Source organism: Janthinobacterium sp. GW821-FHT03C10 (assembly GCF_059420865.1).
The window spans coordinates 1-57,671 of sequence record NZ_JBWKUN010000011.1; the positions used below are offsets into that span (position 1 = coordinate 1).

At 64.2% G+C, this 57,671-nt stretch carries 35 protein-coding genes (1 of these 35 running past the window's edge); 22 read left to right on the forward strand and 13 right to left on the reverse strand.

What is annotated here, in order from left to right; translation table 11 throughout:
* Positions 1–155 precede the first annotated feature (155 nt).
* Both dacB and AC07VH_RS27255 read right to left on the reverse strand, forming a co-directional pair.
* Positions 156–1,658: a D-alanyl-D-alanine carboxypeptidase/D-alanyl-D-alanine endopeptidase gene (gene dacB / locus AC07VH_RS27250; protein WP_494788883.1), complete on the reverse strand. Its 1,503-nt coding sequence runs from the start codon at positions 1,656–1,658 to the stop codon at positions 156–158.
* 8 nt (positions 1,659–1,666) lie between these two features.
* On the reverse strand, positions 1,667–2,905 hold the full coding sequence (locus AC07VH_RS27255; protein ID WP_034753725.1) for a nucleoside recognition domain-containing protein: 1,239 nt from the start codon (positions 2,903–2,905) through the stop codon (positions 1,667–1,669).
* Between the two features lie 219 nt (positions 2,906–3,124).
* Between AC07VH_RS27255 and AC07VH_RS27260 the strand changes: the two genes are divergently transcribed.
* The 4 genes from AC07VH_RS27260 to AC07VH_RS27275 all read left to right on the forward strand — a co-directional run bounded on the left by AC07VH_RS27260 (position 3,125) and on the right by AC07VH_RS27275 (position 10,044).
* The gene (locus AC07VH_RS27260) at positions 3,125–4,927 is read left to right on the forward strand and encodes an ABC transporter substrate-binding protein (RefSeq protein ID WP_494788969.1); all 1,803 of its coding nucleotides are present in this window, start codon (positions 3,125–3,127) and stop codon (positions 4,925–4,927) included.
* Between the two features lie 216 nt (positions 4,928–5,143).
* Positions 5,144–7,897 (forward strand): TonB-dependent receptor, encoded by a 2,754-nt coding sequence (locus AC07VH_RS27265; RefSeq protein WP_494788884.1) that lies wholly within the window; start codon positions 5,144–5,146, stop codon positions 7,895–7,897.
* A gap of 88 nt (positions 7,898–7,985) precedes the next feature.
* Positions 7,986–9,065 carry a S66 peptidase family protein gene (locus AC07VH_RS27270; RefSeq protein WP_489629395.1) on the forward strand — a complete coding sequence of 360 codons (1,080 nt, stop codon included), beginning with the start codon at positions 7,986–7,988 and terminating at the stop codon, positions 9,063–9,065.
* 85 nt (positions 9,066–9,150) lie between these two features.
* On the forward strand, positions 9,151–10,044 hold the full coding sequence (locus AC07VH_RS27275) for a YihY/virulence factor BrkB family protein (RefSeq protein ID WP_494788970.1): 894 nt from the start codon (positions 9,151–9,153) through the stop codon (positions 10,042–10,044).
* A 476-nt stretch (positions 10,045–10,520) separates the two neighbouring features.
* On the opposite strand, the gene AC07VH_RS27280 is transcribed toward AC07VH_RS27275, so the two are convergent.
* The 6 genes from AC07VH_RS27280 to AC07VH_RS27305 form a co-directional block, all read right to left on the reverse strand.
* Complete coding sequence (locus AC07VH_RS27280; RefSeq protein ID WP_475416726.1) at positions 10,521–11,648, reverse strand: acyl-CoA dehydrogenase family protein; 1,128 nt, start codon at positions 11,646–11,648, stop codon at positions 10,521–10,523.
* 40 nt (positions 11,649–11,688) lie between these two features.
* On the reverse strand, positions 11,689–12,357 hold the full coding sequence (locus AC07VH_RS27285; protein ID WP_494788885.1) for an SDR family oxidoreductase: 669 nt from the start codon (positions 12,355–12,357) through the stop codon (positions 11,689–11,691).
* Positions 12,358–12,430: 73 nt separating this feature from the next.
* A complete protein-coding gene (locus AC07VH_RS27290; protein ID WP_489629397.1) occupies positions 12,431–13,627 on the reverse strand; it encodes an acetyl-CoA C-acyltransferase in 1,197 nt (398 codons plus the stop codon).
* Positions 13,624–15,423 (reverse strand): bifunctional isocitrate dehydrogenase kinase/phosphatase, encoded by a 1,800-nt coding sequence (gene aceK / locus AC07VH_RS27295; protein WP_489629398.1) that lies wholly within the window; start codon positions 15,421–15,423, stop codon positions 13,624–13,626. The genes AC07VH_RS27290 and aceK overlap by 4 nt, the downstream gene beginning before the upstream one ends.
* A 53-nt stretch (positions 15,424–15,476) precedes the next feature.
* Positions 15,477–16,661 (reverse strand): isovaleryl-CoA dehydrogenase, encoded by a 1,185-nt coding sequence (locus tag AC07VH_RS27300; protein WP_489629399.1) that lies wholly within the window; start codon positions 16,659–16,661, stop codon positions 15,477–15,479.
* Between the two features lie 123 nt (positions 16,662–16,784).
* Positions 16,785–17,189 (reverse strand): MerR family transcriptional regulator, encoded by a 405-nt coding sequence (locus AC07VH_RS27305; RefSeq protein WP_489630736.1) that lies wholly within the window; start codon positions 17,187–17,189, stop codon positions 16,785–16,787.
* Between the two features lie 714 nt (positions 17,190–17,903).
* Here AC07VH_RS27305 and AC07VH_RS27310 point away from each other — a divergent pair.
* Both AC07VH_RS27310 and AC07VH_RS27315 read left to right on the forward strand, forming a co-directional pair.
* A complete protein-coding gene (locus AC07VH_RS27310) occupies positions 17,904–18,311 on the forward strand; it encodes a hypothetical protein (RefSeq protein WP_034753756.1) in 408 nt (135 codons plus the stop codon).
* A 246-nt stretch (positions 18,312–18,557) separates the two neighbouring features.
* Positions 18,558–18,728 (forward strand): hypothetical protein, encoded by a 171-nt coding sequence (locus AC07VH_RS27315; protein WP_426089499.1) that lies wholly within the window; start codon positions 18,558–18,560, stop codon positions 18,726–18,728.
* A 132-nt stretch (positions 18,729–18,860) separates the two neighbouring features.
* Here AC07VH_RS27315 and AC07VH_RS27320 read toward each other — a convergent pair whose 3' ends face one another.
* From AC07VH_RS27320 to AC07VH_RS27340, 5 genes are all read right to left on the reverse strand, one after another.
* The gene (locus tag AC07VH_RS27320; protein WP_475416722.1) at positions 18,861–19,481 is read right to left on the reverse strand and encodes a UbiX family flavin prenyltransferase; all 621 of its coding nucleotides are present in this window, start codon (positions 19,479–19,481) and stop codon (positions 18,861–18,863) included.
* On the reverse strand, positions 19,474–19,785 hold the full coding sequence (gene grxD / locus AC07VH_RS27325) for a Grx4 family monothiol glutaredoxin (protein WP_034753766.1): 312 nt from the start codon (positions 19,783–19,785) through the stop codon (positions 19,474–19,476). The genes AC07VH_RS27320 and grxD overlap by 8 nt, the downstream gene beginning before the upstream one ends.
* 105 nt (positions 19,786–19,890) lie before the next feature.
* Complete coding sequence (locus AC07VH_RS27330; RefSeq protein ID WP_475416721.1) at positions 19,891–20,361, reverse strand: GNAT family N-acetyltransferase; 471 nt, start codon at positions 20,359–20,361, stop codon at positions 19,891–19,893.
* Positions 20,362–20,365: 4 nt separating this feature from the next.
* The gene (locus AC07VH_RS27335) at positions 20,366–22,714 is read right to left on the reverse strand and encodes a Tex family protein (RefSeq protein WP_326459539.1); all 2,349 of its coding nucleotides are present in this window, start codon (positions 22,712–22,714) and stop codon (positions 20,366–20,368) included.
* A 94-nt stretch (positions 22,715–22,808) separates the two neighbouring features.
* Positions 22,809–23,174 carry a hypothetical protein gene (locus AC07VH_RS27340; RefSeq protein WP_475416720.1) on the reverse strand — a complete coding sequence of 122 codons (366 nt, stop codon included), beginning with the start codon at positions 23,172–23,174 and terminating at the stop codon, positions 22,809–22,811.
* Positions 23,175–23,366: 192 nt separating this feature from the next.
* Here AC07VH_RS27340 and AC07VH_RS27345 point away from each other — a divergent pair, with 192 nt between their 5' ends.
* The 16 genes from AC07VH_RS27345 to AC07VH_RS27420 form a co-directional block, all read left to right on the forward strand.
* Positions 23,367–24,092 carry a secretin and TonB N-terminal domain-containing protein gene (locus AC07VH_RS27345; RefSeq protein WP_494788886.1) on the forward strand — a complete coding sequence of 242 codons (726 nt, stop codon included), beginning with the start codon at positions 23,367–23,369 and terminating at the stop codon, positions 24,090–24,092.
* Between the two features lie 2 nt (positions 24,093–24,094).
* Entirely contained in the window at positions 24,095–24,652 is a 558-nt protein-coding gene (locus AC07VH_RS27350) for an RNA polymerase sigma factor (RefSeq protein WP_035823145.1), read from the forward strand.
* The gene (locus AC07VH_RS27355; RefSeq protein WP_489629402.1) at positions 24,645–25,592 is read left to right on the forward strand and encodes a FecR family protein; all 948 of its coding nucleotides are present in this window, start codon (positions 24,645–24,647) and stop codon (positions 25,590–25,592) included. Before AC07VH_RS27350 ends, AC07VH_RS27355 begins: the two co-directional genes overlap by 8 nt.
* Before the next feature lie 181 nt (positions 25,593–25,773).
* Positions 25,774–39,420 (forward strand): filamentous hemagglutinin family protein, encoded by a 13,647-nt coding sequence (locus AC07VH_RS27360; protein WP_494788887.1) that lies wholly within the window; start codon positions 25,774–25,776, stop codon positions 39,418–39,420.
* A 141-nt stretch (positions 39,421–39,561) separates the two neighbouring features.
* Entirely contained in the window at positions 39,562–41,199 is a 1,638-nt protein-coding gene (locus AC07VH_RS27365; protein ID WP_494788888.1) for a ShlB/FhaC/HecB family hemolysin secretion/activation protein, read from the forward strand.
* Positions 41,200–41,255: 56 nt separating this feature from the next.
* Complete coding sequence (locus AC07VH_RS27370; protein ID WP_489629405.1) at positions 41,256–43,025, forward strand: DUF2341 domain-containing protein; 1,770 nt, start codon at positions 41,256–41,258, stop codon at positions 43,023–43,025.
* Positions 43,026–43,038: 13 nt separating this feature from the next.
* On the forward strand, positions 43,039–43,449 hold the full coding sequence (locus AC07VH_RS27375; RefSeq protein WP_034753784.1) for an ExbD/TolR family protein: 411 nt from the start codon (positions 43,039–43,041) through the stop codon (positions 43,447–43,449).
* A 10-nt stretch (positions 43,450–43,459) separates the two neighbouring features.
* Complete coding sequence (locus tag AC07VH_RS27380; RefSeq protein ID WP_494788889.1) at positions 43,460–44,176, forward strand: energy transducer TonB family protein; 717 nt, start codon at positions 43,460–43,462, stop codon at positions 44,174–44,176.
* Between the two features lie 36 nt (positions 44,177–44,212).
* On the forward strand, positions 44,213–45,946 hold the full coding sequence (locus tag AC07VH_RS27385) for a putative porin (protein ID WP_494788890.1): 1,734 nt from the start codon (positions 44,213–44,215) through the stop codon (positions 45,944–45,946).
* A gap of 6 nt (positions 45,947–45,952) precedes the next feature.
* A complete protein-coding gene (locus AC07VH_RS27390; RefSeq protein ID WP_494788891.1) occupies positions 45,953–46,645 on the forward strand; it encodes a hypothetical protein in 693 nt (230 codons plus the stop codon).
* 28 nt (positions 46,646–46,673) lie between these two features.
* Positions 46,674–47,162, forward strand: a complete 489-nt coding sequence (locus tag AC07VH_RS27395) for a YbjN domain-containing protein (RefSeq protein ID WP_494788892.1) — start codon at positions 46,674–46,676, stop codon at positions 47,160–47,162.
* A 208-nt stretch (positions 47,163–47,370) separates the two neighbouring features.
* Positions 47,371–50,475: a DEAD/DEAH box helicase gene (locus tag AC07VH_RS27400; protein ID WP_475416710.1), complete on the forward strand. Its 3,105-nt coding sequence runs from the start codon at positions 47,371–47,373 to the stop codon at positions 50,473–50,475.
* A gap of 49 nt (positions 50,476–50,524) precedes the next feature.
* Positions 50,525–51,652, forward strand: a complete 1,128-nt coding sequence (locus AC07VH_RS27405; RefSeq protein WP_494788893.1) for a PAS domain-containing sensor histidine kinase — start codon at positions 50,525–50,527, stop codon at positions 51,650–51,652.
* A 137-nt stretch (positions 51,653–51,789) separates the two neighbouring features.
* The gene (locus tag AC07VH_RS27410) at positions 51,790–52,470 is read left to right on the forward strand and encodes a response regulator transcription factor (protein ID WP_454772917.1); all 681 of its coding nucleotides are present in this window, start codon (positions 51,790–51,792) and stop codon (positions 52,468–52,470) included.
* A 156-nt stretch (positions 52,471–52,626) separates the two neighbouring features.
* The gene (locus AC07VH_RS27415) at positions 52,627–53,334 is read left to right on the forward strand and encodes a transposase (RefSeq protein ID WP_494788894.1); all 708 of its coding nucleotides are present in this window, start codon (positions 52,627–52,629) and stop codon (positions 53,332–53,334) included.
* Between the two features lie 194 nt (positions 53,335–53,528).
* Positions 53,529–57,671 carry the 5' portion of a glutamate synthase-related protein gene (locus AC07VH_RS27420; protein WP_494788895.1) on the forward strand. Its footprint extends 558 nt past the window's final position, so the window shows 4,143 of its 4,701 coding nt (coding positions 1–4,143); it begins with the start codon at positions 53,529–53,531; its stop codon lies beyond the right edge, outside the window.

Here is a 57,671-nt window from a genome sequence, read left to right on the forward strand (position 1 = left end):
GCTGGTGCTGTCGGCTTACGCTGCGCTAAGCCGACCTACGCCGACCTACGCCGATCCGCCGACCGACGCTCAGTGTGTGGGGGGACTGCCCCCGGCTGTTCAGCAGGCGAAAAAAAGGCAGCGCTGCGCGCTGCCTATCTGTCTTTGCTTCCCTTTTATTGACCAGCCACCACCGGCGCGACGCCGCTTCTGGCCACCCACTCGATCAGCGCATCGACGGCGGCGCGGCCGTTGCCATTGCCCACCAGGTCGCTATTGATCATGGCGACCACCACGCACTGTTGATTATTCGCATCGGGCACATAGCCGGCGATGGCCACCACATTCTTTAATGTCCCCGTCTTGATGCGGGCGCGCGCGGCGGCCGGGCTGTTCAGCAGGCGCTTGCGCATGGTGCCGTCCAGCGCGACGATGGGCAGGCTGGACTGGAACTCGGGCGCCCATGGGCTTTGCTGCATCGCCTGCAAGACACCGGCCATTTGCGCTGGCGCAATGCGTCCCGTGCGCGACAAACCGGAACCGTTGTCGATCAGCATGCCCTGGGTGTCGATATGGTGCCGCTGGAACCACTCCTGGATCACTTGCCGCGCCCGGTTGGCCGTGTCTTCCGGCGCCGCCATGGCGACGGGACGGCTGCCCAGCCAGCCATCGCTTTGCAAACTGCCCAGGCTGAGGAACAGGGTGCGGGCGAGGGTGTTGTCGGAGGTTTTGTTGATATCGCGTAAGACTTCCGGCAAGGCGCGCGCCACGTGGTCGGCCAGCATGCGCGTGCCGACGGGTTCGGCCGTCGGCGGCAAGCCTGTCAACGGCGCTTCGCGCACCGTGCCCGTGATCGTGCCGCCCAGGCGTTTCCAGGTCGCACGGAACAGCCGGTCCGCATAATCGTTGCGATCAAGCACATTGATGCTGGTGGCCTTGCTGCAATTTTGCGGGAAAGTACCGTGCAGTATCACTTGCAGTTTGCCGCTGGCATCGCGCCGGTATTCTGGCGGACGCCAGCCATCTTCCCACCTGGCGCAACTGCCCTTGACCAGTTTCATGTCGCTGCTGATGCTGACATTCTCGAGCGGCGGCTGCATGAGGATGCTCAATTGCCGGTCCGTCGAGTTCATATTGATATCGAGCAAATTGGTGTTCAGCAATAACGCATCGGGGATGACGTTGTAGCGGAACTCGGCCGATTCGTCGAACGGTGGCGCGCCGATATCGGGCCGTGCCGGCTGGAACAACTGGCGGTCGAGGATCAGATCGCCCTTGATTTTCACGATGCCCTGGTTGCGCAGGGTTTGCAGCATGTGTTCCAGCACGTCCGCGTTGAAATCCGTGTCGGCGCCGCCGCGCAGGATCAGGTCGCCCTTCAGCACGCCATTGATGACGTCGGCGCTGGTGCGCAGTTCCGTGCGGCCGCGGAAGATGGGGCCCAGCTGCTCCAGGCCCACGGCCGTCGTCACCAGCTTCATGGTGGATGCGGGTTGCATGCTGCGCTCGGCCCCATGCGACAGCACGGTGGTGTTGCCGCGCAAGACGATGGCGCCCATGGCGTCTTCGGGAATATTCGCGCTGCGCAGCAGCAGGCTGACGGATTCGGGCAATTGCGCCTGTGCATTCGACAAGCCGATGCCAGCCAGCAAGGCGGCGATGAGGACGGGACGGAACATGGCTCTCCTTAGTGGAAAAAGACGTAGGCAACGAAGACGGCCGTGATCACGCCGGCCAGATCGGCGATCAGGCCGGCCGTGATGGCATAGCGCGTCTTGCGGATGCCCACCGAGCCGAAGTACAGGGCCACGATATAGAAGGTGGTGTCGGCCGACCCCTGGAAGACGCAGGCCAGGCGGCCGACGAAGGAGTCGACGCCGTAGGTGTTCATGGCGTCGATCATCATGGCTTTCGAGCCGGAGCCGCTGAGCGGCTTCATCATGGCCGTCGGCAGGGCGGGCACGAAGTCCGTATTGATGCCCAGGTTGGCGAAGAACCAGTTCATGCCGCTCATCAGGAAATTGAACACGCCCGCGTTGCGGATCACGCTGATGGCCACCAGCATGCCGACCAGGTAGGGAATCACGGTGATCGAGGTCTGGATGCCGCCCTTCGCCCCTTCGATGAAGGCGTCATACACGTTCACCTTCTTGCGCAGGGCACCGATGATGAAGATGGCGATGACGCTGATCAACACCAGGTTGCTGACCACCTTGGACACCAGCTCGATTTCCTGCTTCGTCAGGTATTGCGTGAAGTACCAGATCATGGCGACGATGGCGCTCGTCATGCCGCCCATCCATCCCAGCACGACGCGGTTGAGCAAGTTGATGCGTTGCTTGATGGACACCGTGATGATGCCGACCATGGTGGCGACATAGGTGGCGATCATGCACGGGATAAAGATGTCGGACGGGTCGGCCGCGCCGAGGATCGAGCGCTGCGCCATGATGGCCAGCGGAATCAGGGTCAGGCCCGAGGTGTGCAGCACCAAAAACATGATTTGCGCATTCGTCGCCTCTTCCTTGTTCGGATTCAAGGTTTGCAGGCTTTCCATGGCTTTCAGGCCGAAGGGCGTGGCCGCATTGTCCAGGCCCAGCAGATTGGCCGAGAAATTCATCACCATGTGGCCCGTGGCCGGATGGTCTTTCGGAATTTCCGGGAAGATGCGCGAAAAGAACGGTGCGATGACTTTCGCCAGCCAGCCGACGATGCCCGCCTTTTCACCGATGTTCATGATGCCGAGCCACAAGGTCATCACGCCCGCCAGCGGCAGGGCGATATCCATCACGCCCATGCGCGCCGTTTCGAACGTGCCGTCGATGATGCGCTTGAAGATATCGGTATCGCCGAGAAACAGCCACTGCAGCACTGCGGCCAGGAAGCCAACGAGGAAAAAGCCGGACCAGATGTAATTAAGTGCCATATGCGATCAGTTCTGTATTTCGGGGAGGTGAAAAGGTGCTGCAAGCAAAGTATAGAGGCAGCCCGATACGAGTTGATGAAAGAATGCAGCAATCGCATGCCAAAAAGTTATAAGCTGGCAGCCTGTTTTCATTGGCGCCCCATAGCTTGCCCGCGTAGTGTGGGGGATGCCCGTCGCTTATCGCTGTTCGTTACCCTTGTCTGCACTGGATCACTGATGATGTTTTTACGCAAAACCGCCTGCGCCGCCGGCCTGGCCCTGTTGACGCTATTTACCGCGCCCGCCGATGCCGCCACCGATGCCCGCGCAAACAAGACCCTGCACCTGTTCCTCAGTACCAGCGAGACGGGCCTGGACCCGGCCGTGGCGTCGGACCTGGCCAGCCTGAATTTGATGGAAAACATCTTCGATCCCTTGCTGCGCTACGACTACCTGGCGCGCCCGGTGCAGCTGCAGGGCAATACGGCACGCGGCTTGCCGAGCGTGGAAGATGGCGGCCGCACGTATCTCTTTCATTTGCAGCCCGGCATTTTCTTCACCCCCGATCCCGCCTTCAAGGGCCGGCCGCGCGAAGTGACGGCGCAGGATTATGTGTACAGCCTGACGCGGCTGTATGACCCCAGCCTGAAGTCGCCGTGGCTGTTCTTGCTGGAAGACAAGCTGGTGGGCGACGCGGCCCTGAAAGCCAAATTCAGCTACGACACGCCGATCGCCGGCTTGCAGGCGCTGGACAAATACACCCTGCGCATCCGCCTCAACGCCATCGACCCGAACTTCCTGTTTTACCTGGCCATGCCGGCGACCGCCGTGGTGGCGCGCGAAGTGGCCGAAGCGTATGCGGCGCCGGGACAGATCGGCAACCACCCCGTGGGCACGGGACCGTTCCTGGTGAAGGAGTGGAAACGCAGCGACAAGATCGTGCTGCAAGCCAACCCGACTTTCCGTCCTACCGTGTTTCATACGGAAACCAAGGCGCTGGCAGCCTTGCCGGCCGACGCGCGCGCCATCGCCGCCGCGCTGGAAGGCAGGCAATTACCGCTGGTCGAGCGCATCGAGGTGCGCATCGTCGAGGAATATCAATCGCGCATGCTGGGATTCCTGAAAGGCGAATTCGATTACCTGGAACAAGTGCCGGAATCGATGACGGACATGGTGCTGGAAAACGGCGCCTTGAAACCGGCGCTGGCCGCCAAGGGCTTGCAGCTGACGCGCTTTCCCGTGCTGCAGACGTATTACATGTGGATGAACATGGACGATCCCGTGTTGGGCGGCATGAGCAAGGACAAGCTGGCCCTGCGGCGCGCCATTGCCCTCAGCTACAACAGCCGCGAAGACATCGCGTTATTAAAGAAAGGCCTGGCCTTGCCGGCGCAGTCGCCGCTGCCGCCGAATGTGCTCGGCTACGACAAGCATTACCGCAGCCCCGTCGGCTACGATCCGGTGCTGGCGTGCGCCCTGCTGGACCGCTTCGGCTACAAGGCGGGGCCCGACGGCTTTCGCACGCAGCCGGACGGCACGCCCTTGATGTTGACCATGCATACGGAGCCGAGCACGGTGGGGCGGCTGCGCGATGAATTGTGGCGGCGCAACCTGAACGCCATCGGCCTGCGCGTGGAATTCAAAAGCGACAAGAAGACGGAAATCATCAAGGCCTCGCGCCTGGGCAAGGTGCAGATGTTCGAGACCAACTGGATCGCGGACTTCCCCGATGGCGATAACTTTATGCAATTGTTGTATGGCGGCAACGTCGGCCGCGCCAACTATGCCCGCTTCAACTTGCCCGATTACAATAAACGCTATGAGGAGGCGCGCCTGCTATCCGATACGCCGCGCCGACGCAGTCTGTACTTCGACCTGTTTCAGCTGATCCACGCCTACACGCCGTGGGTGTTGCTGACGCATCCCATCTCTGCCGACCTGCAGCAACCGTGGCTAAAAAACTACAGGCGTCACCCCGTGGAATTCACGTCCTGGCGCTACCTGGACGTGGATAAAAGCAGGGCTAGCCCCGCAGGCAAGTGACCATGTCACTGAAAAGGGCATTCATTCCAAAAAGTTATGGTTAGGAAAGCATTTTTCATTGGCTGGGCCCGGATGCATCGCGCTACTCTGAAAATGAAAACAAATAAAGTAAAGCGCTGGCGTCATAAAAAAATGTACCGCGAGACAGACGCCGCGACCTTACAAAACAGCCTGACTTGAGAACTCAAGTTTCGATTGCCCAACAAGGAGAGACCAGTGAAATTGAAGAAACTAGCGCAGTTGGTGGCATTGATGGGGGTAGTGGGGCCGGTGATGGCACAGGAAGCGGCGGCGCCAGCGATGCAACGGGTCGAAGTGACGGGCAGCAGCATCAAGCGGGTGGCCAAGGAAGGTGCGCTGCCGGTGCAGGTCATCTCCTTTGACCAGATCGAAAAACAGGGCATCACGACGACCGAGCAATTGGTGCGCACCCTGTCGGCCAACGGCACGGGCGCCGATAACATGACTTCGGGCAATAACGTGTTTGGCGCCGATGCGGACAGGGTCAGCGGCGGCGCCTCGTTCGCCTCGCTGCGCGGCCTCGGTCCATCGAGCACCCTGGTGCTGCTGAACGGCCGCCGCATCGCCACGCACGGCGCCAGCGGCAAGTCGGTCGACCTGAACTCGATCCCGCTGGGCGCGATTTCTCGCGTGGAAATCCTCAAGGATGGCGCCTCGGCCATCTACGGCACGGACGCCATCGGCGGCGTGATCAATTTCATTCTGAAAACCAATTACAGCGGCGTGGAAGCGTCCGTCTCCACCAACGATACGCAGGCCGGCGGCGGCGCCACGCGCCGCGCTTCCCTGCTGGCAGGCACGGGTTCGCTGGAGTCGGACCGCTACAACATCATGGCCAGCCTGACCGTTGATAAAGCGCAACAGCTCAATGGCCGTGACCGCTCCTTCGTCAACGGCTTCCAGCCGGAACGCGGCCTGTCGCCCGATACCACGGGCACGCCGTTCGCCAACCAGATGGCGGGGACCGGCACGGCACTGGGCACGTCGTTCCAGCTGCCGGGCGATGCGAATAAATACCTGCAAGCCAATCCGCTGAGTTTCCAGGGCAAGTGCGACACCATCGCCGGCATGTCGCAATACCAGACGGAACTGTGGAAAGACGTGACCTCGCCGCTGCGCACAAAGTATTCGTGCGCCTACGACTATGGCGCTGACTATGTGCTGCAATTCCCTGTCGAACGGGCCAATCTGCTGTCGCGCGGCACCTTCCAGCTGGCGCCCGACCACCGCATGTTTGTCGAAGTGCTCGGTTCGCGCACCAAGGCCACGGCCATCCTGACGCCGATGCAGGTACAGGCGACTGTCGCCAACAAGAATCTGTATCCGGTCGGTGGCGCGTATTATCAGGATCTGTCGGCCTACATCCCCACGTTCGACAAGAGCAAGCCGATTTCCTACAAATGGCGCGCCAATGACGTGGGCAACCGCACGCAGGAAAACACCACCGACAATGCGCGCGTGCTGGTGGGCTTTGAAGGCAACTTCGGCAAGTGGGATTACAAGGCCGGCATTTCGCGCGCCGAAAGCAGCACCAAGACCAAGCTGACGGATGGTTATTCCTACACGGACAAGCTGTACGCAGCCTTGGCGACGGGCATCATCAATCCGTGGGTAGGCGCCGGTCAGAGCCAGACGGAAGCGGCCAAGCAATTGATCGAATCGACCAAGTTCCGTGGCGACTTCCAGCACGGCAAGACGACCCTGACGCAGATCGACGGTTCCGTTTCGGGCGAACTGTTCCAGTTGCCGGCCGGTGCGCTGGCCATGGCGGCCGGCTTCGACTTGCGCCGCGAAGGTTACAGTTTCGCGCAAGACGTCGACGCCACACAGATTTTGCTGTCGCCAGGCAATGCCGCACTCAAAGATGCCAGCCGTACCGTCAAGGCCGTGTATGCCGAGCTGCTGGTGCCGGTCACGAAAGACCTGGAAATGCAGCTGGCTATCCGCCGCGACGATTACAGCCTGGTGGGCGCGACGACGAATCCGAAAGTGGCCTTCCGCTATCAGCCGGCCGACTTCCTGCTGTTCCGTGGTTCGGCCAGCAAGGGTTTCCTCGCGCCAAGCTTCCAGCAGCTGTATTCTGGTTCGCTGAGCCAGGAATTGCCGAACGGCGTGGTCGACCAGGAAGGTTGCGCCAAGCATCCGGGCGTGCCCGAATATTGCGCCATCGACCGCCTCGACTACAAGACGGGCGGCAACACGAATTTGAAGCCGGAAACGTCGAAGCAGGGCAGCGTCGGTTTTGTCATCGAACCGTTCAAGGGCTATTCGGCCTCGTTCGACTACTGGGCCATCAACACCAAGGACCGCATCCTGAACCGCACGCCGCAGATCGTGCTGGCCAATTACCAGGCGCTGAACCAGTACATCCACCGCAATCCGGACGGCACCATCGAGTACGTGCAGGCGGGCTGGATCAATGCGGCAGGCAGCCGCGTGCGCGGCCTCGACGTGGGCTTGCGCGGCGAAGGCAAGATCCGGGACGCGAAATGGACGGCGACCCTGGACGGCACGTATATGGACAGCTTCAAGTTTGCGGAATATCAAGGCCAGGAATACCAGGAACTGGTCGGCAAGTTCTATACGCGCGACCTGTACTTGCGCTGGAAACATAACGCCAGTTTTGGCGTGTCGCGCGGCGACTGGAGCGGCTTGCTGATCCAGAGTTTCTCGTCGGGCTACAAGGACCAGTTGCCGAATGGCGGCAAGGGGTCGCCGCCGCCGGGCTTCAAGCCGGACGTGTCCAGCTACACCACGTATAACCTGTCGGGCACGTACACGGGCTTCAAAAATACCACCATCACCGTGGGCATCCAGAACCTGTTCGACCGTGATCCCCCATTCACCGCGCACAACGTGGATGAAGTGGTGGGCGCCGGCTGGGACCCGCGCGTAGCCGACCCGCGCGGCCGCTCGCTGTCGTTCCAGCTGAAGTACAAGTTCATGTAAGGCGGTCATGCCGGCGGCGATCCCGTCGGCATGCTAACCTCGTGCGGCGGCGCCTGGCGTCGCCGTTTTTATTCCAGGAAAGGGCCGCATGTCCAGTCAGACCAATCTCAGCCGGCGCCGCTTCGGCGGCTTGCTGGCCGCCACCGTGGGGGCGGCAGGCACACCGGCGTGGGCGGCGGCCGCGCAAGGGAAGGACAAACGCATGCAACAGCACCACGCATTGATCAAGCCGGCGCGCCTGCGCGACGGCGACCTGGTCGCCATCATCGCGCCGGGCGGTTTTACGGATGAAGAGGCCATCGCCAAGGCCCAGCGCAACATCGAATCGCTGGGCTTGCGCGCCAGCCTGGGCGCGAATATCCGCGCCGTGCACGGCAACTATGCGGGCACGGTGCGGCAGCGCCTCGACGATCTGCACGCGGCGTTCGCCGATCCCGAGGTCAAGGCGATCTGGGCCATCCGTGGCGGTTCCGGCTGCATTTCGCTGCTGGCGCTGCTCGACTACGCCTTGATCCAGCGCAATCCGAAAGTGCTGATCGGCTATTCCGACATCACGGCCCTGCACCTGGCCATCGCCAGCCAGACGGGCCTGGTGACCTTCCACGGTCCCGTGGCGTCATCGACGTTTTCCGACTACACGGTGACGCAGCTGCGCAATGTGTTGATGACGCCGCAAGACAGCTACACGATACCGATGGCGCTGGACAACCACCGCCGCGCGCAGACGCAACCGAACTTCGCCATCCGCGCCGTGCATGGCGGCCAGGCGACGGGACGCTTGACGGGCGGCAACCTGTGCATGGTCAGCGCGCTGGCCGGCACGCCGTATGCGGCCGATTTCCGCGAGCATATCCTTTTCCTCGAAGAGATCAATGAAGTGCCCTACCGCATCGACAGGATGCTGTGCCAGCTGGACCTGTCCATCGGTTTCAAGCACGCGGCGGCGCTGATGCTGGGCATCTTCGAGCATTGCGAGGCGGCCGAGGGCGATACGGCGCTGACCCTCGATGCCACGCTGGACCAGCATTTGCTGCCCTTGAGCATGCCGGCCGTCAGCGGCTACTCGTTTGGCCACATCCGCCACCAGTTCACGCTACCGATGGGCATATTGGCGACCCTGGATGCGGACCGGCAAACCTTGACCTTGCTGGAGCCGGCCGTCTGCTAGCGTACGGTGCAGCGGGGCGATTGTCAGTATGCTAGTGTGATAAGGCGTGGCACGAGGCCGCGTCGCCTTCCTCACCGCACCCGACATGATCAACCGCCACGCCAGTACCTATATCCTCAGCCACCCGCTGGCCTTCGCGCTGCAGGTGCTCAAGGGTTTCCGCGCCAACCAGGGCTTGCTGCTGGCGGGCGCCGTCGCGTATTACTCGCTGCTGTCCATCGTGCCCTTGCTGATGCTGGTGGTGGTGGCCCTGTCGCACGTGATCGCGCAGGATGAATTGCTGCAAACAATCGGCCATTACCTGGAGTGGCTGGTGCCGGGACAATCGAAGGCCATCGTGGCGGAAGTGGCGCATTTTCTCAATAACCGGGGCGTGATCGGCTGGCTCTTGCTGCTGACCATGCTGTTTTTCAGCTCCCTCGCGTTTACCGTGCTGGAAAACGCCATGAGCGTGATCTTTGTCCACCGCGTCGCCATCCGCCGCCGCCATTTCCTCATTTCCGCCGTGCTGCCGTATTGCTACATCCTGTGCCTGGGCGTGGGCATCTTGCTCATCACGCTGGTGGCGGGCAGCCTGCAAGTGATGGGCGAGGAAAGCGTGCGCTTCCTGCGCCACGACTGGGGCCTGGAGGGCGTGTCCGGCGTGCTGCTGTATCTGCTGGGGCTGGCGGGCGAAATCCTCGTGCTCAGTTCGATTTACCTGGTTATGCCGGTGGGAAGATTGTCGATCACGCATGCGCTGATCGGCGGCGTGACGGCGGCCCTGCTGTGGGAAATCGCCCGCCATGTGCTGGTCTGGTATTTTTCCACCTTGTCGCAGGTCAATATCGTGTATGGCTCGATGACGACGGCCATCGTCGTCATGTTCAGCCTGGAAATCGGCGCCACCCTGCTGCTGCTGGGCGCACAGGTGATTTCCGAATACGAAAGAGTGGCCCGTGGCGGCGAAGAAGACAAGCCGCTGGCGCTAAGGACTTGATTTAACGAATGGTTTCAATTCGTTATTGCACCGCACAAAAAGCTGTGCTATACTCCGTTCAGTGATTGAGATTTGGCAGCAAATTATCTCACCATCCAGTTTCAGCGCGGCGACCGACAGGTGTAATGTCGATGGCGTGACAGTGCGAAGAAATGGATTTTGTAATTCCGGATACGATGGTCGATTTTACACTTGGAGTCACCATGCAGATAGCATGGGAGTCCGAAAATCAGGAGGCACTTTGCAGATAGCACTGGCGTCCATGACACGATTAAAGCATTGGTAATACATTGGAACGAAGCCCGCGCTAGCGGGCTTTTTTTTCGTCTGGTGGGCGCGTTTATAAACCTACTGCGCAGCCCGCTCTCGAATCGGCGTTACTCGCCGTACCGAAGTACGGCTGCGTTACTCAATCCGATATCGGGCTTGCTCGCTACGGTTTCTAAAAGCGCCGAGACTGTTACTTCCAAATACTTTTACAAGGCCCTGGCGATCAGGATTTTCTGGATATCGCTGGTCCCCTCGTAAATCTGGCACACGCGCACGTCGCGGTAGATGCGCTCGACGGGGAAATCGGACACATAACCATAGCCGCCGTGCACCTGGATGGCGTCCGAACACACTTTTTCCGCCATTTCCGACGCAAACAGCTTGGCCATGGCCGCTTCTTTTAAACACGGCAAGCCCGCATCCTTCATGGCCGCCGCGTGGCGTATCAGCTGGCGCGCCGCTTCGATCTGCGTGGCCATGTCGGCCAGGCGGAATTGCACGGCCTGGTGTTCATAGATGGGCTTGCCGAAACTTTCCCGTTCGCGCGCGTAGCTCAGCGCTGCCTCATACGCGGCGCGCGCCATGCCCACGGCTTGCGAAGCGATGCCGATGCGTCCGCCTTCCAGGCCGGACAGGGCGATCTTGTAGCCTTGTCCCTCTTCGCCGATCAGATTTTCCGCCGGGATGCGGCAATTCTCGAACAGGATCTGCGCCGTGTCCGACGAATGCTGGCCCATCTTCTGTTCCAGTCCCGCCACGATGTAGCCTGGCGTGTTCGTCGGCACCCAGAAGGCGCTGATGCCGCGCTTGCCGGCCGCCTTGTCGGTGACGGCCATGACGATGGCCACGTCCGCATACTTGCCGCTGGTAATGAACTGCTTGGTGCCGTTGATCACGTACGCATTGCCGTCGCGGGTGGCCGTCGTGCGCAGGGCCGAGGCGTCGCTGCCCGTGTGCGGTTCCGTCAGGCAAAATGCACCGAGCATCGTGCCTTGCGCCAGCGGACGCAACCATTGTTGCTTTTGCGCATCGTTGGCGTACATCATGGCGATGCTGCACACGGGGCAATTATTTACGGAAATGATGGTCGAGGTGCCGCCATCGCCGGCGGCGATTTCTTCCAGCACCAGGGCCAAGGACACGTAGTCGAGGCCGGCGCCACCGAGCGCTTCCGGCACGGCCACGCCAAAGGCGCCCAGCGCGGCCAGTTCCTGTAGTTCTTCTTTCGGGAAATGATGTTCCTTGTCCCAGCGGGCCGCATTGGGCGCCAGGCGCTCGCGCGAAAAACTGCGCAGCGCTTCTTGGATCATCGATTGTTCTTCATTGAGTATCATGGGACGTCGTCTCGTTTGTTTTTATGGTGGATTCAGTGAATTACCAGGCGATGGGCTTGCCGTCGTAGTTGCGGAACACGGCCTTGTCCGTGGCGGGCAGGCTGGCCAGCGTGGCGCGGATGCCGGCTGCGCTTTTCTCCGGGGAAATATCGGCGCCGGCGCCGCCCATGTCCGTGCGTACCCAGCCCGGGTGGAAAGCGACGCAGCTGACGCCTTGCGGGCCATGCACGAGGCTGGTATCGATCAGCACGGAATTCAAGGCGGCCTTGCTGGCGCGGTACAGCGAGCCGCTGGGGTTACCCCGCTCGCTCAGGGAGCCCATGTGCGAAGACAGCACGGCCAGTTTGCCCTTGGCATTGGCCACCAGCGGCGCCAGGATCGGCAGCAGGCGCATGGCCGCCAGCACGTTCGTGTGCATGACGAGATCGAAATCGGCTTGCGCAGGGAAACCGTCATGGCGGGGGCCGTACACGCCCGCGTTGAGGATGGCCACGTCGAGCTTTTCATCGTCGAGCTTCCAGCCCAGGCCGGCACAGCCTTCCACGTCCGTCACGTCGAGCTGGTGCGCTTCCGCACCCAGTTGCTTGAGGGCCTCGCAGGCGTCCGGCGTGCGCGCCGTGGCGATCACTCGCCAGCCGTCGTGGCGGTACTGACGGACGATTTCGTGGCCGATGCCGCGCGAGGCTCCGATGATCAATGCGGTTGGCATATGTTTTCTCCCTGAAAATAAAATGAAAGGCGCGCACCGTGAACCGCGGTGCGCGCCCGTGCTCGGGAAGAGCTTATACCAGTTCGATCGCCATCGCCGTCGCTTCGCCGCCGCCGATGCACAGGGCCGCCACGCCGCGCTTGCCGCCGGTTTTCTTCAAGGCGCCCAGCAGGGTGACGATGATGCGCGCGCCCGAGGCGCCGATCGGGTGGCCCAGCGCGCAGGCGCCGCCGTGGATGTTGATCTTGCTGTGCGGAATGTCGAGGTCGTGCATGGCGGCCATCGGCACGGCGGCGAACGCTTCATTGATCTCGAACAAGTCGACATTGCTGCTGCTCCAGCCCGTCTTGGCGTAGAGTTTCTTCACGGCGCCGATGGGGGCCGTGGTGAACTCGTTCGGCGCTTGCGCATGCGTGGCGTGGCCGTGGATTTTCGCGATGACGGTGCAGCCCAGCTTTTTCGCCGTCGATTCGCGCATCAGCACCAGGGCTGCCGCGCCATCGTTGATCGACGAAGACGAGGCGGCCGTGATGGTGCCATCCTTCTTGAACGCTGCCTTCAGGGTCGGGATTTTTTCCAGGCGGGCTTTTTGCGGGCCCTCATCGATGCTGACGATGGTGTCGCCGCCGCGGCCGGAAACGGTGACGGGTACGATTTCCCATGCGAAACTGCCATCCTTGGTGGCCGCTTGCGCGCGCTTCACGGATTCGATGGCAAACGCATCCTGCGCTTCGCGCGTGAACTGGTACTGGCTGGCGCACTCTTCGGCGAACGTGCCCATCGAGCGGGCATTGCCCTTTTCGTCGCGGCTGTAGGCGTCTTCCAGGCCATCCATCATCATGTGGTCATAGATCATGCCGTGGCCGATGCGGTAGCCGCCGCGCGCCTTCGGTACCAGGTAGGGGGCGTTGGTCATCGATTCCATGCCGCCCGCCACCACCACGTCGGCGCTGCCGGCGAGCAAGGTGTCATGCGCGAACATGGTCGTCTGCATGGCCGAGCCGCACATTTTCGACAGGGTCACGGCGCCCGTGGAATCGGGCAAGCCTGCCTTGCGCAAGGCCTGGCGCGCGGGCGCCTGGCCCTGGCCAGCCATCAGGCAATTGCCGAAAAACACGTGCTCGACGGCGTCCGGTGCCACGCCGGCCCGTTCGACGGCGGCGCGGATGGCCACGGCGCCCAGGTCGCTGGCGGTGACGTTGGCAAAATCGCCCTGGAAGGCGCCCATGGGGGTGCGCGCGGCACCGACGATTACGACTGGATCATTCATGTTGGATCTCCGGTTAAGGGTGGGGAGGGTGACTGCATACAAAAACGCAGGTGCTGCGGATACGGGAAGACGTCCTCGATATGGCCGTCTTCGATGCGCTGCTTGCGCGCCTGCCAGTATTGCGCCGTCAGCAGGTCGGCATGGTGCTGCATGAAATATTTACGGATGCGGGGATTACCCAGCAGGAAGGTGCCGAATTGTTCGGGAAACACATCGTGCTTGCCGATGGGATACCACGGTTCGGCCGACATTTCTTCCTCCTCCGTGCGGGCTTGCGGGATGGCGCGGAACTGGCAATCGGTGATGTACTCGATTTCATCGTAATCGTAAAAAACGACACGCTGATGACGTGTCACGCCAAAGTTTTTATACAGCATGTCGCCAGGAAAAATATTCGCCGCCACCAGCTCCTTGATGGCGTTGCCGTATTCGACGATGGCGTGTTCCACCAGGTCGTCGCGGCCTTCCTTCTCGGCATTGCTCAGCCACATGTTCAGCGGGACCATGCGCCGCTCGATGTACAGGTGGCGGATGATGATCTGCCCGTGGTCTTCCTCGATCAGCGAGGGGGCGAACTGTTTCAGTTCGGCCAGCAATTCCGCGGCAAAGCGGGCGCGGGGAAAGGCCACGTTGGAATACTCGAGCGTGTCGGCCATGCGGCCCACGCGGTCGTGGTGTTTCACCAGCAAATACTTTTGCTGGACTTGCGCGCGCGTGGTTTCCTTGGGAGGAGGAAAGAAATCCTTGATCACCTTGAAGACATACGGAAACGACGGCAGGGCAAACACCAGCATGACCAGGCCGCGAATGCCAGGCGCGCTTTCAAAATGATCCGACGAATGTTTTAAATGCTGCAGGTAGTCGCGGTAAAACAAGGTCTTGCCCTGTTTTTGCAAGCCCAGTATCGTATAAATTTCACTGCGCGGTTTGCGCGGGAGCAAACTTCGGAGAAATTGCACATAGGCGGACGGCACTTCCATATCCACCAGGAAGTAGGCGCGCGTAAATGAAAACAGCACGGCGATCTGCTGCTGCTCGAACAGCACCGTGTCGAGCACCAGCTTGCCGTGCCGGTTGTGCAGGATGGGCACGACGAACGGGTATTCGCGGTTGCCGTTGATGGCCTTGCCGACCAGGTAGGCGCCCTTGTTGCGGTAGAACAAACTGGTCAGGACCTGGAGCTGGTGGTTCGGTTCCAGCCGGTCGCTGCCGAACAGCTGCTGCAGGCGCGCTTCCACCTGGGCCACGTCACGCTCCAGGTTGGCAAATGCGCAGTCCAGCTGGAAATTGCTCACCATGCGCGTCAGGGTGTCGCGCAAGCCGTCCTGGCCCGGGTAATACACGCGGTAAGTAGGAGCGGGGTCTTGCGTTTCGATGTACTCCGTGGAAACGACGGGGCGCACGAAAATATAGTCGTTATTGAAATACGTGCGGTGCAGGATGTTACAGCAGACGGAATTGAAGAAGGTTTCCGCCAGTTCCGGCTGCTTGTGTTCCGTCAGCATGCCGATGTAGTGCAGCTTGAGTTCGCGCCATACTTCGTCGCTCAACTCCGACTCTTCGTACTCATCTTCGAGCATCTGCACGCATTCCTGCACGCGCTTGTCATAGAAGTCGATGCGTTCGCGGGCCGCCGTCTGTGCCGCGCTCCAGGCGCCTTGCTCGAAATACCGCTTGGCGTGCTGGCTCGTTGCGCGGAACAGGCGGTAATGCTTGTCGAAGCCGTCGCGGATGGTGCGCGCGATATCGAATGCAATCTGGGAAGAGAGCAATTTGGGGAAGGCAATGTGCGTCATATCTGTGCTCGCATAAATGGCTCATCACCCAGTCGATACCCGCGCGCGCCTGTTTACTTGGTTTCCGCAAACAGTTCGCGGCCTATCAGCATGCGGCGGATTTCGCTGGTCCCGGCGCCGATTTCGTACAGCTTGGCATCGCGCCACAGGCGGCCGGCCGGATACTCGTTGATGTAGCCGTTGCCGCCCAGGGCCTGGATCGCTTCGCCCGCCATCCAGGTCGCCTTTTCTGCACTATACAGAATGGCGCCGGCCGCATCCTTGCGCAGCTGGCGCACGGCTTCCGGCGTGGTGGCACGGTCGCAAGCCTGGCCCACGGCGTAGACATAGGCCTTGCACGCCATCATGGTCGAATACATATCGGCCAGCTTGCCCTGCATCAACTGGAATTCGCCGATGGGCTGGCCGAATTGCTTGCGGTCATGTACGTAGGGCACGACCAGGTCCATGCAGGCCTGCATGATGCCCAGCGGGCCGCCGGACAGCACGGTGCGCTCGAAATCGAGGCCCGACATCAGCACGTTGACGCCCTTGCCCAGGCCGCCGAGCACGTTTTCGGCCGGTACTTCGCAATCCTGGAACACCAGTTCACCCGTGTGCGAACCGCGCATGCCCAGCTTGTCGAGCTTTTGCGCGATGGAAAAGCCCTTGAAATTCTTTTCGATCAGGAACGCCGTCATGCCGCGCGGACCCGCTTCCAGGTCGTTCTTCGCGTACACCACCAGCACGTCCGCGTCGGGACCGTTGGTGATCCACATCTTGGTGCCGTTCAAGACCCAGCGGTCGCCCTTGAAGTCGGCGCGCAGCTTCATGCTGACGACGTCCGAGCCCGCGTTCGGTTCCGACATGGCCAGGGCGCCGATGTGTTCGCCCGTGATCAGTTTCGGCAGGTATTTCGCCTTTTGCTCGGCCGTGCCGTTGCGCTTGATCTGGTTGACGCACAGGTTAGAGTGGGCGCCGTAGGACAGGCCGATGGAGGCCGAGGCGCGCGAGATCTCTTCCATGGCGACGATGTGCGCCAGATAGCCCATGCCGGCGCCGCCGTATTCTTCGCTGACGGTGATGCCGAGCAAGCCCATGTCGCCCATCTTGCGCCACAGGTCCATGGGGAACTGGTCGGTGCGGTCGATCTCGGCCGCGCGCGGCGCGATTTCGGCGGCGGCAAATTGTTGGATCGCTTCGCGCAGGGAGGCGATGTCGTCGCCGTGGTCAAAGGTCAAGCCTGGAAGATGGAGCATGTCGTCCTCGTCGTTATAAGTGTGGCGGTCATGGGGGCCGGGTCAGTGAAGCTATGATACTCAGTTGTGACGTTTACGTAAACGTAAAGCGATGCGCGCGGCAGGTGTCCGCCGCTTGCCTTGCTAGGTTGTTTGCGCCTTATCAATATTCAAGTCGGCCAGCATGCGCGCGCACGCGTCTTCATGCGCGCTGATTTCCGCCAGCGCCATTTCGATATCGATGCGCTGCTGCTCCAGGGTCTGGCGGTGCTGCGCCAGCACGCCCAGGAAGCGGTCCATCTGCGCGCGCGTGTCCTTCGGCGACTCGTACATGTCGACCAGACTCTTGATCTCCGACAAGGCCAGGCCCAGGCGCTTGCCGCGCAGGGTCAGCTTCAGGCGGGTGCGGTCGCGCGGCGTGTAGACGCGGCTGCGGCCGCCTGCGCCTTCGCGTTTCGGACTGAGCAAGCCCTGGTCTTCATAGAAACGGATGGCGCGCGCCGTGATGTCGAATTCCCGCGCCAGTTCGGTAATGGTATAGGTCGTCAAGGGTGCGGGCGGTGTCGGTTGCATGGGTGGTCGGTCGTCAGATGGGATGCGGCGAGGCAGGTGGTGGCAAAGTGCCGTTTACGTCAACGTCAATACTATTGTAGCGTGCCCTGCCCGTGCTGCAACAAAGAAAAAAGGCGGCGTGGGCAGGAGAGTTTGGCGAATAAGGCAACGATTACTGAAAATAAATTGATTCTTCTTGCGCAAACGCGCTTAAGATCGAGAGTTGGTGGCCAAGATGACACCAAAAAGAGCTTTCCTGGCATAACGGCGACATTCTTTTCGCTGCGATGGCAGTAAAATTTTTTGGCGCAGATTCTTTCCAATAAGCACGATCAAAAAACAACGTTTTCACTATGAGCACGTTGTATAGGTTGTTTCTATATTGAAAACAAAATGGCCCTTCTGAAAACTTTGTCTACGAGAAATTGTATGACATGGGCATTGCGCGTATCGGTGGAGGAGGGCATTATCCGATACCGTACGTTGTAATGCCAAACCGAGGCTTTGAATCGTGCTGCAGTGCGAAAATCAAGGCTAGCCGCGAATTTGACCCGAAGCCACACAGAATCACAAGAGAAAATTCGGCCCACTTTTTCACCTGAAAAGCCCGGCCGGAGTGTTAATTGTTAATTGATACTCTTTTCAAATGTAACAATCTGTATGGTCATTCAAGAAACTGACTTTCATGTTACAACATGAAATAGTACACCTATGAATTCTTCTAACGAACGCGAAAGCTTCAGCCAGCGACTTCAGTTGGCTCTCAAAAACGCCCATTACTCTCCAGACAGCCCGACCAGACTGGCCCGGGAATTCAACATCCGTTTCGACGGACGCCCGATTACTGTGCATGCAGCTAGGAAATGGTTAGTAGGTGAAGCAATTCCCACGCAAGAAAAATTGCGCATGATTGCCCAATGGTTGGGCGTTCCCGCGGAATGGTTGCGTTTTGGCGGTCCGGAAAGCGCCACGCCGAATGGCGAAGCGGGCAGCGCTTTATCGCGTTTTGAGTCCGCTGATGTGAAATTAATTGCCGATTTGCAAAGATTAGATGAACATCATCGTCAAATCGCGCGAGAATTTATTCGCATGCTGGTGAGAGTCAACTACCAAAAGTAAGCATCCAGGCCCTCCCCGGCCGGCGCCGTCCGCCTTTCGCTGGCGGCGCTCCCCCTGTCCTTTTATTTGCGCAAGGTCATACTGGAGACATGATTTTGCCGCACAATAAGACCTCGCATGTTGCGCTGCGTACGGGATTATTTGACAATAATCCCGTACGCAGCGGCGCAGCGGCCAATACCAGCGCATAATCACATCAGAAGCAGCCAGTTCATCCACTACGGAGCCGAGCATTTGAGCCGTCTTATGAAAAGTAACTACAGCAATACCGCGCAGCTGAAGGACTTGATGACCGTGCCCCCCATGACTGCCGCGCAACATGCGGAAGTGATGCGCAAACGGATCGCCCACCGCAGGATGGTTGAAGAAGCCAGGGATTTGAAGCAGGCCAGTGCTCATCAGTTCGACAAGAGGTGAGGGATGCCTGACCAAAGCTGCTGCGCGTCGGCATAGGTAGTCTGCGATGCTCACCGTGCTGGAGTACGGTTGCGCTTCTTGACCACCTCTTCCTTCCGCTCGCTACGCTTTTGTCGGGCATCGTGACGCTAACTACAAGATAGGGGTGTCGCCAGACGTTGTGGATTTCAAGCCATTCCAGCGCGGTGCCAGGGCGTGCTCGATGCCGAGCAGGTCGATGACCCTCGCCACCGTATGGTCGACCATCTCCGCGATGCTCTGCGGGTGGTGATAAAAGCTCGGTAAGGGCGGGAAGATGATGCCGCCCATTTCGGTCACGGCCGTCATATTGCGCAGGTGCGCCAGGTTGAACGGCGTTTCGCGCACCATCAGGATCAGGCGCCGGCGCTCCTTGAGCACCACATCGGCGGCCCGCGTGATCAGATTATCCGACAAGCCATGCGCCACGGCCGCCAAGGTCTTCATCGAACACGGTGCGACGACCATGCCATCCGATTGAAACGAGCCGCTGGCGATCGAGGCGCCGATGTCGCGCAGCTTGTGCACGACGTGCGCCTGCGCTTCGATGTCCTTGCGTCCCACGCCCGTTTCCTGGTGCAGGGTCAAAACAGCGGCATCCGACAAGACCAGATGCGTCTCGACGCCGGGGATGGCGCCGAGCAATTGCAGCAGCCGCAAGCCATACACGGCGCCCGTGGCGCCCGTGATGGCCACGACGATACGGCGCGGCCGCTGCGTTTGGCTATCAGGCATCCAGCAGGGACTTCAGTTCGCCCGATTCAAACATTTCATTCATGATATCGGAACCACCGATGAACTCGCCTTTCACATACAGCTGCGGAATGGTCGGCCAGTTCGAGTAATCCTTGATGCCCTGGCGAACTTCCGGGTCGTCCAGCACGTTGACGGTGGCGATGTTTTCCACGCCGCACGCTTTCAGGATCTGGATGGCGCGGCCGGAAAAGCCGCACTGCGGGAACTGGGCCGTGCCCTTCATGAACAGCACGACTGGCGTGTTCGTCACGGTTTCTTTGATCCAGGTTTGTACGTCGCTCATAGCTGCCTCTGATGGGTAAATAAATAGATGCCGTCATTTTATAAGAAAACGACGGCACGGGTATGCGCTCAAGTCATAAATCGGGCAAGTCAGCCACGTTGAAGCTTATAGGGTCTTGCCCAGGCAGGCCGATTGTGCCGCGCCCACGTATTTGCCCCAGGCAAGGACCGGCACATAGCCGTGTTTGGCATAAAACGCCACCGCGCGGCCATTCGCCACGCGGGTGGACAGGTGCAGGGCCTGGTAGCCATGCCGGCGCGCCTGCGCCTCCACGTGGGCCAGCAGGGCCGCGCCCACGCCTGTGCTGTCGGGGCGCGCATACATGCGCTTGAGTTCGCCTATGGCACTGTCCGGCCCGCCCAGCGGGCGCAGGGCGGCGCAACCGAGCAGTTCTCCGGCGCCGTCGCGGGCCAGGTAAAAGCCGCCGCGCGGCGTTGCCGCTTCGATATCGAAGGAAGAGCGGCCGCTGTCGCCATTGATGCGCAGCAATGCTGCCGATAACGCATCGAGCAGCAACTGCGCATCCGGGCTGGCGGCGTCCACCGCCAGGATGACGAGGTCATGCCCGGCGGCCACGAGCTTAACCGCGCAGCTTGGCGAACGCGGCGGCCATGCTGCCGGCCGGCTCCGGTGCGTTGCGCGACTGCGACTGGTGCTGCGCCATGCTGCGGCGGTCGTTGCGGTCGCCACGCTGCTCGGGCTTGCTGCCCGCCTGCGGCGCGCTGTCCGTCAGGCGCATGGTCAGCGCGATGCGCTTGCGCTTCTCGTCGACTTCCAGCACTTTGACGCGCACCACTTGCCCGGCTTTCACCACCGTGTGCGGGTCCTTGACGAAGGTGTTCGACAGGGCGGAGATGTGCACGAGGCCATCCTGGTGCACGCCGATGTCGACGAAGGCGCCAAAGGCGGCCACGTTGGTGACCACGCCCTCGAGAATCATGTCCGGGCGCAAGTCGCGGATTTCTTCCACGCCTTCCTTGAAGGTGGCGGTGGTGAACTCCGGACGCGGGTCGCGGCCCGGCTTTTCCAGTTCCTTCAAGATGTCGGTAATGGTCGGCACGCCGAAGGTTTCATCCGCGTATTTTGCCGGGCTGAGGGTTTTCAGCAGGGCCGTTTCGCCGATGACGGCCTTGATATCCTTCTTGATGTCCGCCAGAATCTTTTCCACCAGCGGGTACGATTCCGGGTGGACGGCCGAGGCGTCGAGCGGGTTCTCTCCGCCCATCACGCGCAAGAAGCCGGCCGCCTGTTCGTAGGTCTTGTCGCCCAGGCGCGGCACGGCCTTCAAGGCCGCGCGCGAGGTGAACGCGCCCTTCATGTCGCGGTAGGTGACGATGCTTTGCGCCACGCTGGCCGACAGGCCGGACACGCGCGCAAGCAGGGGAGCGGACGCCGTGTTGACGTCCACGCCCACGGCGTTCACGCAATCTTCCACCACGGCATCGAGCGAGCGGGCCAGCTGGCTTTGACTCACGTCATGCTGGTACTGGCCCACGCCGATCGATTTCGGGTCGATTTTCACCAGCTCGGCCAGCGGGTCTTGCAGGCGGCGCGCGATCGACACGGCGCCGCGCAGCGACACATCCATGTCCGGCAATTCCTTCGAGGCGAATTCGGACGCCGAATACACCGACGCGCCCGCTTCCGAGACGACGATCTTCGTCATCTTCGCTTCCGGGTGCTGCTTGATCAAATCCTGCGCCAGTTTATCGGTCTCGCGCGAGGCGGTGCCGTTGCCGATCGAAATCAGCGACACATTGTGCTTGGCGGCAAGACGGCCCAGGGTATGCAGCGAACCGTCCCAGTCGTTCTTCGGCTGGTGCGGGTAGATCACGGCCGTGTCGACGACTTTACCGGTGGCATCGACCACGGCCACCTTGACGCCCGTGCGCAGGCCGGGATCGAGGCCCATGGTGGCGCGCTGGCCGGCCGGCGCGGCCAGCAGCAGCGCTTTCAGATTGGTGGCGAAGACGTTGATCGCGTCGAGTTCCGAGCGTTCGCGCAGCGCGCCCATCAGTTCCGTTTCCAGGTGCATGAAGCTTTTCACGCGCCAGGTCCAGCGCGCCGTGTCCGCCAGCCACTTGTCGGCCGGGCGGCCTTGCTGCTTGATGCCGAAGCGGGCGGCGATGCGGCCCTCGCACGGGTTGTGCGGCGCATCCCATTTCGGTTTTTCCGCTTCCGTGTCCAGGCGCAGGGTGACGTCGAGGATGCCCTCGCGGCGGCCGCGCAGCAGGGCCAGCGCGCGGTGCGATGGCACTGTCGAAATGGTTTCCGAGTAATCGAAATAATCGGCGAATTTCTCGCCTTCGTCCTGCTTGCCTTCCACCACTTTCGATTCGACGATGCCATGTTCCTGCACGTATTCGCGCAAGGTTTGCAGCAGGGTCGCGTCTTCGGCGAAGCGCTCCATCAGGATCTGGCGCGCGCCGTCGAGGGCCGCCTTGGTGTCGGCCACGCCCGGGTTGTTGCCGTCGGCACTCGTAAACGCCTCGCGCAGGAACTTGCCCGCTTCCATTTCCGGCGTCAGTTCCGGGTTTTCCAGCAAGCCGTCGGCCAGCGGCATCAGGCCCGCTTCGATGGCGATCTGCGCCTTCGTGCGGCGCTTCTGTTTGTATGGCAAATACAGGTCTTCCAGGCGCGTCTTGTCTTCCGCGTGCATGACGGCGTCGAGCAGCTCGGGCGTCATCTTGTTCTGTTCCGTGATCGACGCCACGATGGCGGCGCGCCGCTCTTCCAGCTCGCGCAGGTAGCGCAGGCGCTCTTCGAGCAGGCGCAGCTGGATATCGTCGAGGCCGCCGGTCGCTTCCTTGCGGTAACGGGCGATGAAGGGCACGGTGGCGCCTTCGTCGAGCAGTTCGATGGCGGCGGCAACCTGCACCGGTTTGGCGGCAAGTTCAAGGGCAAGGCGTTGTTCGATAGTGGGCAGCATGGTTGTTTCCAGAGCGATCAAGCCTGGAATGATACGCAATCGGCGCGATTGCGCAATCTTGACAGCGCAAATGGACTGTGCGTTGACAAGCGGCCTAGCGAGCCGGCAGCAGCGGGCTGGCGGGCGTGGGAGCTGGCGGCCTTTGCGGCGTGACGGATTTGCCAAAGGCATTGCCCATGCGGTGTTCGAGGGCGGCGCGGTTGTACAGGCCCAGCTGGTTCGACGGACGCTGCATGATCGCTTCGGCGCCGGACAGGGCGGGCGGCGGCCCGTTCATGGTGTTGCTATTCGGCAATAATTTTTCATTCAAGCAAGACATCGATGGCGCGCGCCGGCCGTTCGCTTCCACCTCCACGCAGCCCTTTGGCGGCGCGGCGGCCTTCACGACGACGGTGTGCTCGTCCGCCTGTGCGGGCAGGGCGGCGCAGATCAACAGCAACAGCGATAACAGGCGTGCCATGGCGGCTCCCGGAGCGGTGGGGAAGCGGCCAGCATAGCAAGGCCATGTGTCGCAGCGATGACACGCCAGCCCGCTAACTAGGTGACCGATGTCATGCAGTTGTCATTTTATGAAGCTACCATCTTGCCATTCTGCTTGAAACATTGCAGTCAAGACACTTCATAAGCAGGCTCTCGTTGATTTCCCTGGAAAATGACACGAACTCACCGCCGCACCGCAACAGGCAACGCCCTGGCCCTGTCCGCTTGTTTGCTGATGACATTGATGACATTCATGCGGCCGGCGGCGGGCGCGGGCGGCAATGATGCGGGCGCGCCTGCCACCGTGCGCTTCGACCTGCCCGCCCAGCCGCTCGACGCGGCCCTGGTGGCGTTCGGCGAAGTGACCGGCTATTCCGTGCTCGTCAGCAGCGAACTGGCGGCGGGCAGAGTGGCGGCGCCCGTGCGCGGCGACTACACGCCGGCCGAGGCGCTGCAGCGCCTGCTGGCCGGCACGCAACTGGGCGCGCGCTTCAGCGGCAGCAATGCGTTTACCTTGCTGGCGCTGGCCGACGCCCCGGCAGCGCCGGCGCTCGTGCCGGCCCAGGCCGCCCCAGCCGCGCCGCCGCTGCAGGGCTATGCGGCCATCCTGCAGCGTTCGCTCACGCGCGCCCTGTGCCGCCTGCATCCGGACGCCTTCGGCCGCTACCGCCTGGCCTTCCAGCTGTGGCTCGACGAGCGGGGCAAGGTGCGCGCCGTGCACGTGCTGGAAGCGAGCGGGGTGGCGCAGCGCGACCGCGCCGTGCTGCAGCGCCTGCGCAGCCTGCTGATGGATGGCGCACCGCCCGCGGGCTTGCCGCAGCCGCTGACGATCCTGTTGACGCCGCGGCCCGACCCGGATGCCGATTGCGCGCCCTATCTGCCGGCCGGAGCGCCCTGAGCATGCCGGAATTACTCAAAACCACCTTGCGCAAGCTGTTCCTGGAACGTTACGGACAGTTTCGCCGCCACCTGCAGCGCCGCCTGGGCTCGGAAGACCTGGCCAACGACGCGCTGCATGAAACGTATTTGCGCGTGGAGCGGATGAACGCGCCCGAGGCGATCAGCTATCCGTCCGCGTATCTGATGCGCATCGCCATCAACATTGCGGAAGATCAACGCCGTGACAATGCGCGCCTGCTCAGCCTTCCCGATATCGACGATCTGTACGAGATGGCCGACGAGCTGGCCGACCCGGCCCGCACCTTCAGCGCGCGCGCCGAACTGGAAGAACTGGAACGGGCCTTGCAGGAGTTGCCGAAACGCCGGCGCGCCATCGTCATCGCCGCCCGCGTCGACCAGTTGCCGCACCGCGACATCGCCGAGCGCTTCGGCATTTCCGCCCGCACGGTGGAGAAGGAATTGCGCGCCGGCCTGGAACATTGCTGCGAACGCATGGGACGCGATTTCATCCAGCGCTTCGGTCCCGGCGCGGGAAAAACGTCTAAACATCATGATTGAACAAGCGGAAGACGACATGGGTGTCATCCAGAAGGAAGCGCAGGCATGGGTCGTGCGCCTGGCCTCGGGCCAGGTCAGCGAGCGCGATGCGCAAGTGTTTCGCCACTGGTGCGCGCGCAGCCGCAGGCATGCGACGGCGTTTGCCGAGGCGCGCGCCGTGTGGGGCGCCATGGCGCCGGCCGCGCGCGCCGTCAAGCGGGCACAGGCGCCGGTGAATACGGCGCGGCGCGCCTGGCTGGGCGGCGCCGTGGCGGCCTCGCTGGGCTTGCTGGCGCTGCGCCCGCCGACGGACCTGTGGCCGGCCGTCGCGGGTCTTGCCGCCGACTATGCCACGGGCACGGGCGAGCAGCGCGAAGTGGCGCTCGATGGCGGCGTGCTGGTGCAGATGAATACGCAGACGCGCCTCGACGCGGCGCCCCTGCAGGACGGCGCCGCGGCGCTGGTGCTGCTGGCGGGAGAGGCGGAATTCCAGGCCGGCTTGCGCGGCGCGGCGCGGGTGCGCGTGCAGGCGGGCGACGGCAGCGTGTCGGCCGGCAGCGCGCGCTTCAATATCCGCCTGTTCGGCCAGGAAGTGTGCGTGACGTGCCTGGCGGGCCGCCTGCGCGTGGCGCAGGCCGGCAACGATGCGGAGCTGGCGGCGGGCCAGCAGCTGCGTTACCGGCCCGAGCATTTCGGCATCGCCCGCGCGGTGGCGAAGAGCGACGTCAGCGCGTGGCGCCACCGGCTGCTGGTGTTCAAACAAAGCACCCTGGCCGAGGTGGTGGACGAGGTGAACCGCTACCGTCCCGGCAAGCTGATCCTCAATGGCGACGCCTTGAAACACACGCGCGTGCAAGCGAGCTTTTCGCTCGACCGTCTCGATGACGTGATCGCCCTGATCCAGGACGCGTATGGCGCGCGCGTGACGCGGCTGCCGGGCGGCATCGTGCTGTTCGGCTAGCGATGCACGCCGATGGCATGCCGCCAATTATGACATTTTCATGACCTTTTGCAGTCCCGGACCTTGTTCCCTGTCAATGCTGCTGGAAGCCGCGAATCAGTGCCCGCCGCCCGCCGCCGTGCGTGCCGCGCGCCGCCTCGCGATATCGGTCAGCAACGGAACATGAAAAGGGAATGTCGCCATGCAGCGAAGCAAGTCGGTCACGAAACACGCATCCTCCTCCGCCATGGCGGGCAGCCAGACGGGCCGCCCGGTGCGCTTGAAACCGCTGGCGCTGGCCATCGCCATGCTGCTGCAGGCGGGCGGCGCGCAGGCGCAGCAGCCGTTCAGCGGCGCCTGGTTCGCGGGCAAGGGCGCCAACCAGGGCGCGGCCACCGCCACGGGACGCTTGCCGAATGGCCAGCCGGCCACCTCGCTGAACAATCCCCTGCTGCAGCAGCAAAAGGCCGAAGGCAAGCTGCAGCAATCGCTGAATAACCTGTTGCTGGCCGCGCGCGGCATCGCCGCCGAGCAGGCGGTGCAGGCGGCTGCGCGCCAGGCGGCGCTGGCGGCGGGCGGCGCGCCCGATGGCCTGGTCAAGGGCGGCTTGCAGGTCGACACGAACAGCCTGACGGCCGGCTGGCTCAATGCCCAGGGCCCCGTGCAGACCCAGGCCGACGGCAAGACCGTCGTGAAGGTCGTGCAGACGGATGACAAGGCGATACTGAACTGGGAAAGTTTTAACGTCGGCAAGAACACCAGCTTGCAATTCGACCAGAAATCAAACTGGTCCGTATTGAACCGCGTCAATGATCCGTTGGCGCGCCCCAGCCAGATCCAGGGCCAGATCAAGGCCGACGGCACGGTGATGATCGTCAACCGCAACGGCATCGTGTTTACGGGCAGCAGCCAGGTCGATACGCGCAACCTGGCGGCGGCCGCCATGGGCATGAGCGACAGCCAGTTCAAGAGCGGCCTGTACGGCAAGGCGCAGGGCACGGGCGCCGTGCCGACCTTCGCGAATGACTTGCTGCTGGGCCAGAATACCTCCACGCATGGCAAGGCCGAGGCGGACGTCGTCGTCGCCGCCGGCGCGCGCATCGACACGCGCAAGCCGCAGACGGTGACGGAAGGCGGTGGCTACGTGCTGCTGGCCGGCCGCAGCGTCGACAACGCGGGTGCCATCACCACGCCGAATGGCCAGACCACCCTGGCCGCCGGCGACGCCATCGTCGTGCGCCCGGGCCAGGGCACGGACAAGAACCAGTATTCGAGCACGCGCGGCAATGAAGTCGAGATGCTGCGCGTGGCGGACAGCAAGGCGGGCAGCGTCGTCAACAACGGGCTGATCCAGGCGGCCGGCGGCGACATCACGCTGAGCGGCAACACCCTGCGCCAGGATGGCGTGCTGCTGTCGAGCACCAGCGTCAACGGACGCGGCAGCATCCACCTGGCGGCGGCGGGCGAGAATGCCGGCGTCACCCTGGCGCGCGGCAGCGTCAGCGCCATTGTCATCGACGACAACGGCGCCACGGCGCTCGACGTGCAGCGCGATACCTTGCTGAAGGACACGGGCAAGGGCACGGACACGCCGCAGGACCGGCGCGACCAGTCGCTGGTGCGCGTCGTCTCCGCTGGCAATGTCGAGTTCGAAGGCGACTCGCTGACCCTGGCCACGGGCGGCCAGGTGCTGGTCGACGCGGCCCGCCGCAGCCACGTGGCGCGCGACGCCGCCATCGACGTCTCGGGCGCCGTCGGCGTGAAGGTCGACATGAGCAGCAACAATGTGCTGATCAACGTGCAAGGCAACGAACAGCGCGACGCACCGGGCAGCCGCGACGCGAAATACCTGAACAACAGCGACGTGTGGGTCGACCGCCGCGACCTGGTGCTGGTGCCGGCCGGCACGAATGGCTACGCCACGGACCGCTGGTACACGGCCGGCGGCTTGCTGGAAGTGAGCGGCTACCTGAACACCAGCGGCCACGGCATCGGCGAGTGGGCGGCCCAGGGCGGCACCGTCGGCTTTGGCGGCGGCGAAGTGGTGACGCAGGCCGGTTCGCGCATCAACATCGCCGGCGGTTCGCTCGACGTGCAGACGGGCATGGTCAAGCAGACGTGGCTGAAGGGCGCCGATGGCGCCATGTACAAGCTGAGCACGGCCCCTGGCGACAATCTGTACACGGGCTTGTACCGCGGCTATGAAAGCACGCATGCGCGCTGGGGCGCGAACACGACGGAAACCCATGCAAATGCCCTGATCGGCCCGCGCGAACGCCTGGAAAACGGCTATACGGTGGGCCGCGACGCGGGCCGCCTGATCGTGTCCACGGGCGCGGCCGTGCTGGAAGGCGATATCGATACGTCCGTGTTCCAGGGCGAGCGCCAGCAGCGCAAGCGCGATGACGGCATGGACAGCTACAAGCAGGCGCAGACGTCGGCGGCGCGCGCCGGTCAATTGATCGTGGGCAAAATGACGCCCGTCTTCGATACCAGGACGGGCCAGCTGCGCGACAGCCCGCAAGCCGTGCTGGAAAAGGTGCAAATCGGCAAGGTGGCGGGCATCGCCGATGGCCAGCTGCTGGGCGAAGCCTTGCCGGCCGCGCGCAGCAAGACCTTGCAGCTCGATGCCGACTGGCTCAACGGGCTGGAGCTGGGTGCCCTGAATATCTATGCCTACGACAAGCTCGACGTCAATGCCGACGTGCGCGTGGCCGATGGCGGCGACATCGCCCTGCACGCCACCGACGTGGCCCTGAAGGCGAACGTGAGCGCGCGCGGCGGCAGCATCGCCGCCGGCGACATTGTTTCGCGCTACCTGGCGGGTGCGGGCGACGTATGGGCTGAAGGCAAGCTGGTGCCGGACAACCGTCCCACGGGAACGGCCGGCGTGCGCGTGGCGCCCGGCGTGCGCCTCGATGCGCGCGGCCTGTGGAGCAACCTGGAACTGGACCCGGGCGCCGTCGCCGGTTTGCCGTATGTGAATGGCGGCAAGGTCACCCTGAAAAGCTCGGGCGGCATCGACCTGACGGGCGGCAGCGTCATCGACGTCTCGTCCGGCGCCGCCCTGATGAGCAATGGCAGCCTGCAGGGCGGGCGCGGCGGCGACATCACCCTGGCGGTCGACCTGCCGACGGAAAAAGCGCCGACGGGTGCCATGCTCAAGCTCGACGGCGAATTGCGCGGCCATGGCGTGAAGGGCGGCGGGCGCCTGGTGATCGACAGCGGCGCAGCCGTCAGCATCGGCGGTAAGCTGCTCGAAGGCGACGTGCTGGCGGCGGGGACCGGCGCTGCGCCGGGCCTGCGCCTGGCCGATGAATTCCTGATCGCCCAGGGCGAGAAGATACCCTTCGATTTTGCGCTCAGCACCAGCCTGATCAAGCCGGGCCAGGTCTTGAGCAAACCCGTGACGGTGGATGTGTCGGTGCAGAAACCGCTGGTGCTGGGTGCCGACCTGCTGTTGCCGCCAGGCGCGCACGTCGTCATCGACAACAAGACGTATGTCTGGGCTGGCTCCACCGTTCCAGCTGGCAGCGTGCTGACGGTCATCAATGGCTTGAATCCCGGTTTCGTGGTGTCGGCGGAGGTCTTTCCGAACGGCTTGCCGATCCAGCCGGTGACGACGCAGTATGCGGCGGGCAGCATCGCCGCCGACGACTTGCGCGCGCCGCGCGGCCTGCTGCTGCCGGCCGGCACGGTGCTGGGGCGCGACGCGACCGTCAAGCCGCTGCTGGCGCTGGACGCCAGCCTGTTCCAGAGCGGTTTTGCCGACTATGCCGTCACGGGCCGCGATGGCGTCGTGGTCGTCAAGAATGCGCAGATCGATGTCACCATGCCCGTGCTGCGTTTCAATCCCGCCACGGGCCGTACGGTGGCGGGCGGCACCGATCCTGGCGCCGCGCTGGAAGTGTGGACGCCGGAGCTGTACCAGGAAGATGCGCGCAAGGCCAGTCTGACGCAGCGCGCTGGCGCGAATTTGTCGCTGACGGCCGGCAGCTCCTACGTGAAGGGCGCCCTGGCGGTGCAGGAAGGCGCCGTCGTCAAGGTCGATCCGGGCCGCCAGATCAGCCTGACGGGCAATGACCAGATCACCATCGATGGCAAGCTCGAAGCCTGGGGTGGCAAAATCGCCGTCCTGCCGGGCACGTTTGGCACGGGCAATGAGGTGGATGTACCGAACGGCAAGGGACAAGCCACCTCGATCTGGATCGGCGACAAGGCCGTGCTCGACGTGGCCGGCCGCGCCACGGTCGCTACCGACATGCGCGGCGGGCGCTATGGCCGTGCCGACCAGGGCGGCAGCATCGAAATCGGCGCCCGCTACAAGGCTGACGCCGCCAGCATCGACGCGGCCGATGCCTTTGTCGTCGTGCGTCCGGGCGCGCTGCTCGACGCCAGCGGCGCGCACGCCACGCTGGACTTGCCGAACCAGGGTACCGTCGACGTGGCCGGCAACGGCGGTTTGATCTCGCTCAGTTCGTATAACGGCATCTTCGCCGACGGCACCCTGCGCGCGGCGGCCGGCGGCGCCGGGGCGGCCGGCGGCACCCTGGCGCTGGCGCTGGACACGCCCAATTATGGCAAGGTCAACCGCTACAACTTGCAAGGCGACAACGTGGACAACGCGGTGCGCGTGCCGCGCGAAATGCAGCTGGCGCAGGTGCAGGGCGAGAGCGCCTTGCCCGACGACTTGCGCGCCGGCCAGCAGGATGCGGCGCTGCGCTACGGCAGCGCGCGCCTGGGCGCCGACCGCGTGCAGGCCGGCGGTTTCGACAACCTGGCCCTGCACGTGAACGGCATGCTCAGCTTTGACGGCGACGTCAGCCTGTCGCTGGGCCAGAGCCTGCGCCTGAGCGCCAGTTCGCTGGGCCTGGCGCAGCAGCCTTTGCCCGATGGCGAGGAAAAGGCGGGCAGCCTCGCCAGCCAGATGCACCTGGCGGCGCCGTACGTGCGCCTGGGCACGGCCGTGCGTACGCAGAAGGACGATTACATCGTGCCCAATGCCGTGAAGGGCTCGAAGAACCTGGGCAAGGGACGCGGCATGCTGGGCGTGCCGCTGGTGGCCGAGGATTCCCTGCTGCGCATCGATGCGGGCATGCTCGATATCGCGGGCGAGGTCAACATGGGTACGCGCGGCACCATCGCGCAGAGCAGCGGCGCCGACCTGGTGGTCGAGCGCGACGCCTTCGAGCAGCTGACCCTGAACAGCCGCGGCGACATGCGCCTGTCGAACAGCGCCGCCTTGTACCAGCCCGGCAATGCCAGCCTGGTGGCCGCGCAGATCTACCCGGCCACGGGCGACAGCGGCATGGTCACGGTGGGGCAGCAGAGCGGCATCGACGAGTATGGCAATATCCGCGTCACGCTCGATCCCCTGCGCACGCTCAATATCGGGCGCAGCGGCGACGGCGCCATGCCGAACCAGCCGTTCTCCGTGTTCGGTACCCTGAGCCTGGTCGCGCCCACCATCAACCAGCATGGCGTGCTGCGCGCGCCGTTGGGCCAGATCAACCTGGGTGCCGAAGGCTACGAAGCCAATACGGGCCGCGTCAACCTGTTGCCTGGTAGCTTGACGTCCGTCAGCGCGAAGGGCTTGACGATGCCCTACGGCGGCACCCTCGATGGCCTCAGCTACCTGTATGACGGCAACGATGTCGTGTTCAAGGGCGTGGGCAATGGCCCCGAGATCGCCTTGACGGGCGCCGCCGTCGACGTGCAACAAGGCGCCGTGCTCGACCTGTCGGGCGGCGGCACCTTGACGGGCGCGGCCTTCCTGGCCGGACGCGGCGGCTCGACCGATGCGCGCCTCAATCCGCTGGTGCAGATGAAGCCGAACGGCGGTTTCACCCTGCCCGGCCTGAACACCAACCCCGTGTACGCCATCCTTCCCGGCGTGCAGCCGGACGTGGCGCCTTTGACGGCCGAGCAAGGCGCGGGCAAGCCCGCCGTGGGACGTCAGATCACCATAGCCGCAGGCGTGCCCGGCCTGGCGGCCGGCACCTACACCCTGCTGCCATCGAATTTCGCCCTGCTGCCTGGTGCCTTCCGCGTGGAACTGAATGGCCTGGCCGGCGCCGTCGAGGCGGGCGGCACGGTGGCCATGCGCAATGGCTCGTATGCGACGGCGGCGCAGACGGGCGTGGCCGGCACGGCAATCCGCGACGTGGTGGCGCGCCAGGCCATCCTCACGCCGGCCGACGTGCTGCGCACCTATTCCCAATACAACGAGACGGGCTATGCCGCCTTCGCCGTGGCGCAGGCCACGCGCGACGGCGTGCCGCGCGCCACGCTGGAGCGCGATGCCAAGGGCGTGCGCGTGCAGCTGATCGCCCCGTCCGTGCACAGCGTCAAGGACAACCATACGCCGTTGATGATGGATGGCAGCGCCCTGTATGCGCCGGCCGAAGGCGGCTTCGGCGGCTCCCTGCTGCTGGGCACGGGCAACCATGCGTCGACCCGCTACGAAGTGCTGGCCGACGGCACGGCGCCGCTGGCCGATTTCAATGGCGTCTCCGTGCATGCCTCGCAGATCAATGCCTTCGGCGCCCAGCGCGTGGGCATCGGCGGCTTGCCGCGCGTGAACTACAGCGATTTTGGCACGGGCAGCAACCAGCGCGCCAATATTGCCGCCATCAAGGAATCGGCGGGCGGCATCGTGCTGCGCGACGGCGCCGTGCTGAAGGCGGCCGAAGTGTTTCTGGTGACGGCGAGAAAAGACGACGGCATCATCCTGGAGCAGGGCTCCGGCATCAATACGCTGGGCCGCGGCAAGGCCGCCTGGGATTCCCGCGACGGCTATGTGTATGAGCCCATGGGCAGCGTGCTGGCCGTCTCGAACGGCTGGCTGGACATGCTGCCGGCTGCGCCGCCGTCGTCCGAATCGTATGGCCCCGGCATCATCGATATCGGCGCGTGTGCGAAGGCGGGCGGCGCCTGCGGCGGCAGCACCGCGCTGTATTCCGAGGGCACCATCGCCGCCGTGACGGAGCGCGCATTTACCCTGCGCGACAACGTGCGCTACGGCACGCGCAACCTGGTGCTGGCGATGGGGTCGATCAATGTCGGCAGCGAGGCGTCGCTGGCGGACGCCAGCGCCCGCGGCGTCTTGCCGGACGGCCTGGCGCTGAACCAGGGCGTGCTCGACCGCCTGCTGCGCGGCGATACCAGCACCGGCGCACCGGCGCTGGAAAACCTGGGTTTGACGGCGCGCAATTCCTTCAACTTCTATGATTCGTCGCAGCTGTCGACCATCGATGCGGCCACGGGCAAGTCGTCGCTGTCGCGCCTGGTGCTCAACACGCCCGCCATCTACGGCTATGGCGGCCCGGACGCGCTGGCGCGCATCCACACGGACACCCTCGTGTGGCAGGGCGCGACGAACGCGCCCGGCGCGGTGGTCGCCGCTGGCCCCGGCACGGGCAGCGGCCGCCTGCAGGTCGACGCCAAGCGCATCGAGTTCGGCTTCACGCCGGACAGCCGTCCCGACACCATCCACAAGCTGGACCGCCTGGTGCTGGGCTTCGGCCAGGTGGCGCTGAATGCCAGCGAACAGCTGACGGCCAACAACAAGGGCAGCCTGTCCGTCTACCAGTCGCAAAGCGCGTGGGATACGGCCACCAATGGCTACCGCTACAGCGGCGGCGATTTGCTGATCAACACGCCGCTGTTGACGGGCGCGGCCGGTTCCGTCAACCGCATCACGGCGGGCGGCGACCTCAAGGTGAGCGCGCCGGCCGGTGCCGCCGCCGCCACGCCGACGAATGCGGCGCTGGCCGGCGCCCTGGGCGCCGAAGTGGCGCTCAGCGGCAACAGCGTCAGCGTGGATACGGCGGTGGTCTTGCCGAGCGGAAAATTGACCCTGTCGGCCGAGCGCGACGTATTGCTGGGCGACAAGGCCAAGCTGGACCTGGCGGGCCGCAAGATCGATTTCTATGACACCAGCAAGTACAGCTGGGGCGGCGACGTGATCCTCGACAGCCGCGAGGGCGACGTGCGCCAGGCGGCCGCTTCCGTGATTGACGTGTCGGCCGTGCACAACCGCGCCGGCAAGCTCAGCGTGATCGCCACGGGCGAGGCGGCGGGCACGGCCGACTTGCGCGGCAGCCTGCTGGGCGGCGCCAGCGGCAGCTATGACGCGGGCGGCACTCAGGTAGCCTACGCGGCGGGCGGTCTGGAGCTGCGGGCCCAGCACGTCGGCGATTTCGCCGGCCTGAACCAGCGCCTGAACACGGGCAAGGTATTCGGCAGCCGCAGCTTCCAGCTCAAACAGGGCAATCTGGCCATCGGCGACGAGCTCAAGGCGCGCGAAGTGAGCGTCTCCGTCGACGGCGGCAGCCTGATGGTGAACGGCCGCATCGACGCCAGCGGCGAACAGGTGGGCAGCATTCGCCTGGCCGGCCGCGACGGCGTGACCATCCAATCGGGCGCCGTGCTCGATGCGCACGGCACGCTGCTGCGCACGGACAGCTATGGCCAGGTGATCGAGGCGCCGAACCGCGCCGTGATCGAACTGGCATCGCCGGGCGGCCGCCTGACCCTGGAAAACGGCGCGCGTTTCGACCTGCGCAGCGGAGACAAGGGCGGCAACTACGGCAGCATCGACCTGAACGCGCGCCGCCTCGGCGGCGCCACGGGCGACGACATCGACATCGACGCGGCTGGCGCGCTGAACATCGCCGGCGCGCGCACGATCAACGTCAATGCCTTCTGGCAATACAAGGATGCGCCGGCGGGCACGGGCAAGGATGCGGACGGCCGCAGCTACCAGGGCATCAACCAGGCTTACCTGGACGAAAAACACGGGGACAGCCAGGCCTTCATGGCCAATGCGCTGGCCAACGGCAATTTGATGAACACTAAATTGCGCGGCTTGCGCGGCGACGCCAACGCCTTCCACCTGCGTCCCGGCGTCGAGATCGTCAGCGCCACGCCGGGCGGTGACCTGCATATCGATGGCGACATCGACCTGTCCGGCCACCGCTACGACGGCGTCAATCCGCTGGCGCGCCTGAGCGGCGTGTACGGCTCGGGCGAGGCCGGTGCGCTGGTGCTGCGCGCCGGCGGCAAGCTCAGCGTCTTTGGCAGTATCACCGATGGATTCGATACCAGCGTCCTGCCCGTCACGATCGATGACAAGGGCTGGCAACTGGTGAAAGGCCGGCTGCCGTGGGGCGGCGAGGTCGTCGTGCCGCAGGCGGGCCTGGTGACCCTGGCCGAAAACACCTATTTCAAATCGGGCACGAGCGTCAATTTCGCCGTGCCGATGAAAGCCATGGAGTTGCGCAGCGGCACCTTGCTGGCGGCGCGCGCCACCTTGACGGCGGAGTTGAACTTGCCTGCAGGCAGCGTGCTGGGCGGCGCCGTGCGCAATGCCGACGGCAGTGTGCTGTACGCGGCCGGCACCGTCTTGCCCAAGGCGTTGACCTTATCGAGCGGCATGCAGCTCGATGCCGGCCTGCGCCTGCCCGGCGCGGCCCAGGTGGCGGCCATGGTGTGGCCGGCGAACGTGGCCCTGCCTTTCCCGGAAGGCCGGCCGTGGGACGTGGCCGATGGCACGAATGCCGTCAATGGCGTGGTGCTGGCCTCGGCGCTGGCGCTGGACAAGGGCAGCGTGCTGCCCGCCGGCACCGTGGTCAGGCTGCCGGGCGACGTCACCATGGTGTCGCTGCGCAGCGAGGATGGCAGCGGCAGCCAGGGCCGCAACCTGGCGCTGGCGCCCATGCTGGCCCAGGGTTCGCAAGCGTGGTCGCTGCGCCTGGTGGGCGGCGCCGATACGGCTGCGGCCGACACGCGCGCCCTGCGCCCGCATGCGAAGGACGCCCATCTGATGCTGGCCGATGCGCATTACGGCATGGGCACTGTCCGCGAGTTGGTTCCAGGCACTGGCTTGCCCGCAAAGTATGAATGGGGCGAAGATGCCGGCCTGTTTGGCGAGATACCGGGCACGCCTATCGACCTGACTTTCTTTCCCGACGAAGAAGCGCTGCTTGGCTTCAATGAATATGGCGCAATCGTCGTCAAGATTCAGGATGGCACGGAGCCTGAATACGTGCACGTGACTGCGCCGGCGCGCCAGCCCCTGTTCAGCGTGCTGCGCACGGGCACGGGCGACCTCGATTTGCTCGCCGCGGGCGACTTCGACATGCGTTCGCTGTATGGCGTCTACACGGCGGGCACGCAGTCGGCCTCGCCGCTGGTGAACGGCAAGGATCTGTTCAACCTGCCGCGCGGCCTGAACGCCAAGGGCCAGCTGCTGGGGGCGCTGGGCCAGGACTTTACGCCGTTCGTCGATGGCGGCAGCCGGAGCCTGTACCGCGCCTGGTATCCCGAGCATGGCGGCAACCTGCTGCTGCGCGCCCAGGGCGACGTCAAGGGCGATACGCTGGCTAGCTTCACCCAGCGCCGCGAGGATGCCATCGGCTGGCTGCGCGCGCAGCAGGACACCAGCGACATCGGCACCTGGCTGTGGCGCCAGGGCAGCGGCAGCACGGGCGCGGGGGTGCCCACGGCATGGTGGATCAATTTCGGCACCTATGTCGCGCGTCCCGAAGGCGTCGACCTGTTCTCGGGCTTGCCGGGGCTGTCGGGCTTCACGGGCATCGGCACCCTGGGTGGCGGCAATCTGCTGCTGCAGGCGGGCGGCGACGCCGGCATGCTGGCCTCGCGCGCCGATCCGGGCGGCGAGTTCGCGCCGCGCAGCCAGGGCCTGAACGTGGCCGTGGGCAGCACGGGCAGGGTGACGCCGGACGGCAAGCTGCTGCTGACGGGCGGCGGCGACCTCGATATCCGCATCGGCGGCGGGCTGAACCCCGTGGCCGAGGTGCGCAGCTTCGACAGCAATAGCGACCGGCCGAACCCGAACACGCGTTTCGAACGCCAGATCCCTGGCCTGAACAGCACGCTCACCAACCTGCGCGGTGCGCTGCGCCTGGAGGCGGGCGCCGTGGGCGGCATCGAATTGCGCTTCGACCGCGCCGATCCGACGGAATCGCGTCCGTATGAAACCTACACGGCGGGCACGGCGATCGCCAGCGGCGGGCCCATCCTGGTACCGGGCGACAGCGGCGTGCGCATCGATGCGCGCGGCGACGTGGTGCTGGGCGGCGTGGCCGATGCGGGCCGCGTGAAACAACTGGGCTATGGTTCGCCGTTCAGCTACAAGGGCGTGGAGCGCACCGGCGAAGGCTGGAGTTGGTTCTCGCTGTGGACGCCGGCCACGGCCATCGACCTGTTCAGCGCGGGCGGCAACCTGACGCCCACCTCGTCCTGGATCAATGCGATGGCCGGCGACAACCACGCGCCGACGGACGGGCGCTTCGTCATGCCGTCCGTGCTGCGCGCCGTGGCCGCCAGCGGCAGCTTGTACTACGGCAATGCCAGCCTGGGCAGGCTGGGAGATGGCGGCAAGGTGGACATGCCGCAAAACGGCGTGATCCTGGCACCCTCGCCGGTGGCACCGCAATTTGTCAGGACGGGCGCGGGCCAGCTGGAAATGCTGGCCGCCGACTCCATCCATGCGGCCGGTTATCCGATCACGCCATCGGGCGCCGACCCGCGCATGCTGCCGAATCCGTTCAATCCGGGCTTCGTCGGCGCCCTGGACAAGGTCTGGTTCGGCCTGCTGCCGCTGCATAACGTCAGCGCCGATGCGCTGGCGCCCGGGGCATTGAAATGGTTTGGTACGACGTCGAATGGCGCCAGCGATGCCAATCAGCAAGTGTATCCGCTGTTCAGCATGACCCCGCCGACGGTTTCCGACTATGTGCCGGCAGGCCAGTTGCCTGCGCACTTCTATGCCAACAGCGGCGACATCGTCGGCCTGCGCACGGGCGGCATCGTGTACCGGGCGAAGCTGAAGGGCGAAACGGGCCCGCTGGGCCTCTGGTATGAAGGCGGTGGCGCCGTGGCCGTGCGTGCCGGACGCGACATCGTCAATTCCGGCACGCCGCTGGGAACGGTCGAGAGCGTGCCGGACGGCGCGGCGGGATGGACCGGCCAGCCCTTTGCCAACAGTCCCGAACTGCCGGAAAAGCCGGTCGTCTTCGGCAGCTCGTCGGCGCGCGGCAATCTGTTCGTGCACCGTCATGCCGATGACGTTTCCGTCGTCAGCGCCGGGCGCGATATCCGCTACAGCACCTTCTATGTGGCGGGGCCGGGCCAGCTCAATGTGAGCGCCGGGCGCGACCTGTACATGGCCGACAAGGCGGAATTGCGCAGCCTCGGCTCCATCGTCCATGTCGGCCAGGACAAGCGCGGCGATGGCGCCGGCATCAGCGTGGCCGCCGGCGTGGGCCGCAACGGTCCCGACTATGCGGCCTTCGCGGCGCGCTACCTGGACCCGGCCAAGCTGGCCGACCCAGGCAAGCCGCTGGCCGACCAGGCCGGCAGCGCCGTGTATGTCTACGGCGGCAAGCTGACCCTGGCCGACTGGCTGCGCGGCCAGTTTGGTTACAAAGGCGATGAGGCGGGCGCTGCCGCCTTCCTCGGCACGAAGCAGGCCGAACTGGAAAAGGCCGGCCAGCAAACGGGCGCCGTGCGGCGCGACCTGGCGCGCGAATACGCGCAGGTCAGCCAGCTGCACCTGGTGAACTGGCTGACGACGCGCTTTGGCGGCGACAGCGGCCTGGGCATCCGCTACGACCCGGCCACCGATGCGCGCAGCTTCTTTGCCGCCTTGCCGAAGGAACAGCAGCAGGTGTACCTGAGCAACGTCTATTTTGCCGAGCTGAAGGCGGCCGGACGCGAGTACAACGATGCGGACGGCGTGCGCCGCGGCAGCTATCTGCGCGGCCGCGAAGCCATCGCCACCCTCTTCCCGGCGCAGGACAAGGCGGGCAAGAAGATCGAGTACCAGGGCGACCTGACCATGTTCAGCAGCGCGCTGTACACCGTCAGCGGATACGGCGGCGTGTACACCAAGCGGCCCGTCGCGGGCGTGCGCTACCTGAGTCCGCAGGAATGGGCCGAGGCGGGCCGTCCCGACTACAACGTGCCTTACGTGACCGTCAACGATGCCGGCATCCACACGGATTTCGGCGGCGACATCGGCATCACCGTGCCGGGCGGCCGCGCGCTGATCGGCGTCGACGGCGGCTATGCGCCGGGCGCAGGTTCGGGCGTGCTGACGCAGGGACAGGGCGACATCCAGATGTATGCGAAAGACAGCATCCTGCTGGGCCAGAGCCGCATCTTTACTACGTTCGGCGGCAACATCCTGGCCTGGTCGGCCACGGGCGACATCAACGCGGGCCGCGGCACCAAGTCCACCGTCGTCTACACGCCGCAGCGCCGCGCCTACGACAGCATCGGCCTCGTCAGCCTGTCGCCGAGCACGCCGACGACGGGCGCCGGCATCGCCACCCTGAATCCGATCCCGGAGGTGCCGCCCGGCGACATCGACCTGATCGCCCCGCTGGGCACCATCGATGCGGGCGAGGCGGGCATCCGCGTCTCGGGCAACGTCAACCTGGCCGCCTTGCAGGTGGTGAATGCGGAAAACATCCAGGTGCAGGGCAAGGCGACGGGTATCCCGACCATCGCTTCGGTGAACGTGGGAGCACTCAGCAATGCCAGCGCGGCCGCCTCGCAAGCCGTGACGGCGGCGCAGGACGTGCTGCAGCGCGAACGGGCCGCCACGCGCCAGGCGCAGCCATCGCTGTTCACGGTGAAAGTATTGGGCTTCGGCAACGAGCAGGCGGACGAGGGCGGCGCCGGCAAGCACCAGGGCGGCGAGCCGCAGGCGTCCAGCTACCAGCCGGCCGGCGTGGTGCAGGTGCTGGGCGCGGGACCGTTGACGGCGCCGCAGCTGCAGGCGCTCACGCCGAACGAGCGGCGCGGACTGCAACCGTGAGTTTTATGAACATTTGATGACATTCGGCAGTCGCCGCGCGCGGCGGCTGTCTAGGCATCAGTAGATCAGTATTGGCAACAAAAAAACGCCGGCCCAGCGCCGCAACACAGGGCAACCGTTTGATTTTAAGGTGAATGGAAGATGCGTGAGATGACAAAACAGGGCAAGGGGGCAGCACCCGCGGCACCCGCGACCGCCTTGACGATGCTGTGCCTGGCCATGCTGGCGCTGCCCGGCATGGCCCGCGCCCAGGATGCCGTCGCGGCAGCCGCCCCCGTGGCCGCGCCCGAACGGCAAGTGACGATCGAGGAATACCTGGTGCGCGGCAATACCGTGCTCGACGCCCGCGCCATCGAAGCGGCGGTCACGCCCTTCCTGGGGCCGGGCCGCACCCTGAAGGACGTGGAGGGGGCGCGCGACGCCCTCGTTGCGGCATATCAAGCCCGGGGCTACCAGTCCGTCTACGTGGACTTGCCGGAGCAGCAGGTGGAGCAGGGCGTGGTGGTGCTGCAGGTGAGCGAAACCAAGGTGGGCCGCTTGCGCGTGGTCGGCGCGCAGTACAACTCGCCGCTCGACGTGCGCCAGCAAGTGCCGGCATTGACGGAAGGCAAGGTGCCCGACTTTACGCAGGCGCAAGTGGAGCTGACGGCCCTGAACCGCGGTCCCAAGCGTCAGGTGATGCCGCTGGTCAAGCAGGGCAGCCTGCCCGGCACCATGGACGTCGACCTGAAAGTGGACGACAGCAGCCCGTGGCGCGCCAGCGTGGGCTTGAACAACGATTACAGCGCCGATACGAAGAAATTGCGTACCAGCATGTCGGTCGGCCACGACAATCTGTGGCAGATGGGGCATAGCGCCACCATCAGCTTTTTCGGCACGCCGGGCGACCTGAACCAGACCAAGGTGTGGTCCGCCTCATACGTGGCGCCGATCGGCACGCAGGGCTGGAGCGTGGAAGCGACGGGCTACCAGTCGAACAGCAACGTGGCCAGCACGGGCGGCACCAGCGTGCTGGGCAAGGGCCATGCGCTGGGCATTAAGCTCAATTACACGGTGCCCAACAGCGGTATCTGGTGGCACAGTTTTTCCGCCGGCATCGATTTCAAGGACAACCAGGAAGCGCTCAAGCTCAATGGCGCCGGCAGCAATATTCCGCTCAAGTACGTGCCCCTGAGCGTGTCGTATAACGGCTTCGCGCAGACGGACGCGGCGACCTACGGCCTGGGCTTGTCGCTGGTGGCCGGCACGCGCGCTTCGTTCGGTTACGGCAGCGACAGCGCCGCCTACGACAACAAGCGCTACAAGGCCTCGCCCAGCTTCCTCGTGCTGAAGGGCGACGCCAACGCCACCACCACCCTGGGCAGCGGCGCGCAGCTGCATGGGCGCATCTCGGGCCAGCTGGCCGATGCGGCGCTCGTGTCGGGCGAACAGATGGCCGCCGGCGGCGCCAATTCCGTGCGCGGCTACCTGTCGGCCGAAGCGACGGGCGACTACGGCGTGTCCGGCACCGTCGAATGGCGCACGCCCCAGCTGACGTATTTCAGCCGTCTGGAAAACTGGCGTTTATTCGCCTTTGCCGATGGCGCGCGCCTGCGTCTGCGCGATCCGATGATCGAGCAGAAAGACCTGTTCGGCCTGGCCTCCGTGGGCGTGGGCAGCAGCTTCCAGTTCCTGCGCTACCTGAATGGCCGCATCGATTTTTCGTATCCGTTGCGCGATGGCCCGCGCACGCACAAACACGTGCGCCGCATCAATTTCAACCTGTCGGCCAGCTACTGACGGGCCAGCTCAACAGCACTGCACTTTTTTAGACTTTTCTTCGGAGAATCACTGTCATGCAACGTTTTCTTTTTCTGCTCACGATCCTGGGCACGCTCGTTCCCGGCCTGGCGCATGCCTGGTGGCAGCCCGACTGGGCTTACCGCAAACCCGTCACCGTCGACGCGGGCCCGAAGGCGGGCGCCGTGGGCGGCGATCCCGGCCGCATCCCCGTGCTGCTGCGCTTGCATTCGGGTAACTTCAACTTCGAAGGCGTCAGCGACAACGGCGCCGACCTGCGCTTCGTGGCGGGCGACGATAAAACCGTGCTGAATCACCAGATCGAGCAATTCAACCCGCTGCTGGGCATCGCCCTGATCTGGGTCGACGTGCCGGCCCTGACGGCCGGTACGCCGCAGCAGCTGTGGATGTACTACGGCAATCCGAAGGCGCCCGCCTCCGGCAATGGCCAGCGTACGTTTGACCCCGACTACAGCCTGGTGTACCACTTCAGCGAGCCTGGCGTGCCTTCGCGCGACAGCACCGCCTACGGCAACCATGCCCAGACGGCCGTGCCGGCGCTCGACGGTTCCGTCATCGGCGCCGGCGCCCGCCTGGGCACGACGCCGTTGATGCTGCCCGCCTCGCCATCGCTGGCGCTGGCCGCAGGCGCGCCGTTCACCTTTTCCGCCTGGGTGCGTCCGGACAGCCTGGGCGCCCAGCAAGTGCTGTATGCGCGCCGCGACGGCGCCAATGAATTGCTGATCGGCGTGGACCAGGGCGTGCCTTTCGTGCAGGTCAACGGCCAGCGCAGCAAGCCTGGCCAGCCTATCCAGGCCGCGCAATGGTCGCACCTGGCCGTCAAGGCCGATAAAGCCAACGTGGCCCTGTATGTGGGCGGCCGTCCGGCCGTCTCGCTGGCCACCGCCCTGCCAGCCTTTACGACGGCCGCTTCGGTGGGCGCCGACGTCAACACCACGGCCGGCCTGGCCAACTTCACGGGCGCCATCGACGAGCTGCGCCTGTCGCGCACGGCCCGTCCCGACGCCCTGCTGCTGGCCGATGCCGTCTCGCAAGGTTCCGAATCGCGCCTGGCCGTGTTTGGCGCCGATGAACAGCAGGCCGGCAAAAGCCATTTCGGCTTCATCATCGCCGCCATGCCGCTCGACGCCTGGATCGTCGTCGGCGTGCTGGGCCTGATGATGGTCTTGTCGTGGATCATCATGATCGGCAAGGGCCGCAGCTATGGCGCCATCTCGCGCGCCAATGCCCAGTTCATGCAATCGTTCCACGAAGCGGCCGGCGCACCGCTCGACCACCTGGCGCGCAACGGCAAGCTGAGCGCTTCCGTGAAGACGGATTCCTCGCTGTGGCGCCTGTATGACGTGGCCATCGACGAGATGCGTCGCCGCCACGACCGCGGCTACGACCTGAACGCCGTCTCGAACGCGACCATCGGCGCCATCCGCGCCGCCATGGATGGCGTGATGGTGCGCGAAAGCGAACGCATGTCGAAACGCATGATCTGGCTGTCGACCACCATCGAAGGCGCGCCGTACGTCGGCCTGTTCGGCACCGTGATCGGCATCATGCTGGTGTTCGTCGTGGCCGCCATGGCGGGCGCGGTGGACATCAACTCGGTGGCGCCGGGCATGGCGGCAGCGCTGCTGTGTACGGCCGCCGGCCTGGGCGTGGCGATTCCCGCGCTGTTCGGCTACAACTGGCTGTCCTCGCGTTCGGACGCCATCGTCGCCGATATGGCCGTCTTCGTCGATGAATTCGCCACGCGCCTGGCGGAAGAGCAGGGCGACGGACGCCAGATGCGTCCCGTGCTGCAGCAGGCGTGAGGGGCGCATAACCATGGCCACCTCCGCCAAGTTTACCCCCCGCAAGCGTAGCGGCGGCATCAACATCACGCCCTTCGTCGACGTGCTGCTGGTGGTGCTGGTGATTTTTATTCTGACCAGCAACGCCAGCATTCCCGGCATCAAGGTCGACCTGCCCAAGGCCAGTTCGGCCATGGCGCTGGAAAAGCCGAAGACCAAGGCCATCACCATCGACAACGCGGGCCAGGTCTTCCTCGACGCCTATCCCGTCACCCTGCCGGAACTGGAAGAGCGGCTGCGCACGGAAAAGGCGCTGACGCCCGACTTCCCCGTGATCGTGCGCGGCGACGCCGCCGTGCAATACGCGAAAGTGGTCGAAGTGCTGGACCTGTTGCGCCGCATCGACCTGAACCAGGTGGGCCTGGTGACCGGCAAGCCGGCATGAGGAGCGCAAGGTGAAGCGTGACGACATGATGAAGACGGCCGCCTCGGAACCGTCGGGCGCGGCGCAGTGGTGGCGCCGCTGGGGCGGCGTGGCCGGCGGCGCGCTGCTGGCCGCTGGTCTGGCCGCGCTGGTCTGGTATTTGCTGTCGGACACGGCGGCCACCAAGCGCGAAGTGGCGGCCCCGCCGATGCTGATGCTGCCACCCCCGCCACCGCCGCCGCCGGAACCGGAAAAACTGCCGGAACCGACGCCGGACAAGGTGGTGCCGGAAGTGTCCGAGCCGGAACCGACGCCGGCCGACAAGCCCATGGATGACGCGCCGGAAAGCCCATCGCCGGACAAGGGCGACCCCGTCACCATCGACGGCGCGGCGCAGGCCGGCAGCGACGCCTTCGGCATCCAGGCCGGGCGCGGCGGCGGCATGACGGGCGGCGGCGGTGGCGGCGGCCTCGGCGCGGGATCGTATGGCCGCTATGTGGCCAATGCGCTGCAGCTGGCCTTCGCCCGCGATCCGCGCACGCGCCAGCTGGCATTCAGCGATATCCGCGTCGACCTGTGGCTCGATGCGGAAGGCAGGACGACGAAAGTGCAGCTGGTGCAAGGCACGGGCAATGCGCAGACGGATGAGCAGGTGCTGGCCATGGTGCGCGATTTCCGCGCCGATGAGCGGCCGCCGGCGTCCCTGCGTTTCCCGGCCCGCGTTTCCATTAAAGGCCGCCGGCCATAGCGCATGAATTTAATTCCTCATTTACCGAAAGAAGCGATGAATTCCTTATTTTCTACCCCACAGCGTGCGCGCCGCCTTCCGCTGGCGCTGGCCGCCCTGGCCTTGAGCATGGCGGCAGGCACCGTACAGGCGCAGGCACCGGCCGACAGCACCATGGTCAAGCTGATCCGTGGCCTGATCCAGAGCGGCGCCCTGAACAAGGATGCCGGCGAAGCCTTGCTGGCGCAGGCGCAGAGCGAAGCGCTGGCCGCCGCGCAAGCCCGTCCGGCCGCCGCGCCGGCCGCCCTGGCGCAGGTACAGCCGGGCGACGTGCGCGTGCCGTATATTTCGCAAACCGTGCGCGAACAGATCCGCGACGAGATCAAGGGACAAGTGCTGGCCGAGGCCAAGGCGGGCGGCTGGGCGGCGCCGAATGAAACGCCGGCCTGGACCAAGCGCATCCGCCTGGAAGGCGACGTGCGCGCGCGCTACGAATCGCGCTACTACGACATGGCCAACAGCAATATCGAGATCGACTGGCGCTCGCTCAACAGCGGCGGCGGCTACGACGTCAATTCGAACACCAACCTGGCCCTGCCGGCGTTGCTGAACACGCGTCAGGATCGCAAGAATTTGCTGCGCGCCCGTGCCCGCCTGGGCATCCTGGCCGACATTTCCGACAGCACGCAAGCGGGCATCCGCCTGGCCAGCGGCAATGACGACAGCCCGGTATCGACCACGCAAACCCTCGGCGGCGGCCTGGGCAAGAAAAACATCTGGCTGGACCAGGCCTGGCTGTCCTATCAGCCCGCTTCCTGGCTGAAACTGACGGCGGGCCGCTTCGACAATCCATTCGTGTCGGGTGACGAACTGTTTTCCAGCGAACTCAATTTCGACGGCATCGCCGCCAAGGTGCAGCAGCCGGTGGGCGCGGCCAAGGACGTTACCGTGTTCGGCACGCTGGGCCTGATTCCGCTCGAGTATTCGTCCGACAATGCGCCTAGCCGCAGCCAGGCAAAAATGTCCAGCGAAAACAAGTGGCTGCTCGGTGCGCAGGTGGGCGCCTCGTGGAAGATCAATGGCGACCATCAATTGCGCGGTGCGCTGGCCTACTACAACTTCCGCAACATCAGCGGAGAATATTCGCAGCCGTGCGCGCTGTATGCGGGCGCCGATGGCTGCAGCACGGACTGGTCGCGTCCATCGAGCATGCAGAAGGGCAATAGCTTGATGTTGCTGCGCAATATCGCCCTGAACCCGCTGGACCCGGCGAATACGCCGCAGCCGCAATTCGTGGGCCTGGCCTCGAAGTTCCGCCTGGCCAACCTGAATGCGCGCTGGGATAGCAAGGTCGCGGGCGGCACGGATTTGCGCATCGAAGGCGACTATGTGCGCAACATGGCCTACGACAAGAACGCAATGTGGGCGCGCGCCAAGGGCGGCATCATGAACAACTTCGGCGGCACGGGCGGCGTTTCGCAAGCCGATTTCAAGAGCGGCGGCAATGCCTACATGCTGCAGGCGACCCTGGGCAAGGCCAGCCCGGCGGCGCGCGGCGACTGGAACGTGCTGCTTGGCTACAAGCGCATCGAACCGGACGCGCTGCCTGACGCCTACAACGATTCCACCTTCCACCTGGGCGGCACGAATGCGCGCGGCTATTACCTGGGCGGTGCGTATGCGCTCGACAAGAATACCTGGCTCAATGGCCGCTGGACGTCGAGCCGCGAAGTGTTCGGTTCGGCGCTGTCGATCGACACCCTGCAAATCGAATTGAACGCGCGTTTTTAAGGAGCCATGATGTTGATATCCAACAAAATGCGCTTGCCGCTACTGCTGCTGAGCTTGCTGGCCGCCAGCACCGCCCAGGCGCAGGGACAGAAGGGGCAGAGCATGGAAGAGCGTTTGCGGGCCGAGTTGCGCAATGTCACGGCGCAATTGCAGCAGACGCGCGGCGAGCTGGAAATGCTCAAAGCCAAGGGCGTGCCTGCCGTCAAGGCTGCACCCGTGGCCGCGCCCGCCAGCGATGGCTTGAAGAAGGAGCTGGCGCGTAGCCAGTCGCAGCTGGCGCAGGAACGCGCGCAGCGGGAGAAACTGGCAGCCGAGCAGCAGCGCAGTGCCGCCGCTGCGCAGGAGGCCAGCGCGAGTCTGGCGCAGTACCGCCAGGCCGGCGAACAGCTGGCCGCCACGGGCAAGCAGCTGGCAGCGGAGCGTGCGCGCCTCGATGGCGAGGTGGCGGCGCAGCGCGGCGCGCTGGCGCGCTGCGAAAGCAAGAATGCCCAGCTGTATGCGGCCGGGCAGGACATCCTGCAAGCGTATGAAGGCCTCGATGTGCTGGACGTCATGAAAGCGCGCCAGCCGTTCGCCGCACAAAGCCGGGTAAAACTCGAGCAAATCGCCCAGCAGTACGGCGACCAGCTGTACCAGGGCCGCTTTGATGCGCGTCAATCAAGTGACACGCCGGCCGCTCCCGCGCCGGCACCCCAATAATTTTATTTTTGAAATGAATGGAATGACGATGGAACACATCAACACCTTGCTGACCACCCTGAATGCGGAACAAACGGCCGACGCCATCAAGGCGGCCGGCTGCGCCGTGACCAGCATCGAACACGACGGCGTCGTGCGCCTGCACAGCGCCAGCCATGGCATCGGCTTTCAGGTGCTGTGGGGGAATGAAGCGTCGCCTGGCCAGTACGCGGACCTGACCCTGAGTTGCCCGCTGCGCGTGCAGGGCGGCGACCTGCCGGCCGGCTTGCTGGCCGAATGGCACCGCAGCAAGCGTTTTGCCCGCGTGGCCCAGCATGGCGATTTCGTCGTGCTGGAGATGGATGTGCTGGTTGCCGGCGGCGTCAGCAAGGAGTACCTGGATATCAATCTGCAACTGTGGACGCAGATGATGGGCCAGTTCTTCTTGTTTTTGCGCAACTTTACGCCGGCCGATACGAGCACGGCACCGGTAGTCGAGGCCGCCAGCGTGGCAGAAGACGACACTGTGCCGGCCTGATAAGCCGTCCACAGGCGGCAAAAAAGGCCCATGACGGGCCTTTTTTGCCGCCAGCGGACCCCAAGTGTCGTATTAAATACTTATTTTTTAGGCATCGCGCATTAAAACTGCTCAAAGAGCGTGTGTGAATCAAGCCAGCAACGCCTGTATGGCGGATAATATTGCCTGTTGCCGATTTGGATACGACCTTTACACAAAAATGCGCCCCATGGATTTTACCCGCGACGAAACCAGTGAAACCCCAGTTGCCCCGGCCAGCGCGCCGGGAGCGCCTTTGCCGTATGCCGTCGCCACCTGGCTGCAGCGGGTGGAGGCTGCCGCCCATCCGAAGGCCGTGCTGACGATTGCCGAGCCCGATCCCAAACTCAACCAGCACCGCCTGATCTACGTGCTGGCGCCCACCAGCGGCGGCCGCCACGTGGCCCTGTGCCTGTACAAGGCGCGGCTGCGGCCGAACGGCGACGTGGCGGCGGCGTCCCCCATCAGCGAAATCTTTTCCCTGCTGTCGGCGCCGCCCACGTTCTTGACGCCGGCCGACGAAGACCTCGTGCGGTTCTTCGTGGCCATGCGCAGCGGACAGAATTCGCAGACGGGCAGCGCCACGGAGCCGAAGGGCAAGGTGGGCGCGGCCCTGCTGAAAATGCTGGCCGAGCAGGATAAATTGCTGTGGGCCAATTCCTGGGCCGACGTGGGCAATGGTCTCGTGTACCCGTTGAAGGAAGGTCCCGTGCGCCCCGCGCGCCTGTTCTGGCGCGACGAGGGCAAGACCATGCGCCTGGGCTGGCAAGTGGACCCGCCGGAAGGCGCGAAGCACCATGGCGCCGACCAGATCGACTACATGCTGCCCACCGATCCGCCGTGGTACATCGACAACCTGTCGTGCGGCGTGCTGGAACTGAACCAGGGCGGCTCCGACATTTCCCTGGCCGACCTGCAGGCGCTGGTGGCGCAGGCGCCGCCCCTGAACGCGAACGACAAGGTGCGCGTGTCGCAGCTGCTGCTGGCGCAAGGCTTGCAGCATCTGATGCCGCTGCCGCAACCGTTGCCGCAGCGCTTGCGCAAGGACGTGCCGGCGCAACCGGTGTTGCTGCTCGATAGCGCCATGCTGGCCGACGGCAGCCTGCAGCGCTGGAGCGACTTCGCCGTGCTGTCCTACGACTACGATGGCGAGCGCGTCTCGTTCGACCCGTCGCAGCGCGTGGTGCGGCAAGTGGGCGAGGTGACGGAAATTATCCAGAGAAATACGGTCGATGAAGCGCGGGCCCTGGCGACGTTGGCCGAGCTGCAATTCAAGAAGCCCGGTTCCGCCCCCCTGAGCGGTTTGAAGGGCGCCTTGCTGCTGCCTTCCCAGGCGGAATGGCTGCGTTTTGCCGAGTCCGGCATCGACGCCTTGCTGGCGCAGGGCTGGATCGTGGAAAAGACGGCCAAGTACCGCTACGATGTGAGCGACGTGGGCGACTGGTACGCGGAAATCGACGACCAGGACCCGGACAGCGGCAACGCCTGGTTCGAACTGGAACTGGGCATCGTCGTCAACCACGAGCGCGTGCCGCTGCTGCCCGTGCTGGTGCAGCTGATCCGCAATGCGCCCAACGATTTCAATCCGAAAGTCATCGAAGCGCATGCGGACGACGACCAGATGCTGGCGACCTTGCCGGACGGCACGCGCGTGGCCCTGCCGTGGGGCCGCGTGCGCCCGATCTTGAACACCCTGGGCGAACTGTATTTCGGCGACAAGATCAGGCATGCCGTGCGCATGTCGACCCTGGACGCGGCGCGCCTGGAAGAGCTGGCGCGGGGCCTGGAGATGCAGTGGACGGGCGGCGAGCAGCTGCGCGCCATGGGCCGCAAGCTGAGCCAGTTCGGTTCCGTGCAAAAAGTGGCGGCGCCGGCCGGTCTGCAGGCGACCCTGCGCGATTACCAGGCCGATGGCCTGGCGTGGATGCAATTCCTGCGCGACCATGACCTGGCGGGGATCCTGGCCGATGACATGGGCTTAGGTAAAACCGTGCAAACGCTGGCGCATATCCTGGTGGAAAAGGAAGCGGGCCGTTTGACGCATCCGGCTCTCGTCATCGCACCGACTAGCTTGATGGGCAACTGGCAGGACGAGGCGGCAAAATTTGCGCCCAGCCTGAAAGTATTGCTGCTGCAAGGCAAGGACCGCGCCCAGCAATTCGACCAGATCGACCAGTGCGACCTGGTGCTGACGACCTACGCCCTGCTGCCGCGCGACGAGGAAACCCTGCGCGAGCACGATTTCCACCTGGTCATCCTCGATGAATCGCATTACATCAAGAATACGCGCAGCAAGGCGGCGCAAAGCGCGGGACTGCTGCGCGCGCGCCACCGCCTGTGCCTGTCCGGCACGCCGCTGGAAAACCATTTGGGCGAACTGTGGTCGCAATTCCACTTCCTGCTGCCGGGCTTGCTGGGCGACGAGAAGACCTTCAACACCCAGTTCCGCCATCCGATCGAGCGCCAGGACGACCCGCTGCGCCGCATGCTGCTGAACCGCCGCATCAAACCGTTCCTGCTGCGCCGCACGAAGGACAATGTCGCCAAGGAACTGCCGCCGAAGACGGAAATGGTGCGCAAGGTGGAGTTGACGGGGCCGCAGCGCGACCTGTATGAAACCGTGCGTCTTGCGATGGATCAAAAAGTACGCGAAGAAATCGACAAGAAGGGCGTGGCGCGCAGCCAGATCGTCATCCTCGAAGCGCTGCTGAAACTGCGGCAAGTGTGCTGCGACCCGCGCCTGGTCAAATCCTTGCCGGCGAAGAAGCAGTCGGCCGGTTCGGCCAAACTGCTCGACCTGATGCAGATGGTGGAAGACTTGCTTGACGAAGGGCGCAAGATCCTCGTTTTCTCGCAATTTACCAGCATGCTGGAGCTGATCGAGGAAGAGCTGGAATCGCGCGACATTCCGTACGCCTTGCTGACGGGCGAGACGAAGGACCGGGGTGCGCAAGTGGCGGCCTTCCAGCAGGGCGCCGTGCCGATCTTCCTGATCAGCCTGAAAGCGGGCGGCGTGGGCCTGAACCTGACGGCCGCCGACACGGTGATCCACTACGATCCGTGGTGGAATCCGGCGGCGGAAAACCAGGCCACGGATCGCGCCTGGCGCATCGGCCAGGACAAGCCCGTGTTCGTCTACAAATTGATTGCCAAGGGCACCCTGGAAGAAAAAATCCAGCTGCTGCAGCAAAAGAAATCGGAGCTGGCGCAATCGATCCTGGCCGAAGGCGAAGCGCAGAAGATGGCCCTCACGCAGGAAGACTTGCAGCAGATTTTCGCCCCGCTGGAAGATTAACGCTGGCACACGCTTATACTTGGCGCTTCTTTCCTGCCAGGTATAACGCATGCTGCCCATTTTCCTCCTGCTGCTTGCCGGCGCCGTCCTCATGGCGCTGCGTTTCGTCCAGTTGCGCCGCGCCCTGCTGCGCGCGCGGGCGGGCGAAGCGCAGTTCCGCCTGCTGGCCGAACATGGCCGCGACGCCGCCTTCCTGCTCGACGCCACGACCCTCGAATTACTCTACATCAGCCCTGCCGCGCAACGCCTGACCGGTTACGATCTGGCCGCCTTGCGCGCACACGCGGCGCGCCTGGCGGCGGACGTGCCGGCCCGGCTGCAGCGCTGGCGCGACGGCGACGCCAGCCGCTTGACCCTGCTGCGCGAAGTGGAGCTGGCGCATGCCGACGGCCATCCTCTGGCGCTGGAAGTGAGCTCGACCATCGTGCCCGCGGCCCCGGGGCGGGGCGTCACCGTGGTGGGCACGGTGCGCGACGTCAGCGCCGCCCACGCGCAGGAAGCCGAGCGGGAAAAGGAGCAGAAGCGTTTCGCCTTGATGCTGTCGCATGAATTCCGCACGCCGCTGGCCACCATCGACGGCGCCATCCAGCGCCTCGTCTCGACGTCGAGCGAGGCCGACGAGGCCACGCGCAAGCGCTACGTGAAAATCCAGACGGCCGTCGACCGTTTGCTGGGCATGATAGACGACTATTTATCGCCCGAACGCATGGCGGCCATCGGCCGCGAGCGGGCCGCCGACGGCATCGCGCCGCTGGCCTTGCTGCAGCAGGCGGCCGCCACCGTGCCCGCCAGCCACCGCGTGCAGCTGGAACTCGATGAAGACTTGCCGGCCAGGCTGCGCTGCGACGTGCCCGGCATGGCTCTGTGTCTGAAAATCCTGCTCGACAACGCCGTCAAGTTCAGCCCGCCGGGCAGCGCCATTACCGTGTCGGCCAGGCTGGTGCCCGAGGGCGGCGTGGCCCTGTGCGTGCGCGATGCGGGGCCCGGCTTGCGGGAAGAGGAACTGGCGCAGCTGTTCGAGAAAGGTTTCCGTGGAACCGATGCCACGCATGCGGGTGCGGGCCTGGGTCTGTACATGGCGCGCGCCGTGGTGGACGTGCATGGGGGGAGTTTGCAGGGGCATAATCTGCCCGAAGGCGGGGCGCTTTTCCGGATTTGGCTGCCGCTTCCTGTCTAGACAAGGAAAAGCCTTGCTTCCGCTGAAGCCAACCGTGATAATTCCTTGACGTAAACCTATTGTGCCGTCCATCATGGTGTAGAAGTGAATGGCATGGTTTGCCCACGGTAGCTCACTAACGGAAGAATGGCGTAGCAATGACGAAAATACTGATCGTCGAAGACAATCTGGACTACGCCGAAGACATGGCGGAGTTTCTCGTTGAGCTCGAACACGAAGTTCATATCACCAGCTCCGCTGGCGGGATGTGGACGGCGTTGAGCCATGGTAATGTCGGCGTGGTCGTGCTGGACCTGGGCTTGCCCGATGAAGACGGCTTCAACGTCATCCCCCGCATGCGCCAGCTGTATCCGCAAATCGGCGTGCTGGTGCTGACGGGACGCGTCGCCTTCGACAGCCGCATCCTCGGTTTGCGCCTCGGTGCCGACCACTATCTGACCAAGCCCATCAAATTCCCGGAACTGGCCGCCCACATCGAGGCACTCGACCGCCGCGTGGGGCCGCAAGATCCCGTGCCCGAGCCAGGCAAGTGGACCTTGAAAGTAAGCGCTCGCCAACTTGAATTGATGGGCGCCGTCATCGCCCTGACGGAAAAGGAATTCAATTTCCTGCACCTGCTGACCATCAACACCCGCCCCGTGCCGCGCGACGTCATCGTGGCCGGCATGGGCGGCGACGACCCCGATGCGGGCCGCCGCGTCGACATGCTCGTGTACCGCCTGCGCAAGAAGGCCAAGACGGGCCTGGGCCAGGACTTGCCGCTGCGCAGCGCGTATGGCGAGGGCTACAGCCTGTCGGCCAGTTTTAACCTGTCCTGATGGTCCATATTGCGCCGCCCGCAAGTGGCTGGCGCAATAAAAGGGACAGAGTCCATCGTTTTTCCCGGTATTTTAAATAAAACAGGGTCAGAGTCGCGTCCTGCGCTCGCAAGTGTGTAAAATCAAGGCCTTAGCCTTCATTTTATGATTTCCCCCATGGCCCGTTTGCCCCGTCTCATCATTCCCGCGCTGCCCCATTACGTGATCCAGCGCGGCAGCAACCGCCAGCCCGTGTTCCAAGATGCGTTTGATTACGCGCAATTCCTGTCCTGGCTGAAAACGGGCGCGAAAATGTTCAAGGTGGCCGTCCACGCCTATGTTTTATTGCCTGATCAGCTACATTTATTGGCCACGCCCAGCGATGCGACGGGCCTGGGGCAGCTGATGCAGTGGCTGGGACGCTATTACGTGCCGTATTTCAACCAGAAATACGGCCGCGAAGGGGCGTTGTGGCAGGGACGCTACAAAACCTCCGTCATCGATCCCGACAATTTCTTCCTTACTTGCTGCCGTTACCTGGAATGCGTGCCCGTGCAAACGGGTCTGGCCGCCCAGGCATTGGACTATGGCTGGTCCAGCTATGCCCACCATGCTGGTGTGCGGCCCGATCCCGTCATCACCGACCACGCGCTGTACTGGGCGCTGGGCAACACGCCGTTCGACCGCGAGGCGGCGTATCTGCACCTGTTCGAGCAAGGTCTGGGCAGCAGCCAGGTGAAAACCGTGGAACAGGCTGTATTGAAGGGCTGGCCACTGGGTTCCGACGCTTTCAAGCAGGCGTTGGAGCAGAAAATGCAGCGGCAAGTGCTGCCCGCCAAGCGCGGTCGTCCCCGCAAAATCGTGGCCGAGTCGGACGCCAATTGAAAAGTATTCGCATTTAAAACAAAAAACGGTTTCTTTCTGACGTTTTATTGAAATCGTTTTGACTGTGTCCCTATTAAATTTTTCGGGCGACGGAATTGAATTTAATTCGACTCCGACCCTAATTATTCTGGTTGAGTTTTTTGTTGCGTTGCACTACTCTAGTTTTTCGATAGTCATATGCAGCGGAGAAGCCCATGAAAGCGCAAGGCCTGTACGACCCAGCCAATGAACACGATGCCTGCGGCGTCGGTTTCGTCGCCCATATCAAGGGCAACAAGACCCATTCGATCGTCGAACAGGGTTTGCTGATTCTGAAAAACCTCGATCACCGGGGCGCCGTGGGCGCCGATGCGCTGATGGGCGATGGCGCCGGCATCCTGATCCAGATTCCCGACCAGTACTACCGCGAAGAAATGGCCAAGCAGGGCGTGGAATTGCCGCCGCCTGGCGAATACGGCGTGGGCATGGTCTTCCTGCCGAAGGAACACGCGTCGCGCATCGCCTGCGAACAGGAAATCGAACGCGCCGTGCGCATCGAGGGCCAGGTCGTGCTGGGCTGGCGCAACGTGCCCATCGATACGGACATGCCGATGTCGCCCACCGTGCGCGCCAAGGAACCGGTCATCCGCCAGATCTTCATCGGCCGCGGCCCGGACATCATGGTCACGGACGCGCTCGAGCGCAAACTGTATGTGATCCGCAAATCGTCGGGCCACGCCATCCAGGCCTTGAAACTGCTGCACGGCAAGGAATTCTTCGTGCCGTCGATGTCGGCCCGTACCATCGTCTATAAAGGCTTGCTGCTGGCCGACCAGGTGGGCGTGTACTACAAGGACTTGCAGGATGCGCGCTGCATCTCGGCCCTGGCCCTGGTGCACCAGCGTTTCTCGACGAATACTTTCCCCGAATGGCCGCTGGCCCACCCGTACCGTTTGATCGCGCACAATGGCGAGATCAACACGGTGAAAGGCAACTTCAACTGGATGCGCGCGCGCGAAGGCGTGATGAAGTCGGCCGTGCTGGGCGACGATTTGCAAAAGCTGTTTCCCCTGATCTATGAAGGCCAGTCCGACACGGCGTGCTTCGACAATGCGCTGGAACTGCTGCTGATGGCCGGCTACCCGATCGCCCAGGCGATGATGATGATGATTCCGGAAGCGTGGGAAAACCACACGACGATGGATGACAACCGCCGCGCCTTCTATGAATACCACGCGGCCATGATGGAACCGTGGGACGGCCCGGCCGCCATGGCGTTCACGGACGGCCGCCATATCGGCGGCACCCTGGACCGCAACGGCTTGCGTCCGGCGCGCTACATCGTCACGGACGACGACCTGGTGGTGATGGCGTCGGAATCGGGCGTGCTGCCGATCCCGGAATCGAAGATCATCCAGAAATGGCGCTTGCAGCCTGGCAAAATGTTCCTGATCGACCTGGAAGCGGGCCGCATCATCGACGACCAGGAACTGAAAAACACCTACGCCAACGCCAAGCCGTATAAAGCGTGGATCAACTCGGTGCGCATCAAGCTCGACGAGATCAAGCTGGCCGAAGGACAAGCCAAGCTGGACCGCGCCCAGGGCGAAAAAGCCCAGCCGTCGCTGCTGGACCGCCAGCAGGCGTTCGGCTATACGCAGGAAGACTTGAAATTCCTCATGGCGCCGATGGCGCTGGCCGGCGAAGAGGCGACGGGTTCGATGGGCAATGACTCGCCGCTGGCCGTCATGTCGAACAAGCTGAAACCGCTGTATAACTACTTCAAGCAATTGTTCGCGCAAGTGACGAACCCGCCGATCGACCCGATCCGCGAAGCGATGGTGATGTCGCTGGTGTCCTTCATCGGCCCGAAACCGAACTTGCTCGATACCAACAACGTCAACCCGCCGATGCGCCTGGAAGTGGCGCAGCCCGTGCTGGGCTTTGACGACATGGCGCGCTTGCGCAACATCAGCGCGCACACGGGCGGCAAGTTCAAGTCGTACGAACTGGACATCTGCTACCCGCTGGCCTGGGGCAAGGAAGGCGTGGAAGCGTGCCTGGCCTCGCTGTGCGCGGAAGCCGTCGATGCCGTGAAATCCGGCCACAACATCCTGATCGTGTCGGACCGCGCCATCTGCGCCGACCAGGTGGCGATCCCCGCGCTGCTGGCCACGTCCACCGTGCACCAGCACCTGGTGAGCAAGGGCTTGCGCGCTTCCACCGGTCTCGTCGTGGAAACGGGCTCGGCACGCGAAACGCACCACTTCGCCTTGCTGGCCGGCTATGGCGCGGAAGCCGTCCACCCGTACCTGGCCATGGAAACCCTGGCCGAGATGGCGCACGGCTTGCCGGGCGACCTGTCGGGCGACAAAGCCATCTATAACTACACCAAGGCGGTCGGCAAAGGCTTGATGAAGGTCATGTCGAAGATGGGCATTTCGACCTACATGTCGTACTGCGGCGCGCAAATCTTCGAAGCTATCGGCCTGAACAAGTCGCTGGTGGACAAATACTTCAAGGGTACGGCCTCGAACGTGGAAGGCATCGGCGTGTTTGAAGTGGCGGAAGAAGCGCTGCGCCTGCACGCGCTGGCCTTCGGCAACGATCCCGTGCTGGTCGATAAGCTCGACGCGGGCGGCGAGTATGCGTTCCGCGTGCGCGGCGAAGACCACATGTGGACGCCGGACGCGATTGCCAAGCTGCAGCACTCCACGCGCAGCAACAATTTCTCCAGCTATAAGGAGTACGCACAAATCATCAACGACCAGAGCCGTCGCCACCTGACCCTGCGCGGCCTGTTCGAGTTCAAGCTCGACCCGACCAAGGCGATCCCGCTCGACGAAGTGGAACCGGCCAAGGAAATCGTCAAGCGTTTCGCCACGGGCGCCATGTCGCTCGGCTCCATCAGCACGGAAGCGCACGCGACCCTGGCGGTGGCCATGAACCGCATCGGCGGCAAGTCGAACACGGGCGAGGGCGGCGAAGATCCGAACCGCTACACGCAGGAATTGAAGGGCATCCCGATCCGCCAGGGCGATACGATGGCGTCCGTCGTGGGCGCGGAGCAGATCGTCGTCGACATTCCGCTGCAGGAAGGCGATTCGATGCGCTCGCGCATCAAGCAGGTGGCGTCGGGACGTTTCGGCGTCACGGCCGCCTACCTGAACTCGGCCGACCAGATCCAGATCAAGATGGCGCAGGGCGCGAAGCCGGGCGAAGGCGGCCAGTTGCCGGGCCATAAGGTGTCCGAGTACATCGCCAGCCTGCGCTTTTCCGTGCCGGGCGTGGGCCTGATTTCGCCGCCGCCGCACCACGACATCTATTCGATCGAAGACCTGGCGCAGCTGATCCATGACTTGAAGAACGCCAATCCGCGCGCCTCGATTTCCGTGAAGCTGGTGTCGGAAGTGGGCATCGGCACGGTCGCCGCGGGCGTCACCAAGGCCAAGGCCGACCACGTGGTCGTCGCCGGCCACGACGGCGGCACGGGCGCCTCGCCATTGTCGTCCGTGAAACATGCGGGCACGCCGTGGGAGCTGGGGCTGGCCGAAACGCAACAAACGCTGGTCTTGAACGGCTTGCGCAGCCGTATCCGCGTGCAGGCCGACGGCCAGATGAAGACGGGCCGCGACGTGGTCATCGCCGCCCTGCTGGGCGCCGACGAGATCGGTTTCGCCACGGCGCCGCTGGTGGTCGAAGGCTGCATCATGATGCGTAAATGCCACTTGAATACGTGCCCTGTGGGCGTGGCCACGCAAGATCCGGTGCTGCGCGCCAAGTTCTCGGGCAAACCCGAGTATGTCGTCAATTACTTCTTCTTCGTGGCCGAGGAAGCCCGTCAATTGATGGCGCAGCTGGGCATCCGCACGTATGACGAACTGATCGGCCGGGTCGACTTGCTCGACAAATCGAAGGCGATTTCGCACTGGAAGGCGCAGGGCCTGGATTTCTCGGCCATCTTCCACAAGCCGGAAACGCCGGATGGCCAGGCTTGCCGCCACGTGGAATTCCAGGACCATGCGCTGGAGAAAGCACTCGACCACAAGCTGATCGCGCAAGCGCGCGCGGCGCTGGAAAAGGGCGAGCGCGTCTCCTTCATTTCGCCCGTGCGCAACCTGAACCGCACGGTGGGCACCATGCTGTCCGGCGAAGTGGCGAAGAAGTATGGCCACGCCGGCTTGCCGGACGACACCATCCACATCCAGCTGCAAGGCACGGCGGGCCAGTCGGCCTGCGCCTTCCTGGCGCACGGCATCACGATCGACCTGGTGGGCGAGGGCAACGATTACGTCGGTAAAGGCTTGTCGGGCGGACGCATCATCGTGCGGCCGAATACCGAGTTCCGCGGCTGGGCC

What these genes read in the sequence shown, in the direction of transcription:
- AC07VH_RS27395 (WP_494788892.1), top strand. Translation starts at nt 46,674, where the DNA reads ATGGAACACATCAACACCTTGCTGACCACCCTGAATGCGGAACAAACG.
- AC07VH_RS27415 (WP_494788894.1), top strand. Translation starts at nt 52,627, where the DNA reads ATGGCCCGTTTGCCCCGTCTCATCATTCCCGCGCTGCCCCATTACGTG.
- AC07VH_RS27405 (WP_494788893.1), top strand. Translation starts at nt 50,525, where the DNA reads ATGCTGCCCATTTTCCTCCTGCTGCTTGCCGGCGCCGTCCTCATGGCG.
- AC07VH_RS27260 (WP_494788969.1), top strand. Translation starts at nt 3,125, where the DNA reads ATGTTTTTACGCAAAACCGCCTGCGCCGCCGGCCTGGCCCTGTTGACG.
- AC07VH_RS27375 (WP_034753784.1), top strand. Translation starts at nt 43,039, where the DNA reads ATGGCCACCTCCGCCAAGTTTACCCCCCGCAAGCGTAGCGGCGGCATC.
- AC07VH_RS27365 (WP_494788888.1), top strand. Translation starts at nt 39,562, where the DNA reads ATGCGTGAGATGACAAAACAGGGCAAGGGGGCAGCACCCGCGGCACCC.
- AC07VH_RS27385 (WP_494788890.1), top strand. Translation starts at nt 44,213, where the DNA reads ATGAATTCCTTATTTTCTACCCCACAGCGTGCGCGCCGCCTTCCGCTG.
- AC07VH_RS27350 (WP_035823145.1), top strand. Translation starts at nt 24,095, where the DNA reads ATGCCGGAATTACTCAAAACCACCTTGCGCAAGCTGTTCCTGGAACGT.
- AC07VH_RS27255 (WP_034753725.1), bottom strand. Translation starts at nt 2,905, where the DNA reads ATGGCACTTAATTACATCTGGTCCGGCTTTTTCCTCGTTGGCTTCCTG.
- AC07VH_RS27410 (WP_454772917.1), top strand. Translation starts at nt 51,790, where the DNA reads ATGACGAAAATACTGATCGTCGAAGACAATCTGGACTACGCCGAAGAC.
- AC07VH_RS27300 (WP_489629399.1), bottom strand. Translation starts at nt 16,661, where the DNA reads ATGCTCCATCTTCCAGGCTTGACCTTTGACCACGGCGACGACATCGCC.
- AC07VH_RS27280 (WP_475416726.1), bottom strand. Translation starts at nt 11,648, where the DNA reads ATGATACTCAATGAAGAACAATCGATGATCCAAGAAGCGCTGCGCAGT.
- AC07VH_RS27290 (WP_489629397.1), bottom strand. Translation starts at nt 13,627, where the DNA reads ATGAATGATCCAGTCGTAATCGTCGGTGCCGCGCGCACCCCCATGGGC.
- AC07VH_RS27320 (WP_475416722.1), bottom strand. Translation starts at nt 19,481, where the DNA reads ATGCCTGATAGCCAAACGCAGCGGCCGCGCCGTATCGTCGTGGCCATC.
- AC07VH_RS27315 (WP_426089499.1), top strand. Translation starts at nt 18,558, where the DNA reads ATGAAAAGTAACTACAGCAATACCGCGCAGCTGAAGGACTTGATGACC.
- AC07VH_RS27390 (WP_494788891.1), top strand. Translation starts at nt 45,953, where the DNA reads ATGATGTTGATATCCAACAAAATGCGCTTGCCGCTACTGCTGCTGAGC.
- AC07VH_RS27360 (WP_494788887.1), top strand. Translation starts at nt 25,774, where the DNA reads ATGCAGCGAAGCAAGTCGGTCACGAAACACGCATCCTCCTCCGCCATG.
- dacB (WP_494788883.1), bottom strand. Translation starts at nt 1,658, where the DNA reads ATGTTCCGTCCCGTCCTCATCGCCGCCTTGCTGGCTGGCATCGGCTTG.
- AC07VH_RS27275 (WP_494788970.1), top strand. Translation starts at nt 9,151, where the DNA reads ATGATCAACCGCCACGCCAGTACCTATATCCTCAGCCACCCGCTGGCC.
- AC07VH_RS27355 (WP_489629402.1), top strand. Translation starts at nt 24,645, where the DNA reads ATGATTGAACAAGCGGAAGACGACATGGGTGTCATCCAGAAGGAAGCG.
- AC07VH_RS27310 (WP_034753756.1), top strand. Translation starts at nt 17,904, where the DNA reads ATGAATTCTTCTAACGAACGCGAAAGCTTCAGCCAGCGACTTCAGTTG.
- AC07VH_RS27400 (WP_475416710.1), top strand. Translation starts at nt 47,371, where the DNA reads ATGGATTTTACCCGCGACGAAACCAGTGAAACCCCAGTTGCCCCGGCC.
- AC07VH_RS27285 (WP_494788885.1), bottom strand. Translation starts at nt 12,357, where the DNA reads ATGCCAACCGCATTGATCATCGGAGCCTCGCGCGGCATCGGCCACGAA.
- AC07VH_RS27345 (WP_494788886.1), top strand. Translation starts at nt 23,367, where the DNA reads ATGACACGAACTCACCGCCGCACCGCAACAGGCAACGCCCTGGCCCTG.
- AC07VH_RS27270 (WP_489629395.1), top strand. Translation starts at nt 7,986, where the DNA reads ATGTCCAGTCAGACCAATCTCAGCCGGCGCCGCTTCGGCGGCTTGCTG.
- aceK (WP_489629398.1), bottom strand. Translation starts at nt 15,423, where the DNA reads ATGACGCACATTGCCTTCCCCAAATTGCTCTCTTCCCAGATTGCATTC.
- AC07VH_RS27340 (WP_475416720.1), bottom strand. Translation starts at nt 23,174, where the DNA reads ATGGCACGCCTGTTATCGCTGTTGCTGTTGATCTGCGCCGCCCTGCCC.
- AC07VH_RS27335 (WP_326459539.1), bottom strand. Translation starts at nt 22,714, where the DNA reads ATGCTGCCCACTATCGAACAACGCCTTGCCCTTGAACTTGCCGCCAAA.
- grxD (WP_034753766.1), bottom strand. Translation starts at nt 19,785, where the DNA reads ATGAGCGACGTACAAACCTGGATCAAAGAAACCGTGACGAACACGCCA.
- AC07VH_RS27370 (WP_489629405.1), top strand. Translation starts at nt 41,256, where the DNA reads ATGCAACGTTTTCTTTTTCTGCTCACGATCCTGGGCACGCTCGTTCCC.